At 33.0% G+C, this 57,671-nt stretch carries 61 protein-coding genes and 1 riboswitch (1 of these 62 running past the window's edge); of the genes, 58 read left to right on the top strand and 3 right to left on the bottom strand.

All coding sequences use genetic code 11. The features are described from left to right. Positions 1-950, bottom strand: partial view of a YkvI family membrane protein gene (locus tag IEO70_RS04990; protein ID WP_190997262.1) — the 5' portion only. Its footprint begins 127 nt before the window's first position; 950 of the gene's 1,077 nt are visible here — the first part of the coding sequence; it begins with the start codon at positions 948-950; its stop codon lies beyond the left edge, outside the window. Positions 951-1,176: 226 nt separating this feature from the next. Here IEO70_RS04990 and IEO70_RS04985 point away from each other — a divergent pair, with 226 nt between their 5' ends. The 5 genes from IEO70_RS04985 (at position 1,177) to IEO70_RS04965 (ending at position 5,358) form a co-directional block, all read left to right on the top strand. Further along, entirely contained in the window at positions 1,177-1,527 is a 351-nt protein-coding gene (locus IEO70_RS04985) for an HIT family protein (RefSeq protein ID WP_190997261.1), read from the top strand. Between the two features lie 639 nt (positions 1,528-2,166). Further along, positions 2,167-2,589 carry a hypothetical protein gene (locus IEO70_RS04980; RefSeq protein ID WP_190997260.1) on the top strand — a complete coding sequence of 141 codons (423 nt, stop codon included), beginning with the start codon at positions 2,167-2,169 and terminating at the stop codon, positions 2,587-2,589. An 81-nt stretch (positions 2,590-2,670) separates the two neighbouring features. Beyond that, entirely contained in the window at positions 2,671-3,405 is a 735-nt protein-coding gene (locus IEO70_RS04975) for a polysaccharide deacetylase family protein (RefSeq protein ID WP_190997259.1), read from the top strand. A 235-nt stretch (positions 3,406-3,640) separates the two neighbouring features. Next, positions 3,641-4,360 (top strand): YebC/PmpR family DNA-binding transcriptional regulator, encoded by a 720-nt coding sequence (locus tag IEO70_RS04970; RefSeq protein WP_190997258.1) that lies wholly within the window; start codon positions 3,641-3,643, stop codon positions 4,358-4,360. Between the two features lie 161 nt (positions 4,361-4,521). Next, on the top strand, positions 4,522-5,358 hold the full coding sequence (locus IEO70_RS04965) for a methyl-accepting chemotaxis protein (protein ID WP_190997257.1): 837 nt from the start codon (positions 4,522-4,524) through the stop codon (positions 5,356-5,358). A 320-nt stretch (positions 5,359-5,678) separates the two neighbouring features. On the opposite strand, the gene IEO70_RS04960 is transcribed toward IEO70_RS04965, so the two are convergent. Together IEO70_RS04960 and IEO70_RS04955 are read right to left on the bottom strand one after the other, a co-directional pair. After that, on the bottom strand, positions 5,679-6,059 hold the full coding sequence (locus tag IEO70_RS04960) for a VOC family protein (protein ID WP_190997256.1): 381 nt from the start codon (positions 6,057-6,059) through the stop codon (positions 5,679-5,681). Between the two features lie 121 nt (positions 6,060-6,180). Next, a complete protein-coding gene (locus IEO70_RS04955; protein WP_190997255.1) occupies positions 6,181-6,942 on the bottom strand; it encodes a polysaccharide deacetylase family protein in 762 nt (253 codons plus the stop codon). 201 nt (positions 6,943-7,143) lie between these two features. On the opposite strand from IEO70_RS04955, the gene rfbC reads away from it, so the two are divergent. The 53 genes from rfbC (at position 7,144) to IEO70_RS04695 (ending at position 57,511) form a co-directional block, all read left to right on the top strand. After that, positions 7,144-7,698, top strand: coding sequence for a dTDP-4-dehydrorhamnose 3,5-epimerase (gene rfbC / locus IEO70_RS04950; protein WP_190997254.1), 555 nt, complete (start codon positions 7,144-7,146; stop codon positions 7,696-7,698). A 4-nt stretch (positions 7,699-7,702) separates the two neighbouring features. Next, positions 7,703-8,695 carry a dTDP-glucose 4,6-dehydratase gene (gene rfbB, locus IEO70_RS04945; RefSeq protein WP_190997253.1) on the top strand — a complete coding sequence of 331 codons (993 nt, stop codon included), beginning with the start codon at positions 7,703-7,705 and terminating at the stop codon, positions 8,693-8,695. A 6-nt stretch (positions 8,696-8,701) separates the two neighbouring features. Then, a complete protein-coding gene (gene galU / locus IEO70_RS04940) occupies positions 8,702-9,589 on the top strand; it encodes a UTP--glucose-1-phosphate uridylyltransferase GalU (protein WP_190997252.1) in 888 nt (295 codons plus the stop codon). A 241-nt stretch (positions 9,590-9,830) separates the two neighbouring features. Beyond that, complete coding sequence (locus IEO70_RS04935) at positions 9,831-11,141, top strand: helix-turn-helix domain-containing protein (RefSeq protein ID WP_190997251.1); 1,311 nt, start codon at positions 9,831-9,833, stop codon at positions 11,139-11,141. Positions 11,142-11,217: 76 nt separating this feature from the next. Beyond that, positions 11,218-11,466: a hypothetical protein gene (locus IEO70_RS04930; protein ID WP_190997250.1), complete on the top strand. Its 249-nt coding sequence runs from the start codon at positions 11,218-11,220 to the stop codon at positions 11,464-11,466. A 274-nt stretch (positions 11,467-11,740) separates the two neighbouring features. After that, complete coding sequence (locus IEO70_RS04925; RefSeq protein ID WP_190997249.1) at positions 11,741-12,844, top strand: EAL domain-containing protein; 1,104 nt, start codon at positions 11,741-11,743, stop codon at positions 12,842-12,844. A gap of 74 nt (positions 12,845-12,918) precedes the next feature. Continuing rightward, positions 12,919-13,097: riboswitch (Lysine riboswitch) on the top strand. Between the two features lie 120 nt (positions 13,098-13,217). After that, on the top strand, positions 13,218-14,657 hold the full coding sequence (locus tag IEO70_RS04920) for an amino acid permease (RefSeq protein ID WP_190997248.1): 1,440 nt from the start codon (positions 13,218-13,220) through the stop codon (positions 14,655-14,657). A gap of 154 nt (positions 14,658-14,811) precedes the next feature. Continuing rightward, positions 14,812-15,186 (top strand): nucleotide excision repair endonuclease, encoded by a 375-nt coding sequence (locus IEO70_RS04915; RefSeq protein ID WP_190997247.1) that lies wholly within the window; start codon positions 14,812-14,814, stop codon positions 15,184-15,186. A 300-nt stretch (positions 15,187-15,486) separates the two neighbouring features. Beyond that, positions 15,487-15,780, top strand: coding sequence for a lasso peptide biosynthesis PqqD family chaperone (locus IEO70_RS04910; RefSeq protein WP_190997246.1), 294 nt, complete (start codon positions 15,487-15,489; stop codon positions 15,778-15,780). A gap of 25 nt (positions 15,781-15,805) precedes the next feature. Then, positions 15,806-16,537, top strand: a complete 732-nt coding sequence (locus tag IEO70_RS04905; protein WP_190997245.1) for a YveK family protein — start codon at positions 15,806-15,808, stop codon at positions 16,535-16,537. A gap of 9 nt (positions 16,538-16,546) precedes the next feature. Next, positions 16,547-17,218 carry a CpsD/CapB family tyrosine-protein kinase gene (locus IEO70_RS04900; RefSeq protein WP_190997244.1) on the top strand — a complete coding sequence of 224 codons (672 nt, stop codon included), beginning with the start codon at positions 16,547-16,549 and terminating at the stop codon, positions 17,216-17,218. Positions 17,219-17,464: 246 nt separating this feature from the next. Continuing rightward, on the top strand, positions 17,465-19,291 hold the full coding sequence (locus IEO70_RS04895) for a polysaccharide biosynthesis protein (RefSeq protein WP_190997243.1): 1,827 nt from the start codon (positions 17,465-17,467) through the stop codon (positions 19,289-19,291). 12 nt (positions 19,292-19,303) lie between these two features. Then, positions 19,304-20,200, top strand: a complete 897-nt coding sequence (gene galU, locus IEO70_RS04890; RefSeq protein ID WP_190997242.1) for a UTP--glucose-1-phosphate uridylyltransferase GalU — start codon at positions 19,304-19,306, stop codon at positions 20,198-20,200. Next, positions 20,197-21,369, top strand: coding sequence for a glycosyltransferase family 4 protein (locus IEO70_RS04885; RefSeq protein WP_190997241.1), 1,173 nt, complete (start codon positions 20,197-20,199; stop codon positions 21,367-21,369). The genes galU (IEO70_RS04890) and IEO70_RS04885 overlap by 4 nt, the downstream gene beginning before the upstream one ends. Next, the gene (locus IEO70_RS04880) at positions 21,332-22,399 is read left to right on the top strand and encodes a glycosyltransferase (protein WP_190997240.1); all 1,068 of its coding nucleotides are present in this window, start codon (positions 21,332-21,334) and stop codon (positions 22,397-22,399) included. The genes IEO70_RS04885 and IEO70_RS04880 overlap by 38 nt, the downstream gene beginning before the upstream one ends. An 11-nt stretch (positions 22,400-22,410) precedes the next feature. Continuing rightward, entirely contained in the window at positions 22,411-23,526 is a 1,116-nt protein-coding gene (locus IEO70_RS04875; RefSeq protein WP_190997239.1) for a glycosyltransferase family 1 protein, read from the top strand. 1 nt (position 23,527) lies between these two features. Beyond that, a complete protein-coding gene (locus tag IEO70_RS04870; RefSeq protein ID WP_235973496.1) occupies positions 23,528-24,463 on the top strand; it encodes a glycosyltransferase family 2 protein in 936 nt (311 codons plus the stop codon). Further along, the gene (locus IEO70_RS04865) at positions 24,460-25,545 is read left to right on the top strand and encodes an EpsG family protein (RefSeq protein WP_190997237.1); all 1,086 of its coding nucleotides are present in this window, start codon (positions 24,460-24,462) and stop codon (positions 25,543-25,545) included. Before IEO70_RS04870 ends, IEO70_RS04865 begins: the two co-directional genes overlap by 4 nt. Before the next feature lie 16 nt (positions 25,546-25,561). After that, positions 25,562-26,590 carry a UDP-glucose 4-epimerase GalE gene (gene galE / locus IEO70_RS04860; protein WP_190997236.1) on the top strand — a complete coding sequence of 343 codons (1,029 nt, stop codon included), beginning with the start codon at positions 25,562-25,564 and terminating at the stop codon, positions 26,588-26,590. Between the two features lie 195 nt (positions 26,591-26,785). Next, the gene (locus tag IEO70_RS04855) at positions 26,786-27,391 is read left to right on the top strand and encodes a sugar transferase (protein WP_190997235.1); all 606 of its coding nucleotides are present in this window, start codon (positions 26,786-26,788) and stop codon (positions 27,389-27,391) included. Next, positions 27,391-28,020, top strand: a complete 630-nt coding sequence (locus IEO70_RS04850; protein ID WP_190997234.1) for an acetyltransferase — start codon at positions 27,391-27,393, stop codon at positions 28,018-28,020. The genes IEO70_RS04855 and IEO70_RS04850 overlap by 1 nt, the downstream gene beginning before the upstream one ends. A 14-nt stretch (positions 28,021-28,034) precedes the next feature. Further along, complete coding sequence (locus tag IEO70_RS04845; RefSeq protein WP_190997233.1) at positions 28,035-29,198, top strand: DegT/DnrJ/EryC1/StrS family aminotransferase; 1,164 nt, start codon at positions 28,035-28,037, stop codon at positions 29,196-29,198. A gap of 29 nt (positions 29,199-29,227) precedes the next feature. Beyond that, entirely contained in the window at positions 29,228-29,584 is a 357-nt protein-coding gene (locus IEO70_RS04840) for a helix-turn-helix domain-containing protein (protein WP_190997232.1), read from the top strand. A gap of 5 nt (positions 29,585-29,589) precedes the next feature. Beyond that, positions 29,590-30,333, top strand: coding sequence for a glycosyltransferase family 32 protein (locus IEO70_RS04835; RefSeq protein WP_190997231.1), 744 nt, complete (start codon positions 29,590-29,592; stop codon positions 30,331-30,333). Then, positions 30,334-31,560, top strand: coding sequence for a glycosyltransferase (locus tag IEO70_RS04830; protein WP_190997230.1), 1,227 nt, complete (start codon positions 30,334-30,336; stop codon positions 31,558-31,560). It begins immediately after the preceding gene. After that, positions 31,557-32,594 carry a glycosyltransferase family 2 protein gene (locus tag IEO70_RS04825; protein ID WP_190997229.1) on the top strand — a complete coding sequence of 346 codons (1,038 nt, stop codon included), beginning with the start codon at positions 31,557-31,559 and terminating at the stop codon, positions 32,592-32,594. The genes IEO70_RS04830 and IEO70_RS04825 overlap by 4 nt, the downstream gene beginning before the upstream one ends. An 11-nt stretch (positions 32,595-32,605) precedes the next feature. Then, complete coding sequence (locus IEO70_RS04820; RefSeq protein WP_190997228.1) at positions 32,606-33,763, top strand: polysaccharide pyruvyl transferase family protein; 1,158 nt, start codon at positions 32,606-32,608, stop codon at positions 33,761-33,763. A gap of 18 nt (positions 33,764-33,781) precedes the next feature. Beyond that, complete coding sequence (locus IEO70_RS04815; RefSeq protein WP_190997227.1) at positions 33,782-34,984, top strand: glycosyltransferase; 1,203 nt, start codon at positions 33,782-33,784, stop codon at positions 34,982-34,984. Beyond that, the gene (locus tag IEO70_RS04810) at positions 34,981-36,168 is read left to right on the top strand and encodes a glycosyltransferase (RefSeq protein WP_190997226.1); all 1,188 of its coding nucleotides are present in this window, start codon (positions 34,981-34,983) and stop codon (positions 36,166-36,168) included. Before IEO70_RS04815 ends, IEO70_RS04810 begins: the two co-directional genes overlap by 4 nt. 17 nt (positions 36,169-36,185) lie before the next feature. Next, positions 36,186-37,370, top strand: a complete 1,185-nt coding sequence (locus IEO70_RS04805; RefSeq protein ID WP_190997225.1) for a glycoside hydrolase family 88 protein — start codon at positions 36,186-36,188, stop codon at positions 37,368-37,370. 67 nt (positions 37,371-37,437) lie between these two features. Next, positions 37,438-37,647 (top strand): hypothetical protein, encoded by a 210-nt coding sequence (locus tag IEO70_RS04800; RefSeq protein WP_190997224.1) that lies wholly within the window; start codon positions 37,438-37,440, stop codon positions 37,645-37,647. Positions 37,648-37,696: 49 nt separating this feature from the next. Further along, on the top strand, positions 37,697-39,235 hold the full coding sequence (locus IEO70_RS04795; protein WP_190997223.1) for a lipopolysaccharide biosynthesis protein: 1,539 nt from the start codon (positions 37,697-37,699) through the stop codon (positions 39,233-39,235). Between the two features lie 154 nt (positions 39,236-39,389). Further along, complete coding sequence (locus IEO70_RS04790) at positions 39,390-40,502, top strand: acyltransferase family protein (protein ID WP_190997222.1); 1,113 nt, start codon at positions 39,390-39,392, stop codon at positions 40,500-40,502. A 209-nt stretch (positions 40,503-40,711) separates the two neighbouring features. Further along, positions 40,712-41,695 (top strand): glycosyltransferase family 2 protein, encoded by a 984-nt coding sequence (locus IEO70_RS04785; RefSeq protein WP_190997221.1) that lies wholly within the window; start codon positions 40,712-40,714, stop codon positions 41,693-41,695. Between the two features lie 5 nt (positions 41,696-41,700). After that, positions 41,701-42,126, top strand: a complete 426-nt coding sequence (locus tag IEO70_RS04780) for a GtrA family protein (RefSeq protein WP_190997220.1) — start codon at positions 41,701-41,703, stop codon at positions 42,124-42,126. Further along, positions 42,123-42,449, top strand: coding sequence for a DUF6056 family protein (locus IEO70_RS04775; RefSeq protein WP_190997219.1), 327 nt, complete (start codon positions 42,123-42,125; stop codon positions 42,447-42,449). The genes IEO70_RS04780 and IEO70_RS04775 overlap by 4 nt, the downstream gene beginning before the upstream one ends. Beyond that, entirely contained in the window at positions 42,425-43,510 is a 1,086-nt protein-coding gene (locus IEO70_RS04770; RefSeq protein ID WP_190997218.1) for a DUF3329 domain-containing protein, read from the top strand. The genes IEO70_RS04775 and IEO70_RS04770 overlap by 25 nt, the downstream gene beginning before the upstream one ends. Before the next feature lie 15 nt (positions 43,511-43,525). Then, a complete protein-coding gene (locus IEO70_RS04765; RefSeq protein WP_190997217.1) occupies positions 43,526-44,470 on the top strand; it encodes a glucosamine inositolphosphorylceramide transferase family protein in 945 nt (314 codons plus the stop codon). Positions 44,471-44,555: 85 nt separating this feature from the next. After that, positions 44,556-45,692, top strand: coding sequence for a GNAT family N-acetyltransferase (locus IEO70_RS04760; protein WP_190997216.1), 1,137 nt, complete (start codon positions 44,556-44,558; stop codon positions 45,690-45,692). Between the two features lie 30 nt (positions 45,693-45,722). Then, complete coding sequence (locus IEO70_RS04755; RefSeq protein WP_328820870.1) at positions 45,723-46,847, top strand: glycosyltransferase; 1,125 nt, start codon at positions 45,723-45,725, stop codon at positions 46,845-46,847. A 38-nt stretch (positions 46,848-46,885) separates the two neighbouring features. After that, positions 46,886-47,947, top strand: a complete 1,062-nt coding sequence (locus tag IEO70_RS04750) for a glycosyltransferase family 2 protein (protein ID WP_190997215.1) — start codon at positions 46,886-46,888, stop codon at positions 47,945-47,947. Positions 47,948-48,038: 91 nt separating this feature from the next. Then, the gene (locus IEO70_RS04745; RefSeq protein ID WP_190997214.1) at positions 48,039-49,985 is read left to right on the top strand and encodes an asparagine synthase-related protein; all 1,947 of its coding nucleotides are present in this window, start codon (positions 48,039-48,041) and stop codon (positions 49,983-49,985) included. A 4-nt stretch (positions 49,986-49,989) separates the two neighbouring features. After that, complete coding sequence (locus IEO70_RS20175; protein ID WP_268938716.1) at positions 49,990-50,121, top strand: hypothetical protein; 132 nt, start codon at positions 49,990-49,992, stop codon at positions 50,119-50,121. Between the two features lie 129 nt (positions 50,122-50,250). After that, on the top strand, positions 50,251-51,417 hold the full coding sequence (locus IEO70_RS04740) for a nucleotidyltransferase domain-containing protein (protein WP_190997213.1): 1,167 nt from the start codon (positions 50,251-50,253) through the stop codon (positions 51,415-51,417). Positions 51,418-51,803: 386 nt separating this feature from the next. Then, complete coding sequence (locus tag IEO70_RS04735) at positions 51,804-52,748, top strand: aldolase (RefSeq protein ID WP_190997212.1); 945 nt, start codon at positions 51,804-51,806, stop codon at positions 52,746-52,748. An 18-nt stretch (positions 52,749-52,766) separates the two neighbouring features. Beyond that, positions 52,767-53,201, top strand: coding sequence for a lasso peptide biosynthesis B2 protein (locus tag IEO70_RS04730; protein WP_190997211.1), 435 nt, complete (start codon positions 52,767-52,769; stop codon positions 53,199-53,201). 35 nt (positions 53,202-53,236) lie between these two features. Next, positions 53,237-55,033 (top strand): ABC transporter ATP-binding protein, encoded by a 1,797-nt coding sequence (locus IEO70_RS04725; protein ID WP_190997210.1) that lies wholly within the window; start codon positions 53,237-53,239, stop codon positions 55,031-55,033. A 76-nt stretch (positions 55,034-55,109) separates the two neighbouring features. After that, positions 55,110-55,295 (top strand): paeninodin family lasso peptide, encoded by a 186-nt coding sequence (locus IEO70_RS04720; protein WP_190997209.1) that lies wholly within the window; start codon positions 55,110-55,112, stop codon positions 55,293-55,295. A gap of 49 nt (positions 55,296-55,344) precedes the next feature. Next, positions 55,345-55,533, top strand: a complete 189-nt coding sequence (locus IEO70_RS04715) for a paeninodin family lasso peptide (protein ID WP_190997208.1) — start codon at positions 55,345-55,347, stop codon at positions 55,531-55,533. A gap of 79 nt (positions 55,534-55,612) precedes the next feature. Further along, positions 55,613-56,251: a GNAT family N-acyltransferase gene (locus IEO70_RS04710; protein ID WP_190997207.1), complete on the top strand. Its 639-nt coding sequence runs from the start codon at positions 55,613-55,615 to the stop codon at positions 56,249-56,251. Between the two features lie 178 nt (positions 56,252-56,429). Then, positions 56,430-56,669, top strand: a complete 240-nt coding sequence (locus IEO70_RS04705; RefSeq protein ID WP_190997206.1) for a spore coat associated protein CotJA — start codon at positions 56,430-56,432, stop codon at positions 56,667-56,669. Next, a complete protein-coding gene (locus IEO70_RS04700; protein WP_190997205.1) occupies positions 56,666-56,929 on the top strand; it encodes a spore coat protein CotJB in 264 nt (87 codons plus the stop codon). The genes IEO70_RS04705 and IEO70_RS04700 overlap by 4 nt, the downstream gene beginning before the upstream one ends. A 12-nt stretch (positions 56,930-56,941) precedes the next feature. Then, positions 56,942-57,511, top strand: coding sequence for a manganese catalase family protein (locus IEO70_RS04695; protein WP_190997204.1), 570 nt, complete (start codon positions 56,942-56,944; stop codon positions 57,509-57,511). The last annotated feature ends 160 nt before the right edge of the window (positions 57,512-57,671 follow it).

Here is a 57,671-nt window from a genome sequence, read left to right as displayed (position 1 = left end):
CTAAAGCCGACAAAGCTTGATGTAAAGGCTGCTGCGCCAACTGCGACAACAGAAACTTTAAACGTTTTAGTATCTGCAGGAACAAAACGGGCAGTGAACGCATAAAGCATTCCGACACAAGTATTGTAGATCATTGCTAACAAAATGATAGATAAAATGTGTCCTAAAATAGGCGTGATATTATTTGCTAAATATAAAGTCGGCATATCGATACCTTGCACATTTTTCATGTTTGTCAGCATGCCGCCGTTGATTAGCATTAATAGCACACCTAACAAAACGCCTCCGATGATACCGCCTGTAGCGGCTTCTTTTTTATTCTTTAAACGCCCGCCCATTAAAGACAGCATCGAGAAACCTACTGCAATATTAAATGATACATATAATAGCGATGATAAAATCCAGTGAGAAGCGGCTGCTTCTTCTACATTACTATAATATTCAATTTCAATTAAGCTAGTATCTGCATTAAAAATCGCATAGCCGGCAATTACAATCATAATTACTAACAAAAACGGAGTAACTGAACTGATAATTGAGATAATTTTATCGATTTTTAATAGCAGGGTAGCAACTGTTAATACTGTCATCGCAATTGCACCGATTTGAGATGGTATGCCAAATTGCTGCTCGACTACTGAACCCGCACCGGCAATCATGATAACCGCAACACCAAACAGAAAAAACGATAAAATAAAATCCACTGCTGTACCTATGTAACGTCCGCAAATAAGCTGAATAATATCCTTGTGAGAAGTCGATTGGATGTGACTCCCTAATTGAGCGATCTGCATCCCGATAAATGAAAAGCAAATTGCTGCAATAAACACAGCCGGAACGCTATATATGCCGAAATTTGTGAAAAATTGCATTACCTCTTGTCCAGAACCAAAGCCGGCACCAACAATGATTCCAACAAAAGCACCAGCTAAATTAATACTGTTCTTCATAAAAAAAGACCTCCTGCTACATATAAAGACTAGATGCTAACAATGTTCAAAGAATCACAAAATTAGAACAAATATATGCTGTTTTAAGACTATATTTTTAGTATTCTATCACAATATATTCTATTTAGCAATTTCTGTTCATTTTTTTAATGCGCAAATTTAAAAATTCTGTAAAATGCGCTAAATTGTGTTAAATTAATATTAAAATGATTGGAGAGGACAAACAATGGAACAAGACTTTTATTGCGATGAAGTTCTCAGCGGGAAAACGAAAGTAGAAGTTGTAAAAGAAACAAAGCATTCGTTGGCCTTCTACCACACCCGGCCATTTTATGAAGTTCATATTGTTGTTATTCCTAAAAAGCATATCAAGTCTTTAATTGATGTTGAGGAACAAGATATACATATAATAAAGGATTTGTTATCTGTAATTAAGCATGTCTCAAAAATAGTTAATGATCAATACGGTGCTTGTACGGTCTCTACTAATATCGGGGAATATCAAAGCAATAAACATATGCATTGGCATGTTCATTTCGGCAAGAGAATTAAATTATTAGACGGAACTTGGTGTTAATTTGAGGCTGTATAGTTGATTATCTTGTTGTATACAGTCATAGCCTATTTGATTAGCAACTTTATGACAGTATTTTAATGTGATTATTGAACAAATCTTGTATGAAAGTTATTGACGTTTAATATTCTTTATATTATGATTATTTTAAATACGAATTAGTATAATTGTATTAATTCAAACATATAATTGCCCCAAAGGGGAGTAGCTTTCAATTATGTCGTCAGTACGTGATAACCATCACCGGCATAATTGGCAACAATATCGTTGCTTGCGAGACCTTTGCCAATACGGTAAAGGATATATATAGAACTTATGACCTTTACCGGAATAGTTGGTAAAGGTCTTTTTAACTAAAATTTTAAATGTAAGGGAGAAAAAGATTTATTTTGGACAGTGATTTGCATAGGAAATGGTTAGTGATTATTACGTTTTATGTGGCGATTTTATTGTATGGATTATCGATGTTTACAGTTCATAATTGAAGTCCTCCACGGTAGCATCGTTCTGCCGCTTCAGCAACAAGTGATTGATAACCAAAAGCCGATGTATCAATAATCGTAGTCTATTCGGACCTCTTAAAAGTCATCGTTGATTTTTTAGGAGGTTTTTTGTATTTCCAGTGAAAAAGGAGAGGTTCAGTTGAAGAAGATTATTTTTGTTATATTCCTTTTGATAACTTTGATTGCCTGTACACAAGAAACTTGGAAAGAGAGTGAGATTTTTGAATCCGGCGGTTACGAAATGATTGGTGAGGAAGGTAAAATCGGCTTTATTTATGACTCGGAAGTAACAAAATTTTATCCTGACAAAGAACAAAAATATATGTGGCATTTATGGGGTAAGGAAAGGTTGTCAGGTAAGACGGCATTTAAAGTCGTGGCTACTTCAAAAGAAAAAGAAGAAATCATTATATTGGAAGGAGAGTTAGGTGGTCCAAATAACGGAGCAGATGCCCATACACCTTCTATGCTAAAGCTTCCTGAACCTGGTATGTGGAAGTTGGATGCTTATGTTGAGGAGGAATTATTCGGGACTATTTTTGTTGAAGTTCATGAAGAATAGTTATTAAAGAAGCATATCTACTCATATAAACAAGTCACTTTTGCAATAATAACATAAATAAATTAAAGCGAGAGTGCATATATGAACAGACTGCTAATTATTATTCCTTTCCTTATTATGGCATGGTTTCCTAACCAGGTGTCCGCCCAACAAAAAGTTCCCATTCTTATTTACCACTCTATCGATGAATTTAAAGGTCATGGTGTGAAGGATCTATATGTAAGTCCGGAAAATTTCGAGAAGCAAATGATGTATTTGCGCGATCATGGCTACACATTACTTACATTTGAGAAATGGCATGATTTAAGTAAAGTGAAGAAGCCGATTTTTATTACATTAGATGATGGATACAAAAATAATTTAAATGTATATACTGTTTTCCGGAAAATTGAAAGCGAATCGTTTAAGCCGACAGCTACTATGTTTGTCATATCTGATTTTATCGGTCGCAAAAACAGACTTTCTGAAGAGGATCTGAAAATGCTTTCGAATTCCAACTTAATCTCAATTCAGTCGCATTCAGCTACACATCCGGAGCTGACAAAAACGAAAGATCTGACAGCCGAATTGAAAAACTCTAAGGAGCGTATTGAAAGCATCACTGAAAAACCGGTAATCGCGCTGGCATACCCATATGGACTGTATAATAATAAAGTGATTGAAGAGATGAAGAAGTATTATCAATTCGGTCTGACTACAATCCCTGAGCTATATACAGCAAAAGGCGGCAAAAACGAAAATTATCTTTTGCCGCGACTATATATTAAATACGATACGACATTGGATGAGTTTGCAAGGATTATTGGGGAAAAATGAAGAGTTTGTTGCTAATAATTAATAAAAATCAACAAGTAAACCGATAAATGGTATTAACAAACAAAACAATTCAGGTATAATATTATGTGTAATGAATGAGTGCGTATCTTCAATTGCATAGTTTGTTTTGCAATAATGGTTATTAGTAATACGTTACATTTACTAACAATTGAAGAAATAGCCTTTTTCGGGATAAAATTATATATAGATTCAATGTTGAAAGAGAGTGGTACCAATGGGCCGTAAATGGAACAATATTAAAGAGAAGAAAGCTGCGAAAGACGCAAACACAAGCCGTCTTTATTCAAAGTTTGCTTTAGAGATTTATGTAGTAGCAAGACAAGGCGAGCCGGATCCGGAATCAAACCAAGCTTTGAAATTTGTGCTTGAGCGCGCAAAAACATACAATGTTCCAAGAAATATTATTGATCGTGCAATCGATAAAGCAAAAGGCGGTTCAGATGAAAACTACGATGAACTTCGCTACGAAGGCTTCGGGCCAAATGGATCAATGATTATCGTTGATGCATTGACAAATAACGTAAATAGAACAGCTTCTAACGTTCGTGCTGCATTCGGTAAAAACGGAGGCAACATGGGTGTCAGTGGTTCAGTGGCGTATATGTTCGACAAAACAGCTGTAATCGGTCTTGAAGGCAAAACAGCTGACGAAGTACTTGAGCTATTAATGGAAGCGGATGTAGAAGTTCGTGATATTTTAGAAGAAGATGAAGCAGTTATCGTATATGCTGAGCCAGATCAATTCCATGCGGTGCAAACTGCATTGAAAGATGCCGGCGTTGAAGATTTTACTGTAGCTGAATTAACTATGCTTCCTCAAAATGAAGTTACTTTAGAAGCAGATGCACAAGCTCAATTCGAAAAACTGATTGATGCGCTTGAAGATCTAGAAGACGTTCAACAAGTCTTCCATAACGTTGATTTAGGTGAATAATTTTTAATTATTAAGACTCACACAAATGTGAGTCTTTTTTCTTGCTGTATATTATATAGTTCACACTATATTTGTAAAACTTTGATAGATACTTTAAAATAGTTAATGTAATTATGTCATTTTTGTGAATAATTGTAATTTTCAGAAGGGATTGAACAACTATGAGTCAAACACATTCCAATGTAAGTTTACTGGATGCTTTTGTGAAAATTGCGCCAAGCTTACATAAATTGATGCAGGATGATATTTCAATCAGTGTTTATGATACGGAAAAGTTATTAATATATGTGCCTGCGAAAACGTTCAATTTGAATTTAACACCGGGAGAGCCGCTAGTTGATGGAGACATTTTATCTACGGCAATCAAAAGTAATAAAGAAATGGCTGCAACCGTACCAAAAGAGATATTCGGAGTGCCATTTGCCTCGAAAGTTATTCCGATTCATGATGAAACCGGAAAGGTTATTGGAGGCGTCGGGGTAGCTACGAGCATCGAAAAAAAGAACAATTTGCATGAAGTTTCCGAGAGCTTAAGCGCTATTGTCCAAGAAACAGCAGCCTCGCTTGAAGATATTACAGTCTCAGCATCTAATTTGGCAGAACGTATCATTGACGTTTCCAACCATTTAAAAGAAGTTGGAAACGGTACAAATCAAATCGGGCAAATATCTAAAGTCGTAAAAGGAATTTCTGATCAAAGTAATCTATTAGGATTAAATGCTGCTATTGAAGCTGCGAGAGCTGGTGATGCTGGAAGAGGGTTTTCGGTTGTGGCTGATGAAATCAGGAAGCTTGCTACAAATTCAAAAGAAAATGTCACTCAAATCGATGAAATTACAAAAGGAATTCAGGAAGCAATAAATAATTTAAATAATGCTTTCGAAGGGATTACTGATTTTGCTGATTTGCAGGTAAATTCCATTCAACAAATCACGGAGATTGTACAAGATATCGGCAAAAATGCGCAAAAATTATCCGCAATGGCTGAAAATAAATAACGATACATAAAGAGCCATCAAATGTTTGATGGCTCGATTTAGCTGTCTAAACATACACCTGCCATGCTCGGAAGCCTACAGGATCTAAGTCATATCGGCGTTACCAACGTGGCGGTTATAACCGATGTTACTTTCTAGGCTTTGTCTAGCTTCAGCGGCCAGCCCCTCGAGGTCATAAGCCAAATCACTCCGGAAATTTGCAATTTCCTGCATGATTCGTCTTATGCTGGTCGGGATTGATCGGGCCGCTTCCGCATTTCGTTTCCCGCACGTCTTCTTTTTCATTGAAATAGAAAAGGACCGGTGACGGTTTTTCTTATTTATTTATCTTCGCGCAAGATGAAATCATTGCCGTCTTGATCTTTAAATTTGAACATACTGCCATAAGGCATCTTCATAATGGGCTCTACATTCACTCCGTTAGCTTGCATTTGTGCATGAGCAGATTCAATGTCAGTCGTGCTTAACAAAATGTTTGGGTGTCCGACGTTGGCTGATGGATTTTGCTGTTGCATCATTTTTTTATCATACAAAACAAAAGTAGTGAACTCATCTTCGCTTGGTCCGACTTCTAGCCATGTCATATTAGGACCCATTGGCTGTTCAAATTTCACAACAAAATTCATTTTTTCTGTCCAAAAAGCTTTTGCTGCTTTTTGATCGTCAACGTATAAGGTAATCTTTCCAATTTTATTTATCATCTTTTTTCTCCTTAGGCTTATGTACTAATTGAACAATTAGTAGTATATAGTAAGCAGATGTGAAATGGTACTTGTTAGAAATATATATATTTTTTGATAACAATACAAAACCTGTAATTGATTATTCGAAAGGATCGACGATGTCCGGAACTGATTGCGAAGATTCATAAAGCAATTGTGTGACGGTCACACATCTGTAGCCATTTTCATCAAGATACGTCAGTACATCGTCCAAAGCATTGACCGTTTGAGAAATGGTTGAATCTTCAGTTCCGTGCCAATCATGCAATAAGATGATATCTCCTGGGCTTAGCCCTTTTTTTATGTAAGAAGCAATTTTGGAGGCAGGAGGACTTTTCCAATCATGCGGATCCTGATTCCATGACCATAATACAACAATCTTCCCGTTTTTAATGGCTGTATGAATAATATTATTATTGTACAGACCTCCAACAGGACGATATAATGTAGGCTTTTTACCTATCAGGTTTTGAATAATTACATCAGTCTTTTCCAGTTCATTCGTCAATTTTTCCGAACTGATTTTGCCGCTATAAATATGGCTGTATGTATGGTTTGCTATTTCATGCCCTTCTTTCGCTGTGCGCTTCAACACTTCGGGAAACCGTTCCACTTTGTTTCCGGCAACGAAAAAGGTGGCCTTTGCATTATGTTTAGCGAGTATGTCCAATATTTGCGGTGTGAAAACAGGATGCGGACCGTCATCAAACGTAATAGCCACAATTTTTTCTTCTGTTTTGACCTCCCAAATGACCTTACCTGTTTTTTCATACGCTTCTCGACTATCTCTATGTGCGTTTGCTTCATTAGCTGTCACGAATATTACCAATAATAAAAAGAAAAGTATAAAACATTTTTTCATAAAAAATCTCCTCTTTAGTACAGTGTTTTTATTATGTGATGGGATGTATGAAAATATCCGTTTTATAAGACTATACGGAAAGCTGCAGCATATACTGTTTTATAGTCTGAATGCCATGTGCTATGGAGGATAAACAACTTTATACATAGCCGTGTACAGTGCTTCAAAAATGATTTCACTTAAAAAAGGGGATGGAGATCATTGAAGATTGTTCCGACTAAATTTAATGAAGCATTCATAATTGAGCCTGTTGTATATGAAGATTCAAGAGGGTTTTTTATGGAAAGCTATAATGCTGAATTGTTTAAGAACTTTGGATTTAATACAAATTTTCTTCAAGATAACCATTCCTTATCTGTTAGAAAAGGCACAATTAGGGGATTGCATTATCAGTTGAATCCCTGCGCACAAACAAAATTGGTTCGGGCGACAAGGGGCGCTATCTTTGATGTCATAGTCGATATTCGTAAAGGTTCTCCTACATATGGACAATGGGATGGTTATGTCCTTTCTGCCGAAAACAGAAGGCAACTGCTTATACCGAAAGGGTTTGCTCACGGATTGTGCACACTCGTTGATTTCACTGAAGTTCAGTATAAAGTAGATGCGTTATATTCCGCACAATATGACAGAGGAATTGTTTGGAATGATACAAAAATAGGCATTCAATGGCCGATCAATAACCCTGTTTTATCCGAAAAAGATGCTAAAAATCCTGCTTTAGAGGAAGCCGATAACAATTTTACTTGGAGTTGATCGCATGAACATCTTAGTGACAGGCGGTATGGGATTTATCGGATCTAATTTTATCTCATACATGCTTAATAAATATGCCGATTATAACATTGTCAATCTCGATTTATTAACATATGCCGCGAATGTCGAGAATTTAAGTAGTTTGGGCGCTGACAGTCGCCACACGTTCATAAAAGGCGATATCGGCGACAAGCAATTAGTAAATTCAATCATAAAAGAGCATCAAATACGAATCATTGTGAACTTTGCTGCGGAATCTCATGTAGACCGTAGTATTTCCGACCCGGGGGTATTTGTCAAAACGAATGTTTTAGGAACGCAAGTATTATTGGATGCGGCTAATGAAAATAATATTGATAAGTTTGTGCAAATCTCTACCGATGAAGTATATGGAAGCCTGGGAGAAGCGGGTTTTTTTACAGAGGAAACGCCTTTAGCTCCAAACAGTCCGTATTCGGCAAGCAAAGCGGGAGCTGATTTGCTTGTCCGTGCTTATTATGAAACGTTTAATCTGCCAATCAATATTACGAGATGTTCCAATAATTATGGCCCGTATCAATTTCCAGAGAAGCTGATACCGTTAATGGTGACGAATGCGTTAGAAGGTGAAGTGTTGCCGATATATGGAGACGGAAAAAATATACGAGATTGGCTTCACGTGGCTGACCATTGCTCTGCTATAGATTTAGTCATCCATCAAGGAAAGGAGGGCGAAGTATATAACATCGGAGGCAACAATGAAAAAACGAATAATGAAATTGTCCAATTAATTATAGAAAAGCTTGGTGTTTCAGCAGATTTAATTACGTATGTTCCCGATCGTCTCGGTCATGACCGTCGTTACGCTATTGATTCCAAGAAAATCAGCAAACAATTAGGATGGACACCAAAGTATAATTTTGATTCCGGCATATTGGAAACGATTGAATGGTATATCAGCAATAGACAATGGTGGGAAAGCATAAAAAATGGTACTTATCATACTGAAAAAGGATGAGAGAAGATGAAAATACGAAAAGCTATTATTCCAGCAGCGGGTTTAGGTACCCGTTTTCTCCCCGCGACTAAAGCAATGCCGAAAGAAATGCTGCCAATTGTTGATAAACCGACAATACAATACATTATTGAAGAAGCGGTCCAATCAGGCATAGAAGATATTATTATCGTGACAGGAAAGGGCAAACGGTCAATTGAAGATCATTTTGATCATTCGTTTGAGTTGGAAACAGCCCTTTATAAAAAAGGGAAATTTGATGCTCTAGAGCAGGTGAGAACCTCTTCAAATTTAGTTGATATCCATTATATTCGCCAAAAAGAGCCAAAAGGATTAGGGCATGCTGTCTGGTGCGCACGGAAATTCATCGGAAACGAACCATTTGCTGTACTGTTAGGTGATGATATCGTCGAATCAGAAACACCTTGCTTGCGGCAAATGATGAATCAATATAACCGATACAACGCCTCAATTCTCGGTGTTCAACGAGTACCGCCGGAGGACGCATCACGCTATGGAATTGCCGACATAAGCCAAATTGGACACCGTATATACAACGTGAAAAATGTTATCGAAAAACCTGAGCAAAGCGAAGCGCCTTCCAACTTAGCTGTAATGGGAAGATACATTTTAAATCCGTTGATCTTCGATATTTTAGAAAATCAAGAACCTGGAACCGGAGGAGAAATTCAGCTGACGGATGCCATTGCCAGATTAAATGAGATCGAAGCCATCTATGCATATGAATTCGAAGGCACCCGTTATGACGTCGGCGAGAAATTCGGCTTTATTCAAACTACAATAGAAATGGCATTAAGACACGAAGAACTTCGCCATAAAGTGCTGCCTTATTTATCAATTATTATCGATCGTGAACTATCCAAAAATGAAAACTGAAAATGATAGTAACATATTTAAACTAATGATATTGTCCTAATTTGTTGGTTTATAATTTTTTTTGATTAGTAAGTAGGTATTAAGAACTATCTTGTTATCGCAAGAGTTCTAATGAAAAGTATCGATTTTTTTACGGTTTTAACACAAACTATTGTTTTTAAGTCATACTTATTTACATATAACCCAATAATTACTTATAATGGTAAGGAATAATAGGTATAGAAAAGAGGTGACTGTACTAGTGGAGGTTCATTTAGGCCGACGAATTGCTTACGCCAGGAAGAAAAATAAACTGACGCAAACGGACTTCGCCAAAAAAATCCATGTTTCCAGTTCCCATTTAGGTAATATCGAGACAGGTAAATACCAAGCATCCAACGACATCATATTACTAATGTCCCAAAGCATGGACGTACCTATATCTTATTTTTTGAATTGGGACAAGGTAAATGAAGTTACAGGAGAAATTATCGAAATGCTTTTTCAAGCGATATTAAACAATGATCTTGAAGAAGCAAAACAATTACTGAAGTCCTTAAAGCATCCGATTGAGTGTATTCAGCAGGAAATATCGTTCAATATGTTGAGAGCAGTATATCACATAAAAAAAGGACGAATTAATAAAGCTTTGGAGATTGAAGAGGAGTACTTATCGTTATTCTTGCCAATCTCAAATATCGAAGAATATCCATCTGAATTCCAGTTGTATTATTACTACTTTTTAATGCAGATTAACTTTGTTAAAGAGGAATATGAGCGAAGTTACAGTTATGGAAATGAAATATTAAATATTTGTTCTGATGACTTTGTATTAATTAATATACTTATTAATTTGTCCAATATAAGTATGAGATTATCACTTTATGAGGAATCTTTGACTTATATAAATAAAGCAATCTGTAAAGTAGATGAACGCGATTATAGTAATCTAACTTTTGTGGCATATATACAATTATCAGCCCTTTTAATTAATAGTAAGCAATATGATAAAGCATTAAATATAGTAGATCGCTTAAGAAAATTAGCTGAGCAAAATGAATCTGAACAAGTTAAATCTATAGCCTATCAACATATTGGAACGATTTATTTTAATCATGAACAATATGAAAAATCGTTATATTATTTCAAGGAATCAGAAAAAAATAACATTCAATTACCGATAGAAATAATTCAAACTATAATTACTTGTTACCTTAAATTAAATCACTATGAAAAAGCTAGTTATTATATTGAGAAAGGTGAGAGCTATATAACAACTGAATATAACAAAATGATTATTTTAGCTCAAAAAGCAGAATTATATCTATTAGAAGGTAATGAGAAAATGCATTGGAAAATACAAAAAAAGACTATTCATTTCTTTATAAAAAATAACTACTTAGAAAACTTAAGATATATATATACTTATTTAGGTAAGTATTATTATGTCCAAAAACGATATAAAGAGTCTGCTACATATTTTATGGAAATGGAGAGAATTAAAGATGAAGAAAAAAAGAATAAAACTAGGGCTCCTCTTAACAGTACTATGTTTCTCATTAACACTAAATAATGAGTACTTATTTAAAAATACTAATACGGATATTACTCACGGCGGGTATCAGCCTGGACCTGGATTGTTGAGTAACATGAAAATAGAAGTAGCTCACGGCGGATATCAGCCTGGACCTGGATTGTTGAGTAACATGAAAATAGAAGTAGCTCACGGCGGGTATCAGCCTGGACCTGGATTGTTGAGTAACATGAAAATGGAAGTAGCTCACGGCGGGTATCAGCCTGGACCTGGATTGTTGAGTAACATGAAAATAGAAGTAGCTCACGGCGGATATCAGCCTGGACCTGGATTATTAAAAATCAATTATAATAATATTCTATAATTCATCAAAAGGTAGAAGGGAAGAACCAATCTTTCCTTCTATTTTCATTTATCAATATAGAATACTAAGTTAAAACAAGACTCCACCAAAAATCTTTAATAAAACCCTCAAAAAAATTCGAAACCTTGCAATCCCCTCAAACTATATAAATTTCCCGATAAATGTTTTAAAGTATAGTTATACAAAGAGAGGTAATAAGATTCATTTCTTACTAGGTATAACATCCTTAATAGATGAATGATCTGGAGGACAATGAAAAGGAGGTTATCGAAATATGGATACTACTTTTACACACTTTATTGTAGGTCATGCAGAAATGGATTCAATCCGGATTATTGAGAAAGTCGGAAAACATATAAAAGAATTGCGTGAATGTATATGCGTAGAAGAACTTATTTTAAATAAAATAAATGCAGAGCCGGAGTTCAAAGTTTTAACTTTTGAAGTAAAGGTGAATAGCGCTTTATATATTTTTCATATCCATAGATCTTTTGTTTCGGGATGGTTTGATGGCTATATCGAAAAAAAAGAAATCACTGATGAACGTACTCAATATATTTTAAACAATTGGGAAATCGCATTGCAAAATAATGAGTTCTCATTAAACTATCAGCCGATTTTAAATCTTAAATCGAATAGCTGCACAAATGTTGAAGCACTAATCAGATGGAAACATAAAGAAGAATACATTTCACCAGCAGTCTTTATACCTTTACTTGAAGCGCGTGAGCAGCTGTCACAATTGGAATATTGGGTTATAGAAACGGTTTTTAAACAAATATGTGAATGGCAAAAAAATGATATTCGAATAAAGACACATATTAATATTAGCAATCAAACATTACAAGAAGATAGTTTCTTGAACAACTTTACTCAATTAGCAACAAAATACAATGTATCGCCAGAAAGTATTATTTTAGAAATTACCGAGCATTCATCATTAACTGTAAGTGAATCATTAGTTAGCAATATGACGAAGTTAGCAGAACTTGGGGTGATTTTCGCAATTGATGACTTTGGAGCCGGTCACACTTCATTTTCCTACATAAACACATTGCCTATTTCAATGGTGAAAATCGATAAGCAGTTTATAGATAATGGGAAAAATAATGCGGTATTACAAGCGATTATAAATGCACTGAATACATTAAACATGACAATTGTTGCTGAAGGAATCGAAACGGATGAAATGATGCAGCAAATGAAGTGGAAAGCAATTCACTTAATACAAGGCTATCATTATTCAAAGCCGGTAACAGCTTGTCAGCTGTTGCCAATCCTACTAAAGACAAAATTGCACTTTAAAAGGGAAAAAGCGAATATTAAACATCATTTCTCGAAGGTCAAAGAAAATACGTATAAATATAGAATTATGTAACGGCTTGACAGATATGTTGCACTAAATTATTATATGATTATATTAAATAATACATTATAGTCCTCATCAGCAATAGATGAGGTAGAGGTTGCGGTGTTTAAGAGTACATAAACCGAGAGTCAGAAAACTCGATGACGTTTGTTGAAAGGAACCACCGCCGAAGCGCTGCGAATTTCTGGTCGCAGTAAGCTGGGACTGCATCGAACAGGTGCAGGACTGTCATAGCATTTTGCTATGGAGAACTATCCATCAAAGTTGGTGAGCGTTGTAGATACAGACAACACACCATCTTTAAGTGGTGTGTTTTTATTTTCTCTACCTGTTGTGAATGAGTAACGAACAAGAGACTATTAACTTCAGAGGAGATTGTCAAATGGGTAATCAACAGAAAATTGGATTTTGGATTTTAACATCATTGGTAATCGGCAACATGGTCGGTTCCGGAATCTTTATGCTTCCTAGAACATTAGCAGAAGCGGCAAGTCCGGCTGGTGTCATATCAGCTTGGATATTCACAGGTTTAGGCGTTTTATTCGTCGCATTCGTATTCGGTAACTTAGGAAAAAGAAAACCTGAACTACAAGGCGGACCGCAAATATATGCGAAAGAATTATTTAAAAAAGGCTCAAAAGCATCAACATTAACAGGATTTATGTCAACGTGGGGATACTGGATTGGTAACTTAGCAGGGAATATCGCGATTGTAACGACTTTTGCCAGTTATTTATCAACGTTCTTCCCGGTAATGACGAGTCAGGCTGATTTATTTACAGTCGGAGGTTTTACACTAAAAGTCGGAAATGCACTTACATTTTTAGTTTGTACAATTGTTTTATGGGGTACTCACTTCATTATTCTTAAAGGCATCGAGGGCGCAGGTAAAATTAACTTGGCCGCTACAGCCGCAAAAGTAACTGGATTTTTCATCTTTATTATTATTGGATTAACAGCTTTTGAAGCATCTAACATAACACCTTTTATTGCAGACAAAACAACAGAAGTCGGCGAAACAGTAGGTATGCTTGGACAAATTAATGCTGCGGCAGTAGCAACTTTATGGGCTTTCATCGGCGTTGAATCAGCCGTCGTTTTCTCATCTAGAGCGAAAAAACAATCAGATGTTAAACGTGCAACAGTATTAGGATTAATGATCACATTAGCGATTTATATCGGAATCAGTTCATTAGTTATGGGCTTGCTTCCACAAGAAGTTCTAGTAACATCTGAAAAACCGCTTATCGACGCTATCGAAACAGTTTTAGGACCAATCGGCGGAAAATTGTTGGCAGCATTAGGTTTAATTTCATTAATCGGTTCTACAATCGGATGGACAATGCTTTCAGCGGAAGTACCAAGTGCCGCTGCTAAACAAGGCATCTTCATTCCACGTTTTATGAAAGAAAACAAAAAAGGCATTCCGGCATTTTCATTATTGCTGACAAATGCATTAGGTCAGTTATTCATTTTTTCAACGATTTCAAACTCGATTTCAGAGGCATTTAACTTTATTATTTACATCGCAACATTGTCGTACCTAGTTCCTTATGTAATCGCTGCTGCATTCCAATTGAAGCTCGTAATTACAGGAGAAACATATGGCGTTAAAGATGGAAGACTGAAAGATGGAATTATCGGTGGAGTAGCAACATTTTATTCTGTTTACGTTTTATTTGCCGGTACATCAGACCTTAAAACATTCATTTTAGGTGTATTACTGCTTGTAAGCGGACTGGCTTTTTATCGATTTATGAAACAAAAACCAGAGACACCTTCCACTTCACAAGATACAGTTTTAGAAGAAAATGCTTCTTAAAATATAAAATCTCTTCTGCTTATGCGGAAGAGATTTTTTTGTAGTCAAACTAAAATAAAGGTATACTTATGGAAAAGAAGTTTCCACTTATCATAGCCAATAGCCGAAACTTATGATAACATTAACTTTTACACAATTAGAGGACGTGAATAGTATGATTAATATTGAAATCCCAAAAGTCGATGTAAGCATCGAACGACGTAAACAACAAATCAAACCTGGAGAAGCAGTAATCCCTAGCATCAATGGATTCATTGATTTACATGAAATCCCTCGCGATAAAGGCGGCATCTTCATGTTTTACAATATCCATGATGAACTTCTTTTCGTAGGCAAAGCGCGCAAGCTAAGACAACGCGTAAAGAAACACCTTGAGGACAATGTTTCTCCAGTTAAAAACCATAGAGACGAAATTTATTCAATTGATGTATGTGTAGTAGAAGATCCTATGGAACGTGAAATTTACGAAACATATATCATCAATACACTTCATTCGAAGTATAACATCGATAAAGTATTTTATAAGTAATAGAAAAAGCTGATTGCGATTGCAATCAGTTTTTTTATGTTATTGAGAACAAATTGTGAATTTTGAAAGAATGGACATAACTTAAATAAGCGGCTAATACATTATTGATATCTTGTTTATGGCTTATAACATCGACAATTGTTAACAATTGTAATTTTATGAAAATTATAATTGACACTTTTTTACACAGATGCTATTTTATAGTTATTAGTTCTTTATATCGAACGTATAAAGCGATTTATAAAGCAAGAGGAAATAGAACTGAATCTATTTAATTTCTTATGAGAGGATTTGTTTAATATGCAAGAATGCAAAATCAGTCTTAAAGACTGCATTACCCAAGCAGAAGGCAATATCGTAAGTGATATGGACGGAGAGAAGGTAATGTTAAGCATTAAAAACGGGAAATACTACAACCTTGGGACCATTGGGGGAGTTATTTGGGATTACATACATAAGCCAATTCAAGTAGATGCTTTAATTGCAAAATTGCAAAATGAATATAATGTTGAAGCGGAACAATGTAAGGAAGATGTTTTGCCCTTTATCGAACATTTACTTGAAGAGAACTTAATAGTTTTAGTTAGTGAGTAAAATCAAATCATTCTAGGGTGGAGAAATGAGAAATAAAGAGACGGTAAAAGAAATCAGTATAAAAGAAATTATCCAACCACTATTAAGATATTCATGGTTAATTATTTTAACTGTATTGATTTTTGGCTTGGGGGGGTATTATATTGCTCAAAGCAATAAGGGTGTTCCTTTATACCAATCATCAGCAAAAATAATCGTAAATGCAACTGCTGAAAATATGTCAACGATGCAAGTGATCATTAAGGATACTGTCGTACTTGAAAAAGTTGTTTCAGAATTAAAGCTGTCTATGTCCCCCGAACAATTAGCAAATAGCTTGGAAGTCTATTCAGTAGGTTCGTCTTATGTAGTGATTATTAGTGCAACAAATAAAGATTCACAATTAGCTGCAGATATTGCCAATACTACCGCGAGAGTATTTAAAGAAACAGTGCCGACGATTTTGGATTTTGATGCTATACATTATTTATCAGAAGCGAAGGCGACAGCTATCCCAATAGCAACAGAAAGTAGCAATTCTACAATATTAAAAGTTAGTATAATCGGTCTAGTACTTGCAATCGGTCTAGCTTATTTATTGAATGTATTCGACAGCAGAATTCGCACAATCCAAGAAGTAGAAGAGCAAATCGGATTGCCGGTTATTGGTTATATCTCTAAAAGTAACAAAAAGAATACGAGAAATAATAATAAGAAGAAAGATGAAAAAATGTTGTTAGTCAGTAAGGAAACAGAATCAAATGAAGTAAAAATATGAGGTGTTTAGATGATCTCTTCTACTACTAAAATAATTTCTATCTCAAATCCGAAATCACTCATTGCTGAGCAATATCGATCATTACTGACAAATATACGATTATTGACGAAAGAAAGTGATATGAAAAGTGTCCTTGTAACATCACCATCATCTGGCGAAGGTAAAACGGTAACGGCAATTAACTTAGCGGTGACACTAGCTTCACAAAATGCAAAAGTACTTATCATTGATGCCAATTTTAAACGACCGAATATTCATCATTACTTTAATTTAGACAATAATGTTGGATTAGTAGATTTATTGCTCAATGAGCATCGATCGGCAAATGAGGTTATTCAGAAAACAAGTATTGCTCATCTTGATATACTGGCTAGCGGTTATGAAAAGTTAAATATTATTGAATCTGCAAATATTGAGAAACTGTTAACATATCTTTACAGTTTATACGATTACATCTTTATTGATTCTCCATCTCTGCTCGAGTCGTCAATCACGAAGGTTTTAGCGAACCATTGCGATGGCACTGTCATGGTAATAACAAAAGGGCAAACGAAATTAAAAGAAACATTAACAGCAAAAAAAGAGTTGCATTTTGTGCAGGAAAAGATTTTAGGGATTGTTTTAAATGATAATTCACATAATATTTTGCAAAAAATATTCAAAGTATTCTATAAGAAGTAATTTATTTTTGTTTTACCGTTCTTGATTAAGAACGAAATTGAATAAACAACAGGTGATGTCTCCTTACCTATATAAACGGAGGCACTCGGTCATGCTGTGGGTTGAAATATACCTTAGACGCTAGTCGTCGTTGGTGTGGTGTGAGGAGGGGTTGGATGCCCCATTTAAATTAAAAACGGAAGACCCTTTAATAATTTATTGGAGGTTTTCCTTTTTTAATTTAGCAGTAGGAGATGAAACCTTTTTATGAAATATCGTCAAAGGCTTACGTTATTTATATTGATTGACACGGTAATCATTTTAATTACTTTTCTAGGGAGCAACGCTATAGTTATACCTAATCATCTTATCAGCATGCATGAATTAAGCATTATGTCATTAACTTTGCTAATTGGTCATCATCTTTTTGCATATATATTTAACTTAAATAAGAAGTCTTGGGAGTATGCCAGTATCGGAGAACTAATGATTATATTAAAAACGGCAACTTCGACCATGATTTTAGCAGCAATTGTGCAGGTAATCTTTTTAAATGTATTCGATGAACGGCTCCTAATCACTATTTGGCTATTACATCTTGTTTTAATTGGAGGTTCTAGATTTTTTTGGAGAACATTCAGAGACTATTATTTATTAAAACAAACGAATAAAAAGAAAACGATGATTATCGGTGCTGGATCTGCTGGGACAATGGTTGCAAGACAGCTTATAAAAGGAAATGCTTCAGAGTTGCTGCCTGTTGCATTTATAGACGATGACACAAAAAAACAGAAACTGGACATTTTTGGTATACCCGTTGTTGGCAAAACGAAGCATATTGAACATTATGTCAAAATGCTTAATATTGAGCATATCATTATAGCAATACCATCATCAAATAAAGAAGAGCTCAATCGTATCTTTTTGGAATGCGCCAAAACTGAAGCAAAAACACAAATCTTACCTTTGTTAGAAGACTTACTAACCGGGAAGTTATCGGTTAATAAAATTCGTGATGTGCAAGTGGAAGATTTACTTGGCAGGCAGCCTGTTGATCTCGATATTGAAAGTATTTCGGAATACATTAAAGATCAAGTAATTTTAGTAACAGGCGCTGGCGGTTCCATCGGTTCTGAAATATGCAGACAATTATGCCACTTCTCTCCGAAAAGCATTATATTATTAGGTCATGGTGAAAACAGCATCTATTCAATTTACATGGAATTAATAGAAAATTATCGTCATTCAGGTATTGAATTTATAACGGAAATTGCAGACATACAAGATAATAAGAAGTTAATGGAAATAATGGAGAAATATTCGCCTGAAGTTGTATATCATGCTGCTGCTCATAAACATGTGCCGCTCATGGAAAAAAATCCTGAAGAAGCAATTAAAAATAATGTAATCGGCACACAAAACGTCGCTAATGCTGCTAGCTGGTATGGCGTGAAAACGTTTGTAATGATTTCCAGCGACAAAGCTGTTAACCCGACAAGCGTAATGGGTGCTACAAAAAGGCTGGCAGAAATGCTTATTCAAGAAATGGATAAAAATAGCGATACAAAATTTGTCGCGGTACGTTTCGGGAATGTTCTTGGGAGTAGAGGTAGTGTCATTCCGTTGTTTACAAAACAAATAGAAAAAGGCGGTCCGGTGACAGTCACTCACCCGGACATGATCCGTTATTTCATGACCATACCTGAATCTTCCCGATTGGTTTTACAAGCGGGAGCACTAGCTGATGGAGGAGAAATCTTTGTTCTCGATATGGGCGAACCTGTTAAAATTGTGGACTTGGCCAAAAAGTTAATTAAGCTATCCGGTTATTCATTGGATGAAATCAAAATTTCATTTACGGGTATCCGTCCAGGCGAAAAACTATATGAAGAGCTTTTAAGTCATGATGAGGTATTAGAAGAGCAAATATATCCCAATATATATGTCGGTAAAACGAAGAAACTATTTATTCCTGAAATAGAAGAAATAATCGCTAACTTCTCAAATTGGGATAGTGATCTTATTAGGCACAAAGTATTACTGATTGCAAATGGACAAGAAGAGACATATCCAGTTATCTCAATATTAAATTAAAGGAGCAAAGATATGAAGATCAGAAAAGCAATAATACCCGCTGCTGGATTAGGAACAAGATTTCTTCCGGCGACAAAAGCGATGCCAAAGGAAATGTTGCCGATTGTCGATAAGCCGACAATCCAGTATATAATCGAAGAAGCGGTCCAGTCCGGTATTGAGGATATTATTATTGTTACCGGCAAAGGAAAGCGTGCAATCGAGGATCACTTTGATTATTCTTTTGAGCTCGAACATACGCTTTACGAGAAAGGTAAATTTGAGTTGCTAGAAGAAGTGCAAAAGTCTTCAAAACTAGTAGATATTCATTACATTCGACAAAAAGAGCCAAAAGGCTTAGGTCATGCGATTTGGTGTGCTCGTAAGTTTATCGGTAATGAGCCTTTTGCTGTTTTGTTAGGAGATGATATTGTCCAAGCAGAAAAACCTTGCTTGAAACAATTAATTGATCAATATAGTCGCTTCAATTCATCTATTCTAGGTGTTCAGCAAGTGAAGCCAAATGAAGTATCACGATATGGCATTATTGATGCTAAACAAGTAGGGGCAAGATTTTATAGTGTTGACGGATTAGTTGAAAAACCGGCTATAGAAGAATCACCCTCCAATTTAGCAATCATGGGAAGGTATATATTAACTCCAAAAATATTCGAAATATTAGAAAATCAACAACCTGGAGCCGGCGGAGAAATTCAGCTGACAGATGCGATTGCCACTTTAAATGCAGCGGAAGCCATTTATGCATATGAATTTGAGGGGGTACGTTTTGATGTTGGTGAAAAATTCGGATTTATCCAATCTACAATTGAAATGGCTCTGCAACATAGCGAGTTACGCAATCAGCTATTATTTTATTTGCAATCGGTTGTTGATCGGGAAATGTTAAAAGAAGAGATTGACACATTATGACAGACAAGAAAGCTGTTTTATTTTGTGCAACGAAAGATATTCATTTTCATTCCTTTCATCTTCCATATTTTAAATGGTTTAAAGAAAAGGGCTATGAAGTACACACTGTCTCGGGAGATTTTCTTCCCTTACCTTACGTCGATAGTCATTACACCATCCCAATACAACGATCGCCTTTTTCTATACAAAATATAAAAGCACTACTTAAATTAAAGAAAATCATACATTCAAATGACTACGAAATTATACATTGCCACACACCGATGGGCGGCATACTTGCACGCATAGCCGCACAATCAGCCAGAAAAAAGGGGACAAAAGTCATTTATACGGCACATGGCTTCCACTTTTATAAAGGTGCACCAGTACAAAATTGGTTAGTTTATTATTCTATTGAAAAATGGTTATCTTCGTTAACCGACTGCTTAATAACAATCAATCAGGAAGATTATAAAAGAGCCAGAGAACGCCACTTTAAAGCAAGAAGGATTGAACATGTCCATGGCGTAGGAATTGATACTAATCATTATAAGCCAGCTACATCATCGACAAAAGCTGTTTTAAGAATGAAATTTGGCTATGCCCAGGATGATTACATTTTATTTTATGCAGCGGAATTTAATAAAAACAAAAACCAACAATTATTAATCAGGACACTATCACTATTGAAAAATTCGCTACCCAAGGCGCGTCTGATTTTTGCCGGTGAAGGACCTTTACTGGAAAAATGCAAACAACTGGCATTGCAACTTGGTGTTCAAGATAAAATATGCTTTGCCGGTTTTCGGAACGACATCAATTTATTATTGCAACTTAGTGACGTAGCGGTAGCATCTAGTCTTAGAGAAGGGTTACCGGTAAATATTCTTGAAGCAATGGCCAGTGGATTACCGATTATTGCAACCAATAATCGCGGACATCGAGAGCTAATAAAGAACAACCAAAATGGCTTTATCTCAGTGGCAAATGAACCAAGCCTGTTCGCATCTAAAATACTCTTTTTGTACAACAATCCGGATATCGAAGCAAAACTTGGGGAAAACAGCTTGTTACGGATCCAAAACTATACCTTAAATAAAGTAAAAAATGAGATGGCTACTATTTATTCTCGATACATTGCGGAGGAAGACTATGGTACCAAAAGTAAGTATTATAGTGCCAATTTATAATGTGGAGAAGTACCTAGCAAGATGTTTGGATAGTTTGCTGGCACAAACACTTCATGACATTGAAATCATGGCAGTCAATGATGGATCAACAGATAGAAGTTTGGATATACTTCATGCTTATAAGATCAAGGACTCACGCATAAAAATAATCAATCAAGAAAACCTTGGAGTATCAGAAGCAAGAAATGCAGGCATTGTAAAAGTCAGTGGTGAATATATTGCCTTTGTTGATCCGGATGATTGGATAGAGAGTGACATGTACTCAACAATGTATGAAAAAGCAAATGAATATAATTGTGATATTGTAATGTGTTCATATGTAAGAGAATTTAAAGATCATTCAAAAATAAAGGTATTTGAGCTGCCTAAAGAATATCATTTTAAAAATGAAGAAGTGAAAAGCTTTCTTTTGCGAAGATTGATAGGACCTATAAATGAGGAAATCTCCAACCCCGAACTATTAGATGCTTGGGGACCAGTTTGGTCAAAATTATATAAAAAAGATTTGATTGCTAATAATGGCATTAAATTTACAAGCCTTAAAGAGATTGGTACAAATGAAGATTCACTATTTAATATCGAAGCCGTATATAATGCTAACTCATGCTGCTTTATAAACGAACCCTTTTATCATTATTGGAAAGAAAATGAGACATCAATCACAAGTTATTATAAACCGATGTTAATGCAGCAATGGGCAACATTATTTAGCAATATTAATAGCATTATAAAAAAAGCAAAACTGGACAACGAATATATGAGAGCATTAAACAATCGAATTGCTCTGTCAACATTAGGTTTAGGTTTAAATACAATCAGCAAAAACAATTCGGATTTTCCGCTTATGAAATATAAAAAACTGCAAGTGATTCTCAATAATGAACATATTCGGCACTCTGTCAGTACATTTGAGTTAAATCAAATGCCTGTCGTATGGAGGGCTTTTTATTTATGTGTTAAATATAGATTCGTTATAGGTTATTTCGGTTTTCTGCAATCCATTGAATTTCTGCGGAAAAGAATAAGGTAGGTGATAAAAGGATGAAACCAATTCGAATTCTTCAAGTTGTTACGATTATGAATCGTGGCGGCCTTGAAACAATGCTAATGAACTATTATCGCGCTATTGATCGGGATCAAATTCAATTTGATTTTATGGTCCATCGCGAAGAACGAGGTCATTACGATGATGAAATAGAAGAATTGGGAGGGAAAATCTATCGGATGCCGCCTATCCGGCCAGGAAACTATAGACTGTATTTCAAGAAATTAGACTATTTTTTCCAAAATTATAAAGAGTATAGAATTGTCCATTCCCATATAAATGAAAATAGTAGCTTTGTATTAAGGGCTGCAAAAAAGGCACATGTTCCAATACGGATTGCTCATAGTCATTTAAGTGACTTAAGCGTTGATTTTAAACTGCCTTTCCGTATATATGCTCGAGCTCTTCTTAAGAGTCATACAAATCAATATTTCGCTTGCTCAAAAAGAGCTGGTAACTGGCTATTCGGAAAAAATACAGACCAAAAAGGCACAATTGTTTTAAATAATGCTGTAAATGTGAAAGAATTTCAATTTGATCCAGAAGTCCGACTTAAATTACGAGAGAACCTAAATGTTGGTGAAAGTATAGTTATTGGCCATGTTGGTAGATTTAACAAACAAAAAAATCATGATTTTTTGATTGATATTTTTAAGGCGGTCCATGACATGTTTCCTAATGTGACCTTACTGCTTATAGGTGAAGGTAATCTTAAGAAAAAAATAAAAGAAAAAGTACATAAATTAGGTTTATCAGCTAATGTGAAGTTTTTAGGAGTAAGAGAAGATATACCACAGTTAATGCAAGCAATGGATCTGTTTTTATTTCCGTCATTATTTGAGGGGCTTCCAGTTGTTTTAATTGAGGCTCAAGCTGCCGGTTTGAAATGTATAGTCTCTAACTCTATTACAAATGAAGTTGAGATAACTGACCGAATTCAGTTTATGAGTTTAAGGGATTCATCAAAGGTCTGGGCTGAAACAATATTGTCTTCATCCCTTCAGCATACTGATACTTTTGAACAGATGAGCAGCAATGGATTTGATACAACAACAACAGCAAACTGGTTAGTCTCCTATTATGAAAAAGTCTATTCGATGGGAGGGGTATAGTTTGAGTCCTACTCTTACCGTTTTTACTCCAACATATAATAGAGCTTATTCCTTACACCTCTGTTACGAAAGTCTTCTCAGACAAACATCAAAAGAATTTAAATGGTTGATTATAGATGATGGATCAACAGATACAACAAAACAACTAGTAGAAAAATGGGTGACAGAAGCTCCTTTTGAAATCGAATATGTCTACCAAGAGAATCAAGGAATGCATGGAGCCCATAATACAGCATATGAACATATAAATACGGAACTAAATGTATGTATAGATTCAGATGATTATATGGCGGATGATGCTGTAGAAAAGATTGTTCGTTTTTGGAGAAAATACGGAAGCGAAAAGTATAGTGGTATTGTTGCTTTAGATGCAACGACAGACAATCAAATTTTAGGGTCTAGATTACCAGAAGAAATAACTTCATCGACTTTATTTGATTTATATCAAAAGCAAGGAGTTACCGGTGATAAAAAACTCATATATCGCACGGAATTAACAAAACAGTATCCTTATCCTTTGTTCGAAAACGAGAAATATGTCGGTCTCACTTATAAGTATTTCAAAATTGATCAGCAATATGAACTGCTAGTAATGAATGAAATAGTTTGCTATGTTGAATATTTGCCAGATGGCTCATCACTTAACATGTACAAACAATATCGAAACAACCCACAAGGTTTTTCTTTTTTCAGAAAAGAGCTCATGAAACTTCCATTCGGAAGTACTATTTATAAGTTTCGTCAGGCTATACATTATGTTTCTAGTAGCTTAATGATGAAAAATAAACGGTTAGTTAAAGATAGTCCAAAAAAACTACTTACACTCTATGCTTTACCGTTTGGATATATTTTATTCCTACTTATATTATATAAAACGAAAACAGAAAAAATTGTTGCTACAGTACAACAAGGTGAGAGAAAGGGTTTTAATCAGTGACCATTTTATGGATCAATCTTGCACTTGTTTTTATATTTTCGATTTTAAGTAGACTATTTGCTAAACCAGCTTATCTAGATAATGGAATTAATACGAATTATCCTAAACCAAATAAGCTTCTTGTATTTCTTGTTATGGCAACTTTAGTAATTGTTTCTGGGTTACAAACAAATATTGGTGATACGCCGCTATATGCTCATTCCTTTAAAACACAAGAGTTTAACTGGGAAAAGGTTAAAGAAGGTAAGGATATTGGATTTGGTATTTATCAAATGATCCTTCAAAACTTTACTGACAAGCCACAATATTTAATTTTTATTACAGCAATGGTCACAAATATATTGATTATAGCTGTTTTTTACAATTATTCTAAATTTTTCGAGTTAAGTACTTTCGTTTATATTACGGGCGGTACACATGTTGTTTCAATGAATGGTTTACGTCAAGTAATGGCAGCAGCTATTTGTTTTATAGCGATTAAATATTTACTAAAAGGGAACTTTGTAAAATATGCTTTAATTATTTTATTTGCATCGACATTCCATTTTAGCGCACTTATTTTATTGCCAATGTATTTCCTGACGCGCGTTAAGGCTTGGTCAAAGTTCACCATTTTCAGTTTAGTAGTATCTATATTAATTGTAATAGGCTTTGAACAGTTTACATCAATCCTATTTTCAGCGATTGAAGATACTCAATATAGCGAGTATTCATCTTTTGATGAAGGAGGAGCTAATATAATCCGTGTAGTTGTTAGTTCAGCACCACTTATCTTAGCGTATTTAGGGAGAGATAAATTAAGAGAAGTTTTCCCTAACGTCGATTATATTGTCAATATGTCACTATTTGGATTGATTTTTATGATCATTTCAACTCAAAACTGGATATTTGCCCGAGTATCAATTTATTTTAATCTATTCCAATTAGTATTAATCTCATGGATCTTAGTGATTTTTGCGAGAAAAGATCAAAAATTCATTTATTATTGTATGCTAATCTTTTATTTTGCCTATTATTATTACGAAACTGTCATTAGTTTAAACCTTTATTACCGAAGTCCTATTTTAGAGAATCTTATATAAGGAAGGTGAGTGTTCTGTGATATTAGTAACTGGAGGAGCTGGATATATAGGGTCACATACATGTGTCGAACTTTTAAATGCCGGCTATGAATTGGTGATTGTAGATAATCTTTCGAATAGTAAAAAAGAAGCTTTAAACCGTGTACAAATGATTACAGGGAAAAGCTTCTTTTTTTATGAAATAGATTTGTGTAATAAAGAGGATTTGGAAATGGTTTTTTACAAACATCAAATAGATGCGGTCATTCATTTTGCAGGTCTTAAGGCAGTTGGAGAATCTGTTGCAAAGCCTTTGAAATATTTCAAAACCAATTTGCAGAGTACGATTAATTTATGTGAAGTCATGCAAAAAAATAATGTAAAAAAGTTAATTTTCAGTTCCTCAGCAACAGTGTATGGAATGCCTGAGAAGGTACCAATTTTTGAAGACTTCCCTTTAAATGTGACTAATCCATACGGAAGAACGAAACTAATAATAGAAGAGATATTACATGATATCCATTTTTCAGATCCAAAATGGAGCATATCCATTTTGCGGTATTTTAATCCAATAGGTGCTCACGAAAGTGGTCTGATTGGAGAAGATCCAAACGGAATCCCGAATAACTTAATGCCGTATATAACAAAAGTGGCAATTGGAGAATTGCCAGAACTTCAAGTGTTTGGAAACCAATATCCAACTAAAGATGGAACTGGTGTTAGAGACTACATCCATGTTGTAGATTTGGCTATCGGTCATCTGAAAGCACTAGAGCATTCACCTTTAGAAGAAGTTTCTATTTATAACCTCGGAACAGGAAAAGGGTACAGCGTGTTAGAAATTGTTCAAGCTTTTGAAAAAGCAACCGGTGTTGATATTCCTTATAACATTGTTAATTCAAGACCCGGCGACGCAGCCATTTGTTTTGCAAATGCATCAAAAGCTAATAAGGAATTAGGATGGTATGCTGATAAGACAATAACTCAAATGTGTAAAGATGCCTGGAAATGGCAAAGCAGTAATCCGAATGGATATATAGCAGAGCATACCTCCATTCAATCATAAAGAATATTTTATCCAAAGTTAAAGGTGAGATTATGAAAGAAACTAGTTATTTAGATGAAGTCATTTTAAAAAAAATCCTTACTTATGCTTGTAATATAGAATCGGAGAACATAAATGCGAAGGATTTAGTTGAAGAAATAAAACAGCAAATCATATTAGCAATGAAAAATAAGTGATAAGGATGGATATGGAGAAATGAAAAGATTTTTTGATTTATTAGTGTCCACTTTATTATTTATAATTTTTATGCCGGTTATGTGTATACTTGCTATCTTAATAAAAATTAAGATTGGTACCCCGATTCTCTTTATTCAAGAGCGTCCAGGCCTACATGGAAAACCTTTTAAATTTTATAAATTTAGAACAATGAATAATAAAAAAGATGAAAACGGACAATTGTTGCCTGATGCTGATCGACTTGAACATTTCGGGAAATTATTGAGGAGTTACAGCTTAGATGAATTACCGCAATTATGGAATGTAATACGCGGGGATATCAGTTTAGTAGGTCCGCGACCATTATTATTAGAATATTTACCTTTATATACTAAAGAACAAGCAAAGAGGCATAAAGTAAAGCCGGGTATTACAGGATGGGCACAAATTAACGGAAGAAATTCAATAACCTGGGAAGAAAAACTAGCTTTGGACAGTTGGTATGCTTCAAATCGGACTTTTTGGTTAGATATGAGAATTTTGTTTGTGACGATTAAGAAAGTAATTCAATCAGAGGGAATTACGCAATCCAATCATGTGACTGTTGAAAAATTTATAGGTTCTCAGAAAAAAGAAGGTATGTAATGGAGAAAATTATACTTATAGGCAATGGCGGTCATTCGAGGGTTATTAGAGATTTGGTTTTAGCGAATAAGAAGTTTGAATTATTTGCTGTTTTAGACGATCAGTTCACGAAAGTTGTTAAAAGTGACATATTGTATGCTCCCATTTCTTATATAAAAGAACTTGAGCAAAGCTATGAGTTTAAAATTATACTTGCTATTGGAAATAATAAGATAAGAAAAAAGATAGTTACAGAACTAAAAATCCCGTCCGATAAATATGCATCATTGCTCCATCCTTCGGCCGTAATTAGCCCTAGTGTGAAAATAGGTTATGGCACAGTCATTATGCCTAAAGTGGTAATTAACGCTAATACAGTTATCGGAAATCACGTTATCATAAATTCATCTGCTGTGGTGGAACATGATAATGTAATAGAAGATTTTGCACATATTGCACCAAATGCCACGTTAACGGGATTAGTGAAAGTTGGAGAAGGAACACAGATAAGTGCAGCTGCTTCGGTAATACCAGGGATTGCAATAGGAGAATGGTGTATGATCGGAGCTGGTTCAACAATTATTCATAATATACCTTCTTACTCTAAAGCTGTCGGAAGTCCGGCAAAAGTAATAGAAAAAGTTTGGTGAAGGGAGTTAACATAATGAAGAAGAAAATCCTCCTTTCCCCTCCTCATATGAGCGGAGAAGAGATCGAATACATTAAAGAAGCATTCGCTTCTAACTGGATTGCACCTCTTGGTCCGAATGTAGAAGCATTTGAAAAGGAATTAGCGAGTTATGTTGGGGCTAATGATGCAATAGCTGTCAGTTCGGGTACAGCTGCGATTCATTTAGCTCTTTCTTTATTGGATGTAAAAAAAGATGATATTGTCTTCTGTTCAACACTTACCTTTGTTGCTTCAGCAAATCCAATTTTATATTTAGGTGCAGAACCAGTATTTATTGACTCAGAACCAGACACTTGGAATATGTCTCCGTTAGCTCTTGAGAGAGCCCTTAAAGATGCAGCATCTGATGGCAAATTACCTAAAGCGGTTATTGTCGTGAATTTATATGGACAGCCGGCGAAAATGGACGAAATTTGTGAGCTATGCAAACTTTATAACGTTCCCATAATCGAAGATGCCGCGGAATCATTAGGATCTACTTATAAAGGACAGGCAAGCGGGACATTCGGAAAATTTGGTGTTTATTCTTTTAATGGAAATAAAATAATTACTACATCTGGAGGTGGGATGCTTGTATCTAATGATAGTGAAGCAATAAAGAACGCACGCTTTCTAGCTGCACAAGCTAAAGATCCGGCACCTTACTATCAGCATAGTAAACTTGGATACAATTATAGAATGAGTAATATTTTAGCTGCTGTTGGCCGTAGTCAATTAAAAGTATTGCATCAGCGGGTAGAAACAAGAAGAAATATTTTTAATTCATATTATAGCTTTTTAGCAGAATTACAAGGAATTAATTTTATGCCTGAATTAGAACATACACAATCAAATCGGTGGTTAACAGCTTTAACGATTTCAGAAAATATATCACCAATGACCGTATCAGCTCTTTTAGAAGTTTTGGAAGCAGCGAATATTGAAGCAAGACATGTATGGAAACCACTTCATATGCAGCCCCTTTTCAAAGACAGTACATATTATCCTCATGATGAAAATGAGCATGTAGCAGAAAAACTATTCAAAACAGGACTATGTTTACCATCAGGTTCAAATCTTACAACCGCAGAACAATTACTAATTATTTCTACGATAACTAAAGCATTTAAATACGATACAAATTTCGTAACAAAATAAATTTCAATGTTAATGAAGAGGGACTTTATATGATAGGGAAAAAAATTTCAGAAATTCGGAAAGACAGAGGATTTACTCTCTCGGAATTAGCTGGAAGGTCAAACATATCAAAATCTTATTTGAGCAATATAGAAAGAGACCTAAATCAAAATCCTTCTGTTGAAGTTATTATAAAACTTGCAAATGTATTACAAGTAGAAATTGATACAATATTAAGTCCTATCTTAAAACAAGATGATTCGCAAATACTTGAAAAAGAGTGGATAGATTTCATTAAAGAGTTAAAGAAATCTGGAATACAAAAAGAACAACTGCATCATTATAAAACTCTTATTGAATTCATTCAGTGGCAGAATCATCTTTCTAATTGTAATAAAAAGGAGTAGGAAAAGTGAAAGAAAGTATTCCTAAAATCATCCACTACTGTTGGTTTGGAAAAAAGGAAAAGCCAGAACTCATTAAGCGTTGTATTAAGAGCTGGCGAGAAGTACTAGTTGATTATGAAATTAAAGAGTGGAATGAAGATAACTTCGATCTATCCATTAACAATTATGTAAAAGAAGCATACAAAACGGGAAAATATGCTTTTGTTAGCGATTATGTAAGGGTTCATTCATTGTACCAGTACGGGGGCATATATTTAGATACTGATGTGGAAGTATTCAAATCTTTTGATGATTTACTCCATCATGATTCCTTTTGGGGCTTTGAACAGGCAAATTATATAGCAACAAGCACTATAGGTGCAAAAAAACAGCATCCATTCATCAAAACTTTTGTAGATAGTTATAAAAATCTCGATTTTATTCAATCAGATGGTCAATTAAATGAAAAAACAAATGTAGCAATAGTTACAGAACTGTTAGAAAAAAAGGGGCTTAAGAGAAGCGGCACATATCAAGAAATAAAAGGATGTGGCGCTTTTTTTTCCCAAGATTACTTTTCACCTTATGATTATATTAATTGCTATACAATGAAAACAAAAAACACTTATGCTATGCATCATTTTTATAAGAGTTGGATGCCATTGAAAACTAGAATGAAAGGAAAAGTTAAAAAGCTGGCAGCCAAAGTAATAGGTGGGAGTAATATAGCTAGAATAAGATCGACTTTTTCTAGAGGAGAGAATATATAAATGAAATCCGTACTAATAGCATCATTCGATATGGAAATAGGCGGTGTTGAGCGAAGTTTAATTAGTTTGTTAAATAATTTTGATTATGCAAACTATACTGTGGATTTAATGTTGTACAAACACCAGGGAGATTTTATGAATTTACTCTCTGATAAAATAACTTTATTAGAGGAAATAACTCAATACACTACATTTAGGAAATCCATAGCGGAAGTCTTGAAAACTAAACAATATCCTATTGCTATTTCAAGAGTAATTTCTAAAATAATGGCTGATATAAAAGGAAGGGTTAATAAAATAGCAGAACCTGGTTACTATCAGATGCAACTTATGTGGAAATTTGCACTACCGATTCTTCCTGATTTAAATAAAGAATACGATGTAGCGATAAGTTATTTATGGCCGCATTATTTTGTTGCAGAAAAGGTAAAAGCTAAAAAGAAAATAGCATGGATACATACTGATTATTCAGCAATTGAAGTAGATGAAAAATCAGATGTGAAAATCTGGAACAAATTTGATTTTATCATTGCGGTCTCAGAAGCTTCAAAACAATCCTTTTTAAAAAAATATGGTGAATTAGAGAAGAAAGTAGTCGTAATTGAAAATTTAACATCACCAAATTTAATTAAAAATTTGGCTACTGAAAAAATAGACAATCCTATGTTTCTAGATACTAGATTTAAAATAATTACTGTAGCCAGACTATCTCATGCAAAGGGAATTGATCAAGCCATTAAAGCTTTAAAAATATTGAAGGATAGAGGTTTTAATAATATAGCATGGTATATTTTAGGTTATGGTGGCGAGGAATCAATCCTAAAGGAATTAGTAAAACAATATAATTTAGAAAATAATTTTATATTTCTAGGGAAACACATAAATCCTTATCCATTTATGTTAAATGCAGATTTGTATATTCAACCATCTAGGTATGAAGGGAAAGCAGTAACTGTAATCGAAGCACAAATTTTAAATAAACCAGTAGTGATAACAGATTACTCTACAGCAAACAGTCAAATTAATGATGGATACGATGGTGTTATTTGCAATATGTCTCCTGAAGGAATTGCTAATGAAATAGAAAAGTTATACCAAGATCTAAATTTAAGAAAGAAATTAGAGTTTAATTGTAAGAAATCTAATTATGCTAATTATAATCAATTACAGTTATTGTATCGATTGTTTAGCGATAATAACGATAAAAAGGAAGCCGCGGGGTTATGAGTGTTAAAGTTAGCGTCATTATACCTGTATACAATGCAGAAAAGTATATTCGTGAATGCATAGAATCACTTTTGAATCAAACTTTACAGCAATGTGAATTTATATTTATAAATGATGGATCAGCTGATAATAGTGAACAAATTATTAATGAGTATAAAAAAATAGATAATAGAATAATACTGATAAATCAAGAAAATAGTGGAGTAAGTACGACACGTAATGCTGGATTACACAGGGCTTCCGGCGAGTATATTGGCTTTGTTGATGCAGATGACTTTGTAGAAGTAGATATGTATGAACAATTATATACGAAAGCGAAAGAATATAATTGTGATGTTGTTTTTTGTAATTATGAAAGTGAAATAGACGGACATAAGCTTATTACAGATTATACTTTTCCGAAAAACAATCTTTTAGACGTAGATTTTATTAATCATACAATACTTCCCTACTTCATAAAGGAAGAGAATTTGAACACAGTTTGTAATAAGATATTTAAAAATAAAATAATACAAGAAAAGAATATTACCTTCCCGCGGAACATGGACTTAGGAGAAGATGGAATGTTTAATATTTCTTTTTTTTATACTGCTAAAAATACAATCTATCTTGATTATACTGGGTATTACTATAGAGAAGTAGCTGGTAGTGCAACTAGAAATATTCTTAAAAAAAACTACTTCCAGCAATCATTAAATGTATATAATATGGAACTCCCTGATCAAATCCAAAATAAAATTGGTATTCATACTATAAAGCAATTTAAATCAATCAAGCTGATTAAAAGTACCATAGCTTATATTCATATATATTTTCAACCATCTAAAGAAGTATCCTTCCTTAAAAGATACTTATTTATAAAGAAAATGATAAGTGATAAAAGTGTTCAAGAATCATTATCTTATTATTATATAGAAAATCAAAGTGGATTAGTCAGTTATGAGAGAGCACTTATTTATGCGATAAGAAAAAGACTTACTATAATTCTATACCTGATTACAGCGTATAGTCGTGCTAGAAATAAAGAAAAGTAAGGAGTATATGTATGAAAGTAATGATGTTTGCCCATAATGGCAGCTTAAATAGAGGATGTGAAGCAATTGTTAGATCATCCAGCACAATTATAAAAGAAAAAATAAAAACTTCAAAAGTATATTTAGTATCTGGAAAACCTGCTACTGATACCTTTTTGTTGAATCTAGATGGGATTTATGATGGATCAAAAACACCTTTAAGAAAATATTCTATTAATTGGTTTTTGTCCGCAATTCAATTGAAATTAATGCAAAAGGAATCTTTTGCATTAGGACATATAGAGAAGAACATAATTAAACATATAAAAGATGTGGATATCTTTTTATCTATTGGTGGAGACAATTATTGCTATGGAGAGCAGCCAGGAATGTACGAAATAGATAGAAGAATAAAAGAACAAGGAAAAAAATTAGTATTGTGGGCTTGTTCCATTGGTGAAGAGGACTTGTCTCCGAAGAAGTTAGAAGATTTAAAACTGTTTGATTTAATTTTAGCACGAGAAACACTTACTTACACATTGTTAAAAGATAATGGGCTTACTAATGTAAAGTTATGTGCAGATCCTGCTTTTACGATGGAAAAAACGGAACTACCTTTACCTCCAATTTGGAAAGAAGGGCATGTGGTTGGACTTAATTTCAGCCCGTTAATTGATGAAAAGAATAAAGATGCTAAATCATCTGTAAGAATGTTAATTCAACATATTTTAGATACGACAAATCTTACAATTGCATTAACTCCACATGTAATCGAAGAAGGAAATAATGATTATCTTATACTTAATAGCTTTTATGAAGAGTTCAAAAATACAAACAGAATAATAATATTACCAGACAATTTAAAAGCTACAGAATACAAGGGTTATATTGCTAGAATGAAATTCTTTATAGGAGCAAGAACTCATGCAACGATTGCGGCCTATTCAACGAATGTACCTACTATGGTATTAGGCTATAGTGTTAAATCAAAAGGAATTGCCAAAGATCTATTCGGCGAGGAGAAATTTGTGTTAGGGGTTAATGAAATATCAGATTATAAGAAACTTATACAATGCTTTGAGCAGATGGTTGAAGAAGAAGCAGCAATTAAAAATCATTTGCAACAAAAAATACCTGTCATACAAAAACTTTCGTATAAAGCAGTAGATTATATAAAAGAGTTAACTTGATTATTATGAGGTGTGAAAATGAAAAAAAAGCTCTTATTTGTCATGCCTAGTTTAACTTCTGGTGGGGGAGAAAAAAGTTTAACAAACTTACTGTTACAAATAGATTATGAAGTATATGAAGTAGATTTATTATTATTTAATAAATCAGGTTTGTTTTTAAACTTAATCCCAAAAGAAGTTAATATTATAGAAATACCTTATGATAATAAGATTTTCACCAGATTTATTATTAAATCTATAAAACAATTTTTAAAAGAAGGAAAAATGTTGTTAGTTTATTCAAGATTAATGTTTTCTTTGTTCAATATTATATCCAAGACTAATAAGGAGCAAAAAACATGGAGATATGTTAGTAATTCATTTGTACAATTAAAAAAAGAGTATGATATTGCTATAGGTTTTCTTGAAAAATCACCAATCTATTTCATTGTTGATAAAGTAATTGCAAAGAAAAAAATTGGATGGATACATACAAATTACGGGAATTCTGACATGGATTATAGGTTTGATGCTTCCTATTTTAACAAGTTAGACTATCTTGTTACCGTCTCAAACGAATGTGCTCATTCTTTAATGACAACATTTCCCGATTTAAAAGATAGAATAAAAATAATAGAAAATATAGTATCTCCACAAACTGTAGAGGAACTATCACATAAAAGTGGAAATGACATTTCAACTCAAGAAAAAAATTATATTAAACTGATAACAGTAGCCCGGCTAAGTTATGAGAAAGGCATTGATTTAGCGATTAATGCCTGTAAGCTTCTTGTAAATCAAGGATATCAAATTAGTTGGCAGATTATAGGTGAAGGTACTGAAAGAGAAAATTTAGAGCAATTAATTAAGAGAAATGGATTGACAAATATTTTTATACTTTTGGGAACAAAAGCTAATCCCTATCCATACATAAAAAATGCGGATATCTATGTTCAACCATCCAGGTATGAAGGTAAATCTATAGCTATTGATGAAGCAAAGATATTACATAAGCCTATTGTCGTAACAAATTATCCTACTGTTAAAGATCAAATTAGTGATAAGAAAAATGGATTAATTGTTAATCAAGATCCTAATTCGATATGTGGTGGAATTGCTACATTAATTCATGATAAGCAATTGAAATGTAACATCATCAGCAACCTTTCAAAAGAAAATTTAAGTACTGAAAAAGAAATTGAAAAATTTTATGCTCTTATCGAGGATGTGTCCAATGCATGAAAAAAAGCGTATTATTTATCATGAACAATTTAAATTGTGGAGGCGCTGAAAAAGCACTAATCTCGTTACTGGAGGTTTTAGATTATAACCGATTTGATGTTGATTTATTACTATTTAATAAGGAAGGAATATTCCTTACTAATGTTCCCAATCAAGTCACCATAATGAAGGAACCTCCTGAATATGCATATTTCGATATGCCAATAAAAAAAGCAGTATTAAATTCTCTTAAAATAAGAAGAGTTGATATTGCTTTTAATCGAATTATGGCTGGTTTCATTTACAAAACCGAAAAGAATCCTATACGATGTCAACAAAGAGTATGGAAATACCTCTCAAGATCTTTTGGGAAAATCAATAAAAAATATGACATTGCAATCGGTTATTTGGAGAAAAATCCTCTTTATTATTGTGTAGACCAAGTGAGTGCTACTAAAAAAATTGGCTTTATTCATAATGATTATGAAAAGTTGGGACTTGATTCGAATATTGATAAAAAGTATTTTCAAAAATTAGATCACATTGTTACAGTGTCTGAACAATGCAGCGAAGTGCTTAAACGGAACTTTCCCATTTTTGAGAAAAGAGTTAAAGTAATGCATAATATCGTTTCTCCCCAAACAATAATTAAATTGGCTCAGGACGATATTAAATTAAATACTTCTGGCATCAAAATTGTTTCCATAGGAAGATTACATTTTCAAAAAGGTTATGAAATGGCCATTGAAGCATGTAAAAAACTTATCAGTCAAAATTATCCGATTAAATGGTTTGTTATTGGAGAAGGTGAAGAAAGAAAAGAATTAGAATTACTAATCGATAAACATAATTTAAATGATCATTTTTTCTTATTAGGTATGAAAGAAAATCCATATCCTTATATTAAAAATGCAGATATCTATGTCCAATGTTCCAGATTTGAAGGTAAATCTATTGCGATCGACGAAGCGAAGATTTTAAACAAGCCGATTGTTGTTACAAATTTCAGTACAGTATCAGATCAAATTATAAATAATCAAACCGGAATAATAGTAGAAATGGATGCAGATGCAATTGCTAAAGGCATTCAATTATTAATTGATGATTTAAACTTGAGAACAAAATTGACAAATCATTTAGCCAAGGAAAAGCTTGGTACGGAATCAGAAATTCACAAGCTATATCAGATGTTTAATGCAGGATAAACGAAAGGAACAAAGGAATGCTTATACTAATACCGATTTTTGTAATTCTACTATTAGTAATAGGAATTATTTTAATTGATCTTACCCCAATAATGTCAGATTGGTTCAAGCGAATTCATATTGGGAAATTTTCGAACTACTCTGCATGGAATGAAAAGATTACAATTAAAGCAATTAAATGGTTAAATCATACACCTAAAATTAAAGTGACGGATAATACAAGGCTAATATTTATAGATATATTAAGAGGGAATTATTCAAAAAGTTCTATCCAGCATTGGCAAGAGGCAGCATTAATATTGGGTTTGATTGAATATATGAAAAATTCGAAGGAGAATCATATTGAAAAAGAAATGACAAATTTCTTAAATAACAAATTTGATAAAAATGGACAATGGAAGCAAAAACCAATACATGTAGATGTGGGCATTTTAGCATATGCAATTATGAAAATGGATTTTATCGAAGTGAATCGATATAAACAAGCTTTAAATTATACTTGGGATCTAATAAAAGAGCATATAGGATCGGACGGTACAGTAGGATATAGAAAATCTATGCAGAGCTACAGATATGTAGACACGATAGGTTTTATATGTCCTTTTTTAGTGGCTTATGGTAAAAAGTACAATAAACCAGAATGTATAGAGTTAGCAATAAACCAGATTCAAGAATATGTGAAATTCGGAATGCTGGATGAACATTTCATTCCTTGTCATGCGTACCAAGTCGAAAATAAATTACCACTTGGAATATACGGATGGGGTAGAGGAATCGGATGGCTTTCCATAGGTTTAATTGATACTTGGAATGAACTTAGTAATCATTCTTCGTATAAAAATGATTTAGAAAAAATAATTATAAAATTAGCTAAATCAGTCATCTTTTTTCAACAATCGAATGGCAGCTGGAATTGGACTGTAATAAGAGAAGAAACTAGATCGGACTCTTCAACAACGGCAATATTAGCATGGTTTTTACTCAACTCATCAAAAATAAAAGAGATTAATAAAGAATGTCTTGAAAGTACAAATAGAGCTACAAATTATTTGATGAGCGTCACAAGAAAAGATGGATCTATTGATTTTTCACAAGGAGATACAAAAGATATCGGCGTATATTCGCAACTATATAATATATTACCATTTACACAAGGATTTTGTATAAGGACAGTTAATGCACAGTCTAACATAAGGAGCTGAAGTATTTGTTTAAAAAGGTTTTTAACTATTTTAGAGCTAGAGGAAGAAAATTCATACTGGAGGAACAATGGTTAGAGGATTATATCAAAATGGGATTGAAAATAGGGGAAAATTGCTAGCAACATTATCTAAGTATAATGATAATACAAATAAACAATTTAATAATAGTTCAACAAAAATATATGATAGTAATTTCACTACAAATGGTAAAATATCTGAAACTAAGAAAGAACAAATGAGGAAGGATTTAACTGATTTGAAGGGTTTTATTTTATAGAATCATTCATTTTTCTATTTTGCAAAAGGAAAAATGCAAGGAGAAAAACATGAGAACTCGTAATTCAATTTTAAATATAACCGCAGGATTAGCTAATCAATTCATAATCACTATGTTAAGTTTTATTTCCAGGACCGTTTTTATTAGCAGTCTTGGCATAGAATATCTGGGTATAAATGCGCTATTAGCCAATATATTAGGTATATTAGCTTTAGCAGAGGCAGGTATCGGATCAAGTATCGTTTATAGTCTGTATAAGCCAGTAGCCGAAAATAACCAAACAAAAATAGTTGTATTAATGAAATTTTATCGTAATGCATACTTAGTTATAGCTTTAATTGTACTGGCGTTAGGATTACTATTTTTACCTTTTTTAAGTGTATTCATAAAGGAAACTGATGTGGAGAATATTCACTTTATTTATCTTATATTTTTAATGAATACAGTATTACCTTATTTATTTATTCATAAAAATAATTTTTTAAACGTTTGTCAAAAAGGATATATAGTAACTGCCATTTTTACTGTATCTTCAATTATAACTATGTGCTTAAAGATTGCTATTCTATATTTTACTCAAAACTACATTTTATTTTTGGTAATTGAGAGTATTACTATTCTCTTAACATCTATTATATTGGCTCATATTGTTAATAAGATGTACCCTTATCTGAAAAATAAATCTGCAGGGAAATTAGACAAAGAAACAAAGTTAAATATACAAAAAAACGTTAAAGCTATTGTTTTACAAAATTTCGGGAACTACCTTGTGCTCGGTACCGACAATATTATTATTTCTTCATTCATAAGTGTAACGGCAGTTGGTTTATATGCGAATTACAATATGCTAATTGAAATTTGCAGAAATTTCATGTATCAAATATCGAACAATATCTATCATAGTATAGGTAATTTAGTAGCCAAAGAAGATTCAGAGAAAATTTATAATATTTATAAAGTATATAGATTATTAAATTTCTGGCTATATTCTTTTGCTGCCATTTCATTACTTGTTTTGATTAATCCATTTATTACTTTATGGATTGGTTCTGAGTTTTTAATGGAAATGAGTGTTTTGCTTATTTTAGTTCTGTTATTTTTTGAAAGAGGTATGCGTAATCCTGTTGCCACAATTAAAACAACAGGGGGGATTTTTCATGCAGATCGTTACATACCTTTATTCCAAGCAGTCATTAATCTCATTATATCCATTGTTCTTGTTCAACACTTAGGAATTATAGGTGTTTTCCTTGGAACTTTAATAAGTACACTAGTGGGTCCATTCTGGTCAACCCCTTATTTAGTTTATAAAGATATATTTAAAAAGCCTGTATATATATACTATTCAAATTACGTAGTATTTTGTTTGCTTGCAATAGGGACATACATGATTACTAGTTATTTATGTAGTTTTTATGTTCAAGTGACTTTCTTAAATTTATTAATAAAAGTATTTGTATGCTTGACAGTACCAAATATAATTTACTTAATTATTTTCTATAAATCGGAAGAGTTTAAGTATATGAGAAATACAGCTGTATTATTAATTAGAGAAAAATTCAGGGTTAATAAAAAGATCCGCATTTAATTCAACCTCCATTCTAAAAGGCTAAATCTGGAAGGTTGAATGCATGTTAACATTATTCCTTAAAATCTTAAATCATATATAAACTATCAACCAATTATTTAAAAGAACATAGATATAAATGAAGTTACTAAACTTAATCTCAAGGAGGAACTGAATGGAATTTAGTAAAAAAGATATGAAGATTCTTCAAGGGGTAGCAATATTATTCATGTTAGCTCTTCATTTATTTGCTAGAAAAGAAATAAACGGACTGTATGAAATATTCCCAGAAATAAATGGTGTTCCGTTAGTTTATTATTTAGCTTTATTTGGAGATGCATGTGTACCTATATATTTATTTGTAAGCGGCTATGGTCTTTATGTTAGTTTGAGAAAAGAAAAAGGATCTGTTATCAAAAAGAATATGTATAGAATACTAAAATTGCTTATCAATTTTTGGATAATCTTATTTACGTTTATGATAGTAGCATTTTTTCTTGGCAAATATTCTGAGGCATTCTCAGGTGGTATTACATCTTTTCTATTGAATTTCTTACTGTTCTCAAACTCTTTTAACGGTGCATGGTGGTATGTTCAAACCTATGTAATTCTTATTATTCTTACACCATTTCTTATGAAAACTGTTAAGAATCACTCTACTCTTCTTGTGTTCTTTGTTGCAGGAGTTATTTATTTTTTTAGTTATTTGCAAAGGATAAAACAATTCATAGATATTGGTGATAATTTTATGTTAGTGACAATAGTGAATGCAATTGTGTTAGTTGGTACGTCACAATTTGCTTTTGTTGTAGGAATGATTTTTGCTAAGGATCATATTTATACAAAACTTCATAAGCAATTTTATCAAGTAAGGTTTAAAAATTTGGCTTGTATGTTAGGAATCTTCTTACTTGTATTTATACATGCACTATATGAATCAATGATAATAGCACCTATTACAGGTATTCTATTTATTTGTTTATTCAATTTGATGAATAAAAGCAATTGGTTACAAAAATCATTACGGTATATGGGGGATCATTCTACAAACATATGGCTTATACATATGTTTTTTTATATGTCTCTATTTCCAAATCTTATTTTTGCTCCAAAATATCCATTGTTAATATTTCTTAATTTAGTCTTCTTTAGTCTTCTTTCATCATATGTAATTAATACTATGTATAAACCAATAGTAAAAGTGATTGATAAGAAGCAACGTAAAATAGAAAATTCGTTTAAAGATAGAGTCTATAATCCACTAAAAACTGACTCAGCAAAGCTTTAGTATTCAGTTCAAATCAAAATGAGTCGAGATATTTATTGTTTGGGATTGCAAGTGGAAATAAAAGGGGAATGTGTAAATGAAGTAACAAGTAAAAATATTGTTGAAGAGATATTAGATGAAGAAGATATTCACTGAAAAAAATCACAATAATAAAAAAATAGTATCCTTCATGTAAATAAGTCTGAATATTAAGTAAGTAGGTGAAATTAATGAAAACTATTACAATACTAATTCCAGCATATAATGAAGAAGATGTATTACATTTATTATACAATCGGTTAATTGCTGTAATAAATAATCTAAATCATTATAATTTTGAGTTATTATTTGTTAATGATGGTAGTTCAGATAAAACCTTGAAGATTCTGCGCGTATTAAAACAGTCAGACAATCGAATTTCGTATCTCAATTTATCAAGAAACTTTGGAAAAGAAATTGCAATGGTAGCGGGAATTGACTTTGTAAGCAGTGATGCATTAATTATTATTGATGCTGATCTTCAAGATCCCCCAGAATTAATACCTCAAATGATAACGCATTGGGAAGAAGGATATAAGGATATATATGCAAAAAGAAACAATCGTTCCGGGGAAACATGGCTCAAAAAATGGACTGCTGAAAAATTTTATAAACTACTTCAGACTGTAACGAAAATACCTATTCAACAAAATACAGGTGACTTTCGTCTGCTTGATAGACAATGTATAGATGCATTGAAAAGTTTGAGAGAAACACAAAGATATACTAAGGGCTTGTTTAGCTGGATTGGCTTTGAAAAGAAAGAAATTTTATTTAATCGTGATCCAAGAGCAGCTGGTAAAACAAAGTGGAATTATTTTAAACTATTCGATTTAGCTATTGAAGGATTTACATCATTTACAACGATTCCTTTACGATTATCAACCATCTTTGGATTAATTACATCAATCGGTGCTTTTATATTCATGCTATGGGTGATTCTAAAAACATTCCTATTAGGTGAAGAGGTAGCAGGATACCCATCTTTGATGACAGTAATATTATTTTTAGGCGGAATTCAACTATTCACTATAGGTATTATAGGTGAATATCTAGGTAGAATATTTTTGGAAACAAAAAGAAGACCGTTATATTTCGTTTCTGAGTATAGTGGAAATCTAGAAAAAGAAGTATATGAAGATAAAGTAAAAAGTTCTTCTGTATTATTTGAGTGAAGAAGATGAATAAACTTATTCACTCAAAAGCTGCTCTATATGTATTATTCGGAATATTAACAACCATACTTAATATTGGTTGTTATTTTTTATTGTCAGAAATTTTAAGTTACAACTATATATTTTCAACTTCAACATCATGGATAGTATCAGTGCTTTTTGCCTTTTATACCAATAAAATTTACGTGTTTAAAAGTAAAGAGACCAAAGTTTCTGTTGTTTTAAAGGAGTTATATTTATTTTACTTTTTCCGCTTTTTTTCTTTTTTTGTTGAAACTATTAGTTTAATTTTTTTAATTGAAAGCTATCAATTTAACCATTTATTAGCTAAATTAGCAGTAACAATTTTTATAGTTATATGTAATTTCTTTTTCAGCAAACTAATTATTTTTAAATCTAGAAACACCGGTATCGGAGGCGTAAGCGATTGAGCATATATTTAATTAAATTTAAAAACTATATTCTTTTGTTATTACTTTTCTCATTCATGTTTATTTTTAACTTCTTAGCCCCAATGTTTGCAGATGACTATAATTATTCGTTTATGTGGGACAAATCTAAAAGAATAGAGAATTTCTCAGATATTATAAAATCACAATATATGCATTACATGGAATGGGGAGGTAGAACGGTTGCTCATACTTTTGGTCAAACGCTTTTACTAGCTGATAAGGTATTTCAAGCTGTATTAAATTCCCTAGTCTATGTGTTGTTAATTATCTTGATTTATTGGCACTCACAAAAAAAAGTATAAGTAAAAATTTTAACTTTATAGTTTTATTATTTATATCTTTTTTTTGCTGGGTTAGTATACCTAACTTTGGAGAAACAACAATTTGGATAATAGGATCAGTTAATTATCTGTGGACTACTGTTATAATACTACTTTTCTTATTGCCTTTCAGACTAAAATATTTTTCATCAGATACACTAAAGAATAGTAAATTATCTTTTATTGGCATGTTTTTATTAGGAATTCTTTGTGGTTGGACAAATGAAAATACTGCACTATCAACCATATTAGTTTCACTATTACTGTTGATTTATTTTTATAAAAATAAATTATTAACAAAATGGATGATATCAGGAGTAACAGGAACTATTATTGGATACCTATTCATGTTTTTTGCACCTGGTAATTTTTTAAGAAGTGGTTTGTTAGAAAACGATTCATTTCTTCTATATCATGTAAAAATCCCCATTATAGTGACGATGAAAATTATGTTTTATCAATCAATGATATGGATATTTCTTTTCATTCTCATTTATTTACTCATTAGTTTTTGCAAACAAAATAATATTAAGTTAGCTAGCCTATATATAGAATATAAGAAAGAACTAAATTTCTCGTTCGTATTTATTCTAATTAGCATTTTGAATAATCTGATCATGTTTGCTTCACCCTATTTTCCTGAAAGAGCTGGTTTTGCATCAACAATCTTTTTAATTATTGGTGTTATGAGTTTAGTACGAATAGAAATCATTCCTGTTAGGATTAATAAAATGAATAAGGTTATACCAGTTGTCATGAGTCTATATTTGTTAGTTACTATGGCTTTTGTAGTAATGAAATATTACCAGCTAAATAATGAGTATAGTGCTAGATTAGAATATATTAATAATAATGTAGCAAATGAAAATAAGGATATAATCCTTGAAAGATTCACCATGGATACAACTAGCTCAATAGATACCTTCTTTAACCATGTTTTTATAAGGGATGTAGGTGAGGATGCTAATCAATGGCCAAATACAATATTTGCACAATATTATCATTTAGATTCCGTTGTTATTAATAAAGAATATAAGGAGTAGCTCCCAGGAGGTCTTATGTTTAAGAAAAAAATCAACTTTCCTATCTGGTCTATAAAAGTATTTAAGTCCCAATTAATTGTTGACTCTCAACCGAATCAGCAGGAATTTATTAAGCCAACATTGACAGCTAAAGATGTTACTGATATTCCTGCTGATTTTATTGCAGATCCTTTCCTTATCGCTCACGAATCAAAGTATTTTATGTTCTTTGAAGTAATGAATAAAATTGTTGCCCGTGGAGAAATTGGTCTAGCCACAAGTAACGATGGAGAAAATTGGAAGTATGAGAGAATTGTATTAAAGGAAAAGTGCCATTTGTCTTATCCTTATGTCTTTAAAAGCAATAATGAATTTTTTATGATACCTGAGTCAACTGAGGCTAATGGGGTTTTCTTATATAAATCTAAGTCTTTTCCTAATGAGTGGGAGAAGGTTTGTGAGTTGATTCATGGTTATTATAGTGACCCTTCAATATTTTATTACAATGAAAAATGGTGGATGTTTGCAGGTTCCCCGGGTAAATTACATTTATTCTTTTCTAATAAAATAGATTCGGGATGGGCAGAGCATCCTAGTAGTCCACTCATTAAAAATAACAATTCTATTACGAGACCGGCCGGCAGAGTCATTGTTCATGATGGCGATATATATAGATTTACTCAAGATAATTCTTTATTCTATGGGAAATCGGTAAGGTCATTTAAAATCAAAACTTTATCTGAGAGTGAATATTCTGAAGAAGAGGTTGAGATAGTTTTGAAAGGTTCAGATAAACAAGGGGACTGGAGAAAAGATGGGATGCATCAAATAGACCAACTGAAAATAAATGATAATGAATGGCTCATTGTGGTTGATGGCCATTTTTTTCATAATGAAAACTTATTAATATGGAAATTAAAGCGATTTTTAAGAAATCCCATTGCTTGTACTATTAGGGTTTTTAATGGGAAACAAGCTTAAATTGCAAAAGAACTTAGTATATGATTATGACACGCAAAAAGACGCTTCTCTCATTAGTTGCTTTTAAAGAATAGGAGTGAGTCATTTGAATATTTACGAACATAATGATATTTCTTCCCTTGATAAAATCCTAAACAACTGGTCTGAATTGAACAAGGATTATCATGATATTACTATTTTTCAAGATGTTAATTGGCTTAAATCTTGGTGGGAGTATAAAACAAAACAAAGAACTATAATTCCTTATATTTTAGAAATTAAGCAAAGTAATGAAATTGTTGGGGTATTTCCTCTATATATTCATGTCATTACCTTAGCAGGAGTTAATTTTCGTATTTTGAAACCTGTAGGTTCTGAACTTTCCGATTACTTAGTTCCTATACTATCTAAAAATTATTCTGCAGAAGAAGCATTAAACTTAGTGTTTGCTAAAATTATGAAAGATAAAACGAATTGGGATTATTTTGATTGGGGGAATATACCGGAGTACTCATGCTTTGATAAATTTCTGAATAAAAAATTATCTAGTAATTCCAAATTAAAGAGAAATAGAATTGAAGCTTGTCCATACTTTAAAATTAACAAAGATATTATGAAAACAATAAATAATTTTGATCAAAAGTGGCTAAAAGATATTTATTATAAAGAAAGAAAAATAAAACGAAGCGGGAAACTAGTTTATCAAAAGGTAATTACTGAAGAAGAAATAGAACCAATAATGAAAAAACTTTTTGATCTTCATTGTAAGAGATGGGAGAAAACAGATACTCCAAGCAGATTTCAATCTGCAACAGAAAGGGATTTTTTATTAAGTGCAGCAATTAATTTACATAAAGCAAAGCTACTACATCTATCTTATTTAAGCCATAATGATGAAATTATCGCTATTCATTTTGGTATGTCAGATGGAAAAAAATTTTATTATTATATACCAACTTTTGATATGAACTTTGCGAAATATTCTGTCGGACAACTCTTAATATATAATCTAATACTTCAAGCTGGTAGAGAAGGTTGCGACGTTTTTGATTTTCTCCGTGGTAATGAGGCATATAAATACAAATGGGGTGCATCTAATAGATACAATGTGCGTTACATTTGTTTCAATCGTACAATTAAGTCCACCTTGTTTAAATATATGCTCAAAACATATGACTCGAAATTTTTTAATGATAATTTACAACCGTTATTCTTAAATAGAATATCAAAAAGCACTTCTTAATATTGCATATTCTAAGGATGTGATTTCTTTGTGAAAAAATTATTACTGGTTACTGATGTCATGTCAGTTGGCGGTGTTGAAACTGTCATCGTAAATACTCTTCAAGGTTTAAACTATTCTAAATTTGATGTCACTTTATTTATTATGTATAAAACAAACGAAGAAAAAGAAAATCTTAAAAAAATACCAGATAAGGTTAAAATTAAATATCTGTTCAAAGAACCCCCTGCAGGATATTTACAAATCGCTTTATATTATTTATTTATGTTTTTCCCTCCTGCAATAATGAATAAATTAATAGTAAAAGAGCCCTTTGACATTATTATTACAACTAAAGATGTTTTTACTTATCCAATCAGTGCAAATACATGCAAAAAAATCATGTGGGTTCATGGAGGATTAGAACATCTGAAATCAGATCGTTTAACGTTTTCCAATAAACTAAAATACGCTTTTAAAAAAATTCGATATGGCAGGTTTGATAAGATCATTCTGCTAACAAATAGCGCAAAAGAGAACTTTTGTAGCAAATTTCCTTTTGAATCGAAATGTATTATCTTAGCAAATCCTATAAATACAGTTAAAATAGAAAAATTATCTAAGGAACCAGTGAAGGATTATACATTTAATGAAAATCTTACAATCGTTTGTTCCAGTCGTTTAAGTATTGAAAAGGGTGTTGAAAGATTAATAAAGTCGTGTGAAATATTATTGAAAGAAGGATATAACTTTAATTTATTAATTTTAGGTGACGGTCCAGAAAAGTTAAAATTAGAGCAATTAATTGAGAAAGACCCTTTACTAAGAGAAAAAATAACAATGTTAGGCTTTAGAAAAAACCCGTTCAAATATATGAGCAAATCTAGTCTGTACATTTCTCCTTCATTTACTGAAGGCTATTCATTATCTATAGCAGAGGCAATTATTTTGGGATTACCTATAATAGGGACGGATTGTGATGGTAATGCTGCAGTTTTAGATAACGGGAAATACGGTTTGTTAGTTGAAAATAGTGAAAGTGGAATTTATGTAGGGTTGAGAAAAATGTTATCATCCTCTCATTTATTATTGGAATATAGATTGAAAAGTCAAGAGCGACAAGAGTTTTTTAGTTATGAGAAAAACATAAAATTATTAGAAAAAATAATTTCGTGATATACCCTGAATAATAGGCTAGATGAGGAGGTTATTAATTGAGATTAGTAAGTTTGATTGTGCCAATTTATAATGCTGAAAAATATCTGGATAAGTGTATTACATCAATTCTTAATCAGACGTTTACCAACTTCGAATTAATTTTAGTAAATGACGGTTCAACTGATGCTAGTTTAAGTATCTGCACAAAATATCAGAAAAAAGATAACCGAATACTTGTAATAAATAAAAAAAATGAAGGCAGTATTGCGACAAGAAGAAAAGGAGTACAGGCTGCAAGCTCAGATTATGTAATGTTTGTTGATGCTGATGACTGGATTGATAAAAAAATGATAGAAACACTTTATACAGAATCGATAAACAGCAGCGCAGACATAACAGTTTGCAATATGTATAAAGTACTAGGCAATAGCAAGTTGATAAAACGAAAAAATAATAGCGAATATTTTAAAGAAGACAAGCTATATGATAAAGAAAAAATAATGAACGAACTGATAGTTGCTTATTTTTATGGTCATCCATTTCCAGCAAATCTTTTTGGGAAGTTATATAAAAAGGATTTATTACTCAACTGTGGGAAGTTCCTGGAGAAAATACATTTCTTAGGCGAGAATCTTTACTATAACTTAGAGATTTTCCTTAAAACGAATCGTATTAAAGTGATTAATAAACCTTTATATTATTACAGAGCGGGTGGTATTACTAGTAAATACATGCCCTATTTCTTTGATGATATAGTTAACGGTTATGAGATTCAAAAGGAAGTCATTGATGAATACTACATTGAAAGTAAACATTTTCAATATAAAGGTATAAGTATTATGTTATTAAATACCTTTAAAACCGCTCTTAATAATTTATTCGATAGTGACCTTAAAGAACAACAAATTAAAGATAAAATCAAATCCTATGTTTTAAATGAATCCATTCAAGAAGCAGCGAAAAATGATGGATCAATCAGTTATTTTCCATCATCATTTTTAACGTCTATTGAATCAAAAGATATTGATTACTTATATACATTAGGATATGAACAGTATAAATCAAGCAAACCGAGAAAGCGGCTAGTAAATTTTATTACAAAAATATCAGCTTTTTGAAAATGAAACTTTACCAAAAATATGAAATCGTGTATTATATTAGTAAACTGTTCTTTAAAAAGAACGAAATGACTATATCGGAGAGAATGCTATGAGTGCAATAGTTGGTATTTATCATACGAATAAAGAACCAGTTTCAATAGAACATATTAATGGAATGATAGGTTCACTATCAAAATACCCATCAGATGACGTTCAAATTTGGAATGAAAATCATATTTTCTTAGGTTGTCATTCACAGTGGATTACACCCGAATCTGTAGGAGAACCGCTTCCTTTTTATAATCAAGAACGTAAATTAGTTATTACTGCAGATGCTATCATTGATAATCGCAAAGAATTATTCGAACTTTTACAAATAGAGAACTCCAAAAGAAAGATAATACCTGATAGTCAATTGATTCTATTAGCTTATAGTAAGTGGGGAGAGGACTCACCAAAGTATCTGGTTGGCGATTTCGCATACATCATTTGGGATGAAAGAGAACAAAAACTATTTGGAGCCAGAGATTTTTCGGGAAGTCGAACACTCTATTATTATCAAGATTATACCCGCTTTGTCTTTAGTACTGTGATTCATCCTATTTTTACTCTGCCAACTATTAAAAAACAAATAAATGAACAGTGGTTGGCAGAATTTTTAGCGATATCAAGTGTAATAGATACTGTGGATACTTCAATCTCTGTTTATGATAATATTCACCAACTGCCTCCTGCCCATTCTTTTACTATACATAATGGTCGTTTAAAACTAAATAGATATATTACACTTTCAACAGAGAACAAAATAAAACTTAAAACGAATGAGGATTATGAAGAAGCCTTTTTAGAAGTGTTTGAAAGAGCCGTTCATGATCGCTTGCGGACTCATCGAAATGTAGGATCGCATTTAAGCGGAGGTTTGGACTCAGGTTCAATTGTCAGCTTAGCAGCAAAAAAATTAAAAAAGATTAATAAACCGCTATATACATACACTTACCATCCACCCAAAGATTTTAATGATTTCACACCGAAGAACATGATTGCAGATGAAAGATCTTTAATTAAAAAAACAACGGATTATATTGGTGAAGGCTTAATTAGCAACTTTTATGATTTTAACAATATGGACCCCCTTACTGAAATGGACGATTTTATTGATACATTAGAAACGCCCTATAAATACTTTGAAAACTCCATCTGGCTTAAAGGTGTTTTTCAAGAGGCCGCTAAAAATGATGTAGGAGTGCTTTTAAATGGTGGTAGAGGGAATTTATCAATTTCATGGGGACCTCCACTCGAGTATTATGCGACTCTAATAAAAAAATTAAAGTGGGTACAATTGCATAATGAATTACATTTATACAGTCAAAATATTAAGGTTAATAGGAAACGCCTTATTCCTATCATTATAAAACTTGCATTCCCGCTCATTAATTCTCTTTCACCATATATGGAGAAATATCAATCAAGAAGCATGATCAATCCAATTTTTGCAGAGAAACACGGTGTATATAAAAAACTGCAAAGATATGGGGTTGACGAACTTAATCACTCTTTACCAAATCTATTTAAAGCAAAGGAAAGACACTTTCAAGAACTATTTCACTGGAATACAACTAATACATTTGGCTGTAAATTTTCTTTAAAATATAAGCTTTGGAAAAGAGATGCTACTAATGATTTGCGTGTAATAAAATTTTGCTTATCTGTACCAGAAAGTCAATTTGTACAGAGTGGAATGGGAAGATCTTTAATTCGTAGGGTTACGAAGGGTTTGCTACCGGATCAAATTCGATTAAATCAAATTACACGTGGTGTACAAGGCGTTGATTGGGTCCATAGAATGACTCCTACTTGGAATGCATATGTAAAACAACTAGATAAAGTTCTAGAGAATGATTTTATCTTTAAGTACATGGATAAACAAACCATTGAAAATGCAATATCAAAAGTTAAAGAAGGACCTAATATCGAATTTGCTAATAACCCTGACTATCGAATTGCAATGAGGAGCTTAATCATTGATCGCTTTTTAAAAACCTTTGAAGGGAGGTGATACTATGAAAAAAGTATGGTTTACGCCTGAATTGAAAACTCTTGCAGTTAAGAATACTATGGCAGCTGGTTATGAGGGATATCACGATGAGGCATATGTAGGAGAACCGGCATATGGTCCGCATCATGAGTCTTAATAATTAAAAGTGAGTTAGCCTGATTTCTACTCAATAGAATCAGGCTAATGCTTTATTGTGATTAAATTTCCAGCAATACAGAATTTATTTTCTCACATACATATCTAAATTTTACTAAAGGAGAACAAAATGGTAAAAAGCCTTCAATTACAAGAGATACCTAAAGAAGTTAGATTAATGCTTGATATAATAAAAGAAGAGTCAATATCGTCTCAGACAATAAGTATAAATATTGATTGGGACATTTTTTTATCCTACGCAATACACCATCGGTTATTTCCACGTATTTATTTTAAAATTAAAGATATTGAATCATCAAAAATACCTTTGACCGTCAAAGAAAAGCTATCATTCCTTTATAAAAGAAATACATTGCAAATGCTTAAACTAAGCGGGGAAATGGCCCTAATTCATAAATTACTAGATGAAAAGGATATTAAAACTCTCTTTCTAAAAGGACCAGTAGTTGCTCAAGATTTATATGGAGACATTTCACTTCGTACCTCAAGTGATTTAGACTTTTTAATCCCCATTGATCGATTAAATGAGACAGAAAAAATATTAATAGAACAAGGATATGAGAAAGACGATTATATCGAAACAGTGCTCAATGATTGGCGTTTTAGACATCATCATGTGACGTATTTTCATCCTCATAAACAGATAAAATTAGAAATCCATTGGCGTCTACATCCTGGACCAGGAAAGGAAACAAGTTTTTGTGACCTCTGGAATAGAAAAAGAGAAAGTAAAGCTATGGGTTCATCAGTTTATTATTTAGGAAAAGAGGACTTATTCCATTATCTTATTATTCATGGATCAAGACATGGCTGGTCACGATTACGCTGGTTAGATGATATTCAACAGATTGTAAAGCAACTGTTAGATTGGGAGTTAGTATATAGACTATGTAAAAATAATCATCATCTTCATATTGCTGGTCAAGCGTTAATCTTAGTCAATCAATTATTGGGTGTGAAAATAACTAATGAAATGAAAAGAGTTGTAAATAGCCGAAAATCTTATGAATTAGCTCAAGAAGCCATATTTTATTTAGAAAGAATGGTTAATTTGCACACATTACCTTTGCCGGAGGAAGTTGCTGAGTACCATAAAAGGCACTCCATTTCATTAATGTCCTCTCATCAAAAATTACTTTATTTATGCAGCTTATTTTATCCATTTCCAGAGGATGCGGAAGTTTTACCTTTACCAAAAAAAATGCACTTTCTCTATTTCCCTTTACGACCGTTCCTATGGGCATGGAGAAAGGTGAAAAAGCCTATTCTATCGTAGGCGGAAATTCACTTGAAAGAGATTTTCTACTTTTAAAGCAAATTCAATCATTCGCTGGGTTTCAGTCATATTTGAATATTCGTGGAATGATGATTGTTGGATTGCTGGGGGGATTGGTTCTAATGATCAGTATGAGCTACATTGTTGATTTTGGTATTTTAAAATATGACAATGAATAACAATACTTTAAATAGTGTTATTTTTGCGCTACAGGAGCAAAATCCCCATGAAGAACTGCACCCAATGATAACTAACTAGATAATTAGTATCATTGGGTGCGGTTTTATTTATTATTTATAATGTTAAATATTGACGCTATATGAAAAATAAACTAAGATGTCTATAGTTCTCTATAAAGAACAGTGATAAGGGGGATTTAAACCTATATGTCTAACAAAAACTACGAAAATATTACTAATTATTATAAAGCGTTTGGTTTAACAATTAACAGTGTATTACCACTTCTAGAATTAATACCAATAAAAGATTGTATTAACCAAGAAGATGTAACAATTACATTTGGTGATTTGACGGCAATCAAAAATACATACTTAAAAGAGAACACTTACTTTTATATAAATGAGGATTTGTGTCTATTTCATATACCTGATGTAGCCATCTTTTCTATTAGTAAAGGTAAAGAAATTATTGTTTCACCATATGCAAATGCAAATAATGATCAAATTCGTTTATATGTATTAGGTACATGTATGGGAGCTATTTTAATGCAAAGGAGAGTATTGCCATTGCATGGAAGCGCCATATTTGTCGAAGGTAAAGCCTACGCAATCGTTGGACATTCGGGAGCAGGTAAATCAACACTTGCCTCAGCCTTTATCCAAAAAGGAGCTTTATTGCTAAGTGATGACGTTATTCCAATTAAATTCACAGAAGATAATACCCCTATGATTATTCCAGCCTATCCGCAGCAAAAGTTATGGATTGAAAGTTTAAATGGATTTGCTATGGACCATTCAAATCTACGACCAATATTCAACCGTGAAAATAAATATACTATACCTGTTACAAATCAATTCCATGATCAACCGATTGCTTTATTCGGAATAATCGAGCTAGTTAAAGTGGATCATGAACAGATAGTTTTATCCAATATAGATAAAATGCAACGATTCCCACTGCTATATGAACATACTTATCGAAATTTCTTTTTAAATGGGATGAATCAAATTGAATGGCATTTTTCTGAATCTGCTAAAGTGGCGAATAAAGTCCCTATATTTCGTGTAGAAAGACCTACATCGTATTTTTCTGCTTATGAACTTGTTGATTTAATCAAATCTGTTATGGGAATAGAGACTGTTACAACTTAAATCTTGGAGTTGAAGTATATGATTAATAAAATGATCACCTTTTTAAAGTACAAGGATAAGAGTATGTTAATAGAGGCCTACCTTTTATTAGCATGGGCTCGCTACAAAAAAACAACGCAGTTTTCTAAAATGGCACCAGTTCTAGGAAACCATATGAAAGAAACAAAACAGGAATTAACAGCGGAGAAAAGAGCAATAGCTCAAAAAATATCTAGTGCTTTATATCTAATGAGCCGATATACATTTTGGGAAAGCGAATGCTTAGTTAAGGCAGTTGCAGGTATGAAAATGCTAGAAAGAAGAGGTATTGAAAGTACACTCTACTTAGGAACGGCTAAGGACGAAACAGGATTAGTGGCACACGCTTGGCTAAGGAGCGGCAATTACTATGTTTCTGGAACGGAAGGAAAACATAAGTTTACAGTTGTCGCAACATTCGCGAAAAATATTTAAGCCGCTATTATCATGATCCAGCCTAGGAGGTCAAAGTGAAAGATATTATATATTTCGTTAAACAAATTCAAGCCTATGCAGGTAAAAAATTATATGCGACCATATTAGCCATGACTTTTGTCGGTGTATTAGAAGGGGTTGGAGTCTTACTTTTAATCCCAATGATTAGCATGACTGGAATGGTAGATTTCGGTATTGAAAATAGTTCCTATTTAAGATTTTTAAGCTTTATTGAAGACATTCCTACCTCTATTTCTATACCAATTATTTTATTCATTTATTTTATGGTTGTAGTCGGATATAACCTAATTGATCGGAAAATTGTTATGCAAAATGCTGTTATTCAAAATGGTTTTTTGCGTACATTTCGAGCTGAAACCTATAAAAACCTTATGTTCACAAAATGGGAGTTTTTCGTCAAAAATCGCAAATCAGATCTAATTAACCTTATTATGGGAGAAATCGCAAAAACGACAGGAGGAACAAATGCCTTTTTACAGTTCATCGCTTCTCTCATCTTCACCATCATTCAAGTAGGCATAGCATTTTGGCTTTCTCCAACCATTACTACTTTTGTGTTGTTGAGCGGAGTCCTACTTGTCTTTCTAAATCGAAAATTTTTAAAGAAATCTTTGGAGCTTGGTAATACAAATTTTCATTTAGGTAGGGATTTTTTTGCAGGAATAACGGATCAAATGAATGGTATAAAAGATATAAAGAGTAATTCTCTCGAAAAATCTCGTTTAGAATGGTTTGATGACATCACAAGAAAAATTGAAAAAGAACAATACAATTATATGAAATTACGAACTACCTCTCAATTTTACTACAAAACAGCTTCAGCACTTTTTATTGCACTATTTATTTTCATTTCCTTAAATATGTTTAAAGCACAAGCGGGTCAACTAATGTTAATCATTATCATCTTTGCTCGTCTTTGGCCTCGTGTAGCAGGTATACAAGGGTCATTGGAGCAAATTGCGACAACTCTACCTTCATTTAACGCTGTAAAACAATTTCAACTGGAATGTAAGAAATATAAAGAGTTTCAACCTAAAGAAGATGAAAAAATCCCGAAATTACAGATTAAAAATGAAATCCAATGCCAGCAAGTTTCATTTCGTTACAACACTAGCGAAGATCGTTATGCACTTCAAAATATAAACATTACAATTCCAGCCAATCAGATGACAGCTATTGTTGGTCGTTCTGGTGCCGGTAAGAGCACATTAATTGATTTACTCATGGGTCTAAATAAACCAGAAGAAGGTATTATTTTGATTGATGGGCAGCCATTATCAGATGAGAATTTATTGTCATTAAGAAGCTCTTTAAGCTACGTACCACAAGAACCTTTTTTATTTAACGCCAGTATTCGAGAGAATTTATTATTGGTAGAGGCTAATGCTACTGAACAAGAAATGTGGGAAGCGTTAGCCTTTGCTTCAGCTGCTGAGTTTGTTCAAAAGTTGCCGAATGGTTTAGACACCTTTATCGGTGATCGTGGAATTAAGCTTTCAGGGGGAGAACGACAAAGGATTGTCTTAGCTAGAGCCATCTTAAGAAAACCAGCAATACTAGTACTTGATGAAGCTACAAGTTCCCTTGATACAGAAAGCGAAGCAAAAATACAAGAAGCTATTGATCGATTAAAAGGGCAAATGACCATCATCGTAATCGCGCATCGGTTTTCAACTATTCGTAACGCTGATCAAGTACTCGTACTTGAAGATGGGAAAGTAGTCCAACAAGGTGGATTTATTCAGCTATCAAAAGAAAAAAATAAAGTCTTTCATAAACTTCTTGGAAAGCAAATGGAAGTACTTCAATAGTTTTTAAGAAGGGAGGTGAACAAATTTTTTATTACTATTATTGGAATTAACATTCAAAATAAAAGGAGGGATTAAAATGATTACTCAAATTCAATGGAAGAAACCAAATTTGGAAATTTTGGATATTTCCATGACCATGAAAAAAGGACATGCCCCAAAAGAAAACGGAGATCCAGGAAACCCTAATTATGGTGGAATACCTGGATGCAATCCTTCAGGAAATCAACCTAAAAAATGTAATAGTAATAGTTTTGATAGTTAATCCTCTAATCCTCATCTATATTTAATTAATCTGGAAGGAGATTGGATGTATGTTAAATTGGATAAAGCCTGAATTAGAAGTATTAGATGTTCGTATGACACTAAAAGGTATCAGTGGTGGTAGTGGTAGTGGAGGTGGAGGAGGTAAGCACAAATGTAATAAGGGTCATAGTCATCATGGACCTGGTAACTGTCCTGATCCTACCCCTACTGATCCAGTATATCCAACAGAGTCATAATTTTATAAAAAAACTATTATCCTTCATTTTCAATGGATAATAGTTTTTTACTTAGCATTTAATAGAGGAGAGACAGAATATGTTTGAAATCGTAAAAACCCAAAAACAACAAAAACAATTCGAACAAACTTGGGAATATTTTTGTGAGAAAAATAATTGGTATAATGATCCTTACACAAAAAGCGGGATTCGTTATCTGATGATGCATCCCGAAGACAGTACGAAGGCCATTGGAACAGTTGAGTTTGTACCATATAGCCCTAACAATCCAGAGAGTACTGTTGAAAGGCATTATTCATTTAGTTCCTTTCCGGAAATAACTTCAAACGAAGGACGGGTCTGGGAGGTAGACAAAATATGTATTCATAAAGATTACCAAAGTAAAGGTCTTTTTGTGCAATTCTTCCCTATATTTCACCAGCATGCTTTAGAAAACAAACCGAAGTATTATATAGCTTTAATGGAAAAGAAATTTTATCGCATGGTTCGTATACTCTTTGGACTTTCTGTTAAGCAAATAGGGGAAGAACAATTAGCAGATACTACAGTTTTAATTCCTGTTGTACTAGATATAGAAGCCATTATGAATAATACATCCAAGGTAAAACAATTACTTGCAATGTGCCATACTTCTACAAATATAAAATATTTTACTAAAACATACTTCCATTTTTTTGAATGGAAGAAGCTTTTTAATAAGTGCCGAATCAAACTATAAAAATAGCTGACTGCAATCGCAATCAGCTATTTATTATTAAACCTCAAACAACCTCATTGATTAAAAAATCCCCCTAATACATATCCCATTCAATCGGCTGAATTTCAGATAATTACTCATATTCTTACCACCACCTCATATACTTGTTTTGTGAATAAATACATGAGGTGGTGCTTCTATGAGCAACAAAGCGATTCGCTATACGCAAATTAAGTCTTATACTCCGTTTCACAGCGACTTCGATCCTTGTCCGCCGATCGGCAAAAAGTATTATCGCACTCCACCTAACTTATATATGGGATTCCAGCCGCCAAATTTAGAGCAATTTTCTGCAAAAGAAGCTTTACAGAAAGGTACACTTTGGCCTGCTTTTTATGATTATTATGAAAATCCGTACAAAAAGCAGGTGAGGAAATGACCAAATCATTGCCGCCGGAGTATTATCAGCTTCTGGAAGAGCTTCAAGCTGTCGACTTTTTACTTGTGGAATTAACACTGTATTTAGATACCCATCCCGGAGATCAGCAAGTGATTGCGCAGTTTAATGAGAACGTCGAGAAAAGACTAAAACTCAGGTATCAATTCGAATCAAAATTCGGTCCGTTACAGCAATACGGAAACAGCTACGCCGACAGCAAATGGTCCTGGCACAGTTCACCTTGGCCTTGGCAAGTATAGGAGGGAAAGCGTATGTGGATATATGAAAAAAAGCTGCAGTATCCGGTAAAGGTAAGTACATGCAACCCAACACTCGCAAAGTATTTAGTAGAACAATATGGAGGGGCAGATGGCGAATTAGCGGCTGCATTAAGATATATGAATCAAAGGTATACCATTCCTGACAGTGTAATTGGTTTGCTTACAGATATTTCCACTGAAGAGTTCGCTCATTTGGAAATGATTGCTACAATGATTTATAAATTAACAAAAGACGCCACACCACAGCAAATGCGTGATGCAGGATTAGATGCGCATTATGCTGCGCATGACTCTGCGCTATTTTATCATAATTCTGCCGGTGTACCTTTTACAGCTGCTTATATCCAAGCAAAAGGCGATCCGATTGCTGATTTGTATGAGGATATTGCTGCTGAAGAAAAAGCTAGGGCCACATATCAATGGATTATCGATATGTCAGATGATCCGGATCTGAATGATTCGCTCCGCTTCCTCAGAGAACGGGAAATCATTCATTCGCAGCGATTCCGAGAAGCTGTAGAAATATTGAAGGAGGATCAGGGGAAAAAGAAATTTTTTTAAATTAGGAATGTCATGTAAAAGGAGTCTGTTACAAAATGTAGCAAGCTCCTTTTTAAGTGCGCCCGGCATGGGTGCAATCTATAGGGTGAAAGTCCCGAGCTGTGAAGGCAGAAGTAACAGTTAGCTTAACGCAAGGGTGTCCGTGGTGACGCGGAATCTG

Origin of the sequence: Peribacillus faecalis (assembly GCF_014712675.1) — a bacterium.
Taxonomy (GTDB): Bacteria; Bacillota; Bacilli; order Bacillales; family DSM-1321; genus Bacillus_AD; species Bacillus_AD faecalis.
The sequence above is the reverse complement of the archived record's forward strand: the minus strand, read 5'-3'. Positions and strand labels throughout refer to the sequence as shown.

Excerpts from the sequence above, each read along its gene's own strand:
- IEO70_RS04985 (WP_190997261.1), top strand. The coding sequence starts at position 1,177 with ATGGAACAAGACTTTTATTGCGATGAAGTTCTCAGCGGGAAAACGAAA.
- IEO70_RS04975 (WP_190997259.1), top strand. The coding sequence starts at position 2,671 with ATGAACAGACTGCTAATTATTATTCCTTTCCTTATTATGGCATGGTTT.
- IEO70_RS04970 (WP_190997258.1), top strand. The coding sequence starts at position 3,641 with ATGGGCCGTAAATGGAACAATATTAAAGAGAAGAAAGCTGCGAAAGAC.
- IEO70_RS04965 (WP_190997257.1), top strand. The coding sequence starts at position 4,522 with ATGAGTCAAACACATTCCAATGTAAGTTTACTGGATGCTTTTGTGAAA.
- IEO70_RS04960 (WP_190997256.1), bottom strand. The coding sequence starts at position 6,059 with ATGATAAATAAAATTGGAAAGATTACCTTATACGTTGACGATCAAAAA.
- IEO70_RS04955 (WP_190997255.1), bottom strand. The coding sequence starts at position 6,942 with ATGAAAAAATGTTTTATACTTTTCTTTTTATTATTGGTAATATTCGTG.
- rfbB (WP_190997253.1), top strand. The coding sequence starts at position 7,703 with ATGAACATCTTAGTGACAGGCGGTATGGGATTTATCGGATCTAATTTT.
- galU (WP_190997252.1), top strand. The coding sequence starts at position 8,702 with ATGAAAATACGAAAAGCTATTATTCCAGCAGCGGGTTTAGGTACCCGT.
- IEO70_RS04930 (WP_190997250.1), top strand. The coding sequence starts at position 11,218 with ATGAAAATAGAAGTAGCTCACGGCGGATATCAGCCTGGACCTGGATTG.
- IEO70_RS04925 (WP_190997249.1), top strand. The coding sequence starts at position 11,741 with ATGGATACTACTTTTACACACTTTATTGTAGGTCATGCAGAAATGGAT.
- IEO70_RS04920 (WP_190997248.1), top strand. The coding sequence starts at position 13,218 with ATGGGTAATCAACAGAAAATTGGATTTTGGATTTTAACATCATTGGTA.
- IEO70_RS04915 (WP_190997247.1), top strand. The coding sequence starts at position 14,812 with ATGATTAATATTGAAATCCCAAAAGTCGATGTAAGCATCGAACGACGT.
- IEO70_RS04910 (WP_190997246.1), top strand. The coding sequence starts at position 15,487 with ATGCAAGAATGCAAAATCAGTCTTAAAGACTGCATTACCCAAGCAGAA.
- IEO70_RS04905 (WP_190997245.1), top strand. The coding sequence starts at position 15,806 with ATGAGAAATAAAGAGACGGTAAAAGAAATCAGTATAAAAGAAATTATC.
- IEO70_RS04900 (WP_190997244.1), top strand. The coding sequence starts at position 16,547 with ATGATCTCTTCTACTACTAAAATAATTTCTATCTCAAATCCGAAATCA.
- IEO70_RS04895 (WP_190997243.1), top strand. The coding sequence starts at position 17,465 with ATGAAATATCGTCAAAGGCTTACGTTATTTATATTGATTGACACGGTA.
- galU (WP_190997242.1), top strand. The coding sequence starts at position 19,304 with ATGAAGATCAGAAAAGCAATAATACCCGCTGCTGGATTAGGAACAAGA.
- IEO70_RS04885 (WP_190997241.1), top strand. The coding sequence starts at position 20,197 with ATGACAGACAAGAAAGCTGTTTTATTTTGTGCAACGAAAGATATTCAT.
- IEO70_RS04880 (WP_190997240.1), top strand. The coding sequence starts at position 21,332 with ATGGTACCAAAAGTAAGTATTATAGTGCCAATTTATAATGTGGAGAAG.
- IEO70_RS04875 (WP_190997239.1), top strand. The coding sequence starts at position 22,411 with ATGAAACCAATTCGAATTCTTCAAGTTGTTACGATTATGAATCGTGGC.
- IEO70_RS04855 (WP_190997235.1), top strand. The coding sequence starts at position 26,786 with ATGAAAAGATTTTTTGATTTATTAGTGTCCACTTTATTATTTATAATT.
- IEO70_RS04850 (WP_190997234.1), top strand. The coding sequence starts at position 27,391 with ATGGAGAAAATTATACTTATAGGCAATGGCGGTCATTCGAGGGTTATT.
- IEO70_RS04845 (WP_190997233.1), top strand. The coding sequence starts at position 28,035 with ATGAAGAAGAAAATCCTCCTTTCCCCTCCTCATATGAGCGGAGAAGAG.
- IEO70_RS04840 (WP_190997232.1), top strand. The coding sequence starts at position 29,228 with ATGATAGGGAAAAAAATTTCAGAAATTCGGAAAGACAGAGGATTTACT.
- IEO70_RS04830 (WP_190997230.1), top strand. The coding sequence starts at position 30,334 with ATGAAATCCGTACTAATAGCATCATTCGATATGGAAATAGGCGGTGTT.
- IEO70_RS04825 (WP_190997229.1), top strand. The coding sequence starts at position 31,557 with ATGAGTGTTAAAGTTAGCGTCATTATACCTGTATACAATGCAGAAAAG.
- IEO70_RS04820 (WP_190997228.1), top strand. The coding sequence starts at position 32,606 with ATGAAAGTAATGATGTTTGCCCATAATGGCAGCTTAAATAGAGGATGT.
- IEO70_RS04815 (WP_190997227.1), top strand. The coding sequence starts at position 33,782 with ATGAAAAAAAAGCTCTTATTTGTCATGCCTAGTTTAACTTCTGGTGGG.
- IEO70_RS04810 (WP_190997226.1), top strand. The coding sequence starts at position 34,981 with ATGAAAAAAAGCGTATTATTTATCATGAACAATTTAAATTGTGGAGGC.
- IEO70_RS04805 (WP_190997225.1), top strand. The coding sequence starts at position 36,186 with ATGCTTATACTAATACCGATTTTTGTAATTCTACTATTAGTAATAGGA.
- IEO70_RS04800 (WP_190997224.1), top strand. The coding sequence starts at position 37,438 with ATGGTTAGAGGATTATATCAAAATGGGATTGAAAATAGGGGAAAATTG.
- IEO70_RS04795 (WP_190997223.1), top strand. The coding sequence starts at position 37,697 with ATGAGAACTCGTAATTCAATTTTAAATATAACCGCAGGATTAGCTAAT.
- IEO70_RS04790 (WP_190997222.1), top strand. The coding sequence starts at position 39,390 with ATGGAATTTAGTAAAAAAGATATGAAGATTCTTCAAGGGGTAGCAATA.
- IEO70_RS04785 (WP_190997221.1), top strand. The coding sequence starts at position 40,712 with ATGAAAACTATTACAATACTAATTCCAGCATATAATGAAGAAGATGTA.
- IEO70_RS04780 (WP_190997220.1), top strand. The coding sequence starts at position 41,701 with ATGAATAAACTTATTCACTCAAAAGCTGCTCTATATGTATTATTCGGA.
- IEO70_RS04765 (WP_190997217.1), top strand. The coding sequence starts at position 43,526 with ATGTTTAAGAAAAAAATCAACTTTCCTATCTGGTCTATAAAAGTATTT.
- IEO70_RS04745 (WP_190997214.1), top strand. The coding sequence starts at position 48,039 with ATGAGTGCAATAGTTGGTATTTATCATACGAATAAAGAACCAGTTTCA.
- IEO70_RS20175 (WP_268938716.1), top strand. The coding sequence starts at position 49,990 with ATGAAAAAAGTATGGTTTACGCCTGAATTGAAAACTCTTGCAGTTAAG.
- IEO70_RS04740 (WP_190997213.1), top strand. The coding sequence starts at position 50,251 with ATGGTAAAAAGCCTTCAATTACAAGAGATACCTAAAGAAGTTAGATTA.
- IEO70_RS04735 (WP_190997212.1), top strand. The coding sequence starts at position 51,804 with ATGTCTAACAAAAACTACGAAAATATTACTAATTATTATAAAGCGTTT.
- IEO70_RS04730 (WP_190997211.1), top strand. The coding sequence starts at position 52,767 with ATGATTAATAAAATGATCACCTTTTTAAAGTACAAGGATAAGAGTATG.
- IEO70_RS04720 (WP_190997209.1), top strand. The coding sequence starts at position 55,110 with ATGATTACTCAAATTCAATGGAAGAAACCAAATTTGGAAATTTTGGAT.
- IEO70_RS04715 (WP_190997208.1), top strand. The coding sequence starts at position 55,345 with ATGTTAAATTGGATAAAGCCTGAATTAGAAGTATTAGATGTTCGTATG.
- IEO70_RS04710 (WP_190997207.1), top strand. The coding sequence starts at position 55,613 with ATGTTTGAAATCGTAAAAACCCAAAAACAACAAAAACAATTCGAACAA.
- IEO70_RS04705 (WP_190997206.1), top strand. The coding sequence starts at position 56,430 with ATGAGCAACAAAGCGATTCGCTATACGCAAATTAAGTCTTATACTCCG.
- IEO70_RS04700 (WP_190997205.1), top strand. The coding sequence starts at position 56,666 with ATGACCAAATCATTGCCGCCGGAGTATTATCAGCTTCTGGAAGAGCTT.
- IEO70_RS04695 (WP_190997204.1), top strand. The coding sequence starts at position 56,942 with ATGTGGATATATGAAAAAAAGCTGCAGTATCCGGTAAAGGTAAGTACA.